At 61.7% G+C, this 40,987-nt stretch carries 34 protein-coding genes and 1 pseudogene; 19 read left to right on the top strand and 16 right to left on the bottom strand.

Annotated features, from left to right (window positions below):
• The first annotated feature begins 87 nt into the window (after positions 1 to 87).
• A complete protein-coding gene (locus tag PQQ51_RS18865; protein WP_408498310.1) occupies positions 88 to 1,104 on the top strand; it encodes a hypothetical protein in 1,017 nt (338 codons plus the stop codon).
• A 215-nt stretch (positions 1,105 to 1,319) separates the two neighbouring features.
• On the opposite strand, the gene PQQ51_RS18860 is transcribed toward PQQ51_RS18865, so the two are convergent.
• Both PQQ51_RS18860 and PQQ51_RS18855 read right to left on the bottom strand, forming a co-directional pair.
• Positions 1,320 to 3,452, bottom strand: a complete 2,133-nt coding sequence (locus tag PQQ51_RS18860) for a phosphocholine-specific phospholipase C (protein ID WP_408498309.1) — start codon at positions 3,450 to 3,452, stop codon at positions 1,320 to 1,322.
• Positions 3,453 to 3,512: 60 nt separating this feature from the next.
• Positions 3,513 to 3,809: a hypothetical protein gene (locus tag PQQ51_RS18855; protein WP_408498308.1), complete on the bottom strand. Its 297-nt coding sequence runs from the start codon at positions 3,807 to 3,809 to the stop codon at positions 3,513 to 3,515.
• A gap of 209 nt (positions 3,810 to 4,018) precedes the next feature.
• Here PQQ51_RS18855 and glgX point away from each other — a divergent pair, with 209 nt between their 5' ends.
• From glgX to PQQ51_RS18805, 10 genes are all read left to right on the top strand, one after another.
• Positions 4,019 to 6,028: a glycogen debranching enzyme GlgX gene (gene glgX, locus PQQ51_RS18850; RefSeq protein WP_408498307.1), complete on the top strand. Its 2,010-nt coding sequence runs from the start codon at positions 4,019 to 4,021 to the stop codon at positions 6,026 to 6,028.
• 51 nt (positions 6,029 to 6,079) lie between these two features.
• The gene (locus tag PQQ51_RS18845; protein WP_408498306.1) at positions 6,080 to 8,875 is read left to right on the top strand and encodes an MGH1-like glycoside hydrolase domain-containing protein; all 2,796 of its coding nucleotides are present in this window, start codon (positions 6,080 to 6,082) and stop codon (positions 8,873 to 8,875) included.
• A 160-nt stretch (positions 8,876 to 9,035) separates the two neighbouring features.
• Positions 9,036 to 10,643, top strand: coding sequence for a glucose-6-phosphate dehydrogenase (gene zwf / locus PQQ51_RS18840; RefSeq protein ID WP_408498305.1), 1,608 nt, complete (start codon positions 9,036 to 9,038; stop codon positions 10,641 to 10,643).
• Between the two features lie 35 nt (positions 10,644 to 10,678).
• Positions 10,679 to 11,497 (top strand): ROK family protein, encoded by an 819-nt coding sequence (locus PQQ51_RS18835; RefSeq protein WP_408498304.1) that lies wholly within the window; start codon positions 10,679 to 10,681, stop codon positions 11,495 to 11,497.
• A 32-nt stretch (positions 11,498 to 11,529) separates the two neighbouring features.
• Positions 11,530 to 12,102 (top strand): YbhB/YbcL family Raf kinase inhibitor-like protein, encoded by a 573-nt coding sequence (locus PQQ51_RS18830; RefSeq protein ID WP_408498303.1) that lies wholly within the window; start codon positions 11,530 to 11,532, stop codon positions 12,100 to 12,102.
• Between the two features lie 463 nt (positions 12,103 to 12,565).
• Positions 12,566 to 14,746: a TonB-dependent receptor gene (locus tag PQQ51_RS18825; protein ID WP_408498302.1), complete on the top strand. Its 2,181-nt coding sequence runs from the start codon at positions 12,566 to 12,568 to the stop codon at positions 14,744 to 14,746.
• A 93-nt stretch (positions 14,747 to 14,839) separates the two neighbouring features.
• Entirely contained in the window at positions 14,840 to 15,523 is a 684-nt protein-coding gene (locus PQQ51_RS18820) for a Fe2+-dependent dioxygenase (RefSeq protein WP_408498301.1), read from the top strand.
• Positions 15,520 to 16,242 carry a PepSY-associated TM helix domain-containing protein gene (locus PQQ51_RS18815; RefSeq protein WP_408498300.1) on the top strand — a complete coding sequence of 241 codons (723 nt, stop codon included), beginning with the start codon at positions 15,520 to 15,522 and terminating at the stop codon, positions 16,240 to 16,242. The genes PQQ51_RS18820 and PQQ51_RS18815 overlap by 4 nt, the downstream gene beginning before the upstream one ends.
• A 351-nt stretch (positions 16,243 to 16,593) precedes the next feature.
• The gene (locus PQQ51_RS18810) at positions 16,594 to 21,525 is read left to right on the top strand and encodes a response regulator (RefSeq protein ID WP_408498299.1); all 4,932 of its coding nucleotides are present in this window, start codon (positions 16,594 to 16,596) and stop codon (positions 21,523 to 21,525) included.
• Positions 21,526 to 21,695: 170 nt separating this feature from the next.
• On the top strand, positions 21,696 to 22,007 hold the full coding sequence (locus PQQ51_RS18805; RefSeq protein ID WP_408498298.1) for a high-potential iron-sulfur protein: 312 nt from the start codon (positions 21,696 to 21,698) through the stop codon (positions 22,005 to 22,007).
• A gap of 23 nt (positions 22,008 to 22,030) precedes the next feature.
• Here the strand turns inward: PQQ51_RS18805 and PQQ51_RS18800 are convergent, their stop codons facing one another.
• The gene (locus PQQ51_RS18800; protein ID WP_408498297.1) at positions 22,031 to 22,381 is read right to left on the bottom strand and encodes a DOPA 4,5-dioxygenase family protein; all 351 of its coding nucleotides are present in this window, start codon (positions 22,379 to 22,381) and stop codon (positions 22,031 to 22,033) included.
• Between the two features lie 674 nt (positions 22,382 to 23,055).
• On the opposite strand from PQQ51_RS18800, the gene PQQ51_RS18795 reads away from it, so the two are divergent.
• Positions 23,056 to 23,328 (top strand): DUF1488 family protein, encoded by a 273-nt coding sequence (locus PQQ51_RS18795; RefSeq protein WP_408498316.1) that lies wholly within the window; start codon positions 23,056 to 23,058, stop codon positions 23,326 to 23,328.
• Positions 23,329 to 23,549: 221 nt separating this feature from the next.
• Here the strand turns inward: PQQ51_RS18795 and PQQ51_RS18790 are convergent, their stop codons facing one another.
• Entirely contained in the window at positions 23,550 to 23,915 is a 366-nt protein-coding gene (locus PQQ51_RS18790) for a hypothetical protein (RefSeq protein WP_408498296.1), read from the bottom strand.
• A 333-nt stretch (positions 23,916 to 24,248) separates the two neighbouring features.
• Here PQQ51_RS18790 and PQQ51_RS18785 point away from each other — a divergent pair, with 333 nt between their 5' ends.
• Positions 24,249 to 24,722 carry a hypothetical protein gene (locus tag PQQ51_RS18785; RefSeq protein ID WP_408498295.1) on the top strand — a complete coding sequence of 158 codons (474 nt, stop codon included), beginning with the start codon at positions 24,249 to 24,251 and terminating at the stop codon, positions 24,720 to 24,722.
• Between the two features lie 103 nt (positions 24,723 to 24,825).
• Here the strand turns inward: PQQ51_RS18785 and PQQ51_RS18780 are convergent, their stop codons facing one another.
• Both PQQ51_RS18780 and PQQ51_RS18775 read right to left on the bottom strand, forming a co-directional pair.
• Complete coding sequence (locus PQQ51_RS18780; RefSeq protein WP_408498294.1) at positions 24,826 to 26,787, bottom strand: hypothetical protein; 1,962 nt, start codon at positions 26,785 to 26,787, stop codon at positions 24,826 to 24,828.
• A gap of 406 nt (positions 26,788 to 27,193) precedes the next feature.
• Positions 27,194 to 27,358 carry a glycine zipper 2TM domain-containing protein gene (locus PQQ51_RS18775; protein ID WP_408498315.1) on the bottom strand — a complete coding sequence of 55 codons (165 nt, stop codon included), beginning with the start codon at positions 27,356 to 27,358 and terminating at the stop codon, positions 27,194 to 27,196.
• 253 nt (positions 27,359 to 27,611) lie between these two features.
• Here PQQ51_RS18775 and PQQ51_RS18770 point away from each other — a divergent pair, with 253 nt between their 5' ends.
• The 4 genes from PQQ51_RS18770 (at position 27,612) to PQQ51_RS18755 (ending at position 30,310) form a co-directional block, all read left to right on the top strand.
• Positions 27,612 to 27,965 (top strand): YciI family protein, encoded by a 354-nt coding sequence (locus tag PQQ51_RS18770; RefSeq protein ID WP_408498292.1) that lies wholly within the window; start codon positions 27,612 to 27,614, stop codon positions 27,963 to 27,965.
• A gap of 162 nt (positions 27,966 to 28,127) precedes the next feature.
• Complete coding sequence (locus tag PQQ51_RS18765; RefSeq protein WP_408498291.1) at positions 28,128 to 28,541, top strand: YciI family protein; 414 nt, start codon at positions 28,128 to 28,130, stop codon at positions 28,539 to 28,541.
• A gap of 82 nt (positions 28,542 to 28,623) precedes the next feature.
• A complete protein-coding gene (locus PQQ51_RS18760) occupies positions 28,624 to 29,031 on the top strand; it encodes a VOC family protein (protein ID WP_408498290.1) in 408 nt (135 codons plus the stop codon).
• A gap of 4 nt (positions 29,032 to 29,035) precedes the next feature.
• Positions 29,036 to 30,310, top strand: a complete 1,275-nt coding sequence (locus tag PQQ51_RS18755) for an RNA polymerase sigma factor (protein ID WP_408498289.1) — start codon at positions 29,036 to 29,038, stop codon at positions 30,308 to 30,310.
• A gap of 17 nt (positions 30,311 to 30,327) precedes the next feature.
• Here PQQ51_RS18755 and PQQ51_RS18750 read toward each other — a convergent pair whose 3' ends face one another.
• The 3 genes from PQQ51_RS18750 to PQQ51_RS18740 form a co-directional block, all read right to left on the bottom strand.
• Complete coding sequence (locus tag PQQ51_RS18750) at positions 30,328 to 31,038, bottom strand: class I SAM-dependent methyltransferase (protein WP_408498288.1); 711 nt, start codon at positions 31,036 to 31,038, stop codon at positions 30,328 to 30,330.
• A 606-nt stretch (positions 31,039 to 31,644) separates the two neighbouring features.
• Positions 31,645 to 32,265 (bottom strand): LysE family translocator, encoded by a 621-nt coding sequence (locus PQQ51_RS18745; RefSeq protein WP_408498287.1) that lies wholly within the window; start codon positions 32,263 to 32,265, stop codon positions 31,645 to 31,647.
• A 61-nt stretch (positions 32,266 to 32,326) separates the two neighbouring features.
• Entirely contained in the window at positions 32,327 to 32,905 is a 579-nt protein-coding gene (locus tag PQQ51_RS18740; RefSeq protein ID WP_408498286.1) for a DUF4337 domain-containing protein, read from the bottom strand.
• A gap of 159 nt (positions 32,906 to 33,064) precedes the next feature.
• Here PQQ51_RS18740 and PQQ51_RS18735 point away from each other — a divergent pair.
• Positions 33,065 to 33,265, top strand: a pseudogene (locus PQQ51_RS18735) (hypothetical protein); the annotation flags it as partial.
• Positions 33,266 to 33,270: 5 nt separating this feature from the next.
• Here the strand turns inward: PQQ51_RS18735 and PQQ51_RS18730 are convergent.
• The 4 genes from PQQ51_RS18730 to PQQ51_RS18715 all read right to left on the bottom strand — a co-directional run bounded on the left by PQQ51_RS18730 (position 33,271) and on the right by PQQ51_RS18715 (position 36,480).
• Entirely contained in the window at positions 33,271 to 33,447 is a 177-nt protein-coding gene (locus PQQ51_RS18730) for a DUF1427 family protein (RefSeq protein ID WP_408498285.1), read from the bottom strand.
• 51 nt (positions 33,448 to 33,498) lie between these two features.
• A complete protein-coding gene (locus tag PQQ51_RS18725) occupies positions 33,499 to 34,467 on the bottom strand; it encodes a quinone oxidoreductase family protein (RefSeq protein WP_408498284.1) in 969 nt (322 codons plus the stop codon).
• 131 nt (positions 34,468 to 34,598) lie between these two features.
• Positions 34,599 to 35,438, bottom strand: coding sequence for an AraC family transcriptional regulator (locus PQQ51_RS18720; protein WP_408498283.1), 840 nt, complete (start codon positions 35,436 to 35,438; stop codon positions 34,599 to 34,601).
• A gap of 97 nt (positions 35,439 to 35,535) precedes the next feature.
• Positions 35,536 to 36,480 (bottom strand): AEC family transporter, encoded by a 945-nt coding sequence (locus PQQ51_RS18715; protein WP_408498282.1) that lies wholly within the window; start codon positions 36,478 to 36,480, stop codon positions 35,536 to 35,538.
• Between the two features lie 124 nt (positions 36,481 to 36,604).
• On the opposite strand from PQQ51_RS18715, the gene PQQ51_RS18710 reads away from it, so the two are divergent.
• Entirely contained in the window at positions 36,605 to 37,471 is an 867-nt protein-coding gene (locus tag PQQ51_RS18710; protein WP_408498281.1) for a LysR family transcriptional regulator, read from the top strand.
• Positions 37,472 to 37,480: 9 nt separating this feature from the next.
• Here the strand turns inward: PQQ51_RS18710 and PQQ51_RS18705 are convergent, their stop codons facing one another.
• The 3 genes from PQQ51_RS18705 to PQQ51_RS18695 are packed head-to-tail and all read right to left on the bottom strand — an operon-like array spanning position 37,481 to position 40,761.
• Entirely contained in the window at positions 37,481 to 38,128 is a 648-nt protein-coding gene (locus tag PQQ51_RS18705) for a VC0807 family protein (RefSeq protein ID WP_408498280.1), read from the bottom strand.
• Positions 38,129 to 38,153: 25 nt separating this feature from the next.
• Positions 38,154 to 38,633, bottom strand: a complete 480-nt coding sequence (locus PQQ51_RS18700) for an ASCH domain-containing protein (RefSeq protein WP_408498279.1) — start codon at positions 38,631 to 38,633, stop codon at positions 38,154 to 38,156.
• Complete coding sequence (locus PQQ51_RS18695) at positions 38,557 to 40,761, bottom strand: GNAT family N-acetyltransferase (protein WP_408498278.1); 2,205 nt, start codon at positions 40,759 to 40,761, stop codon at positions 38,557 to 38,559. Before PQQ51_RS18695 ends, PQQ51_RS18700 begins: the two co-directional genes overlap by 77 nt.
• Positions 40,762 to 40,987 lie beyond the last annotated feature (226 nt).

Raw genomic sequence — 40,987 nt, 5'->3', positions numbered from 1 at the left:
TGTGACGACTCCATTGCGCAGATTGAGCGACGGGCCACTTCGAGCGTGTGTTCAATACGCATTTGAACCGTAAGGCAAGGAGTGGTGATGAGCAACTCTACAAGCGTGGGCAGGTCTTCCAGCCCTGAACCTGTAGCGCTGTCAATAGAGCAAAGAACTGAACCGGATGTTCAAAAAAATCGACCGGCAAGTCAAAGCAAAGAACTGAAGCGAGGGGGACTACTGGCGGAATTGCCCCTGAAGAGGGAAATTTCGCCGCTCGCCTCGGGAACGGCAAGCTTGAAGCGTAGATTGCCTGATGACGTCCTTCGTATTGTTGCATCGCATAGCAGTGCAACCGACGTGAAAAAGCTTGCCCTGCTGGACAGGCAAAGCAACCAGGCCTTGCAGCCTGAAATCGGAAGTCTCCGCCTGACAGCACGCATATCAAATGCGGCATCGCTCAATTTCTCCGACGTCGAGGCCTACCTAAGCGAATGCCTGAGCCTTGGTCCAAAGTTTGCGGCGCCATGTATAAAGACACTTGGAGAAAAGTTAGGCTCCGTTAAAGATACCGACCGTGATGCTGCTTTCGCTGCGTTCGAAGGGGCTATCGGTTCTCTTCAAAAGATGTATCAGGACGAACCTCGAACTGCGCTGACGAGTGCAGCACAAGCAAAGTACAGCATTTCGGTCAACAGTTTCAAGGCAGAACATGCGGTATTGAGAGGTGAAATGACGCCCGACAAGGCGGCAAAAGAATTTTCCATTACGGATCCAAAAGTTCTGAGCCGGTTGGAAAGTCTCGCAACCAATCCTCTCGGTCATTCCGTCGAATTAAGAGAAGAGCAAAGCAGATCGCGAAGCCAGGTCGCCACGACTGTTCAGTTGTTTAAAGCATTGCAGCCCGCGCACGCTGACAGGCTCACGGATGAGGCTGTCGACAGCCTTATTCAAGCCGTAACGAATAAGCGAATCGGGCAGCCGATGGCTGCGGACACACCCGGGGCAGAAAGGGTGCGCTCATTTGAGTCGTTCCTTGATGTTCTGCAGACGTTCAAGAATACTCAGGACGTATCACACCTTCCGGCGTTGAACGCAACGCTACTAGGCTGTTTTCCGTAACATCGCGGTGGGATGTCGTTGATCAGAAGGCAACGGGGGCGCGCAGGAGACTCAACTGCGCGTCGATCGTCGTGCACTTGCCATTACACCGTTCCTACTTCCTTCCAACCAGATACGTCACACCCTTCGGCCCATACTGCAGCGATGCTGCGGGCCTCGATCGCGCGACCCACTGCCGCAGTCACCCAACCGAAGCCCACCACTCCAATCACCCGTTAATTGACCACCAATACCGGCGCGACCGCTGCCGGATCGCTGATACTCGGCCGGCCATTCTCGACGTGCCCAGCCAGACGCCGCGAGAAACTCGGATCATCGTTGCTCGTTACCGTCAGGTCGTACCAATGATGGCTCGAAGCCAGCACCCACGCCTCCTCGATATTCACGCCGGCCGGCACGAACACCGGACGCACCCGCGCGCCATACGCGTTGTCCGTCACCGTCAAGCGCGCGAAGCCGCCGCCCTTGTTGCTGAACTTCACGAACACGTTGCCATTGGCCACGTCGTATTGCACTTTGATCTCGGGCTGCGCGGGCTTCTGGTGACCCTGCGAGGCCACAGCCTGCTGAGTGTTCCCCGCGAACTTGCGCACGAAACCGTTCGGACCAAACACTTCGAACGCGTACACGCCGTTCGTGGTTGTCAGATCGAAGGTCTCGCTGAGCGACTTGCCCGCTTCGACCGTATAACGCCACGGGCCGTCTGTGCGGTTCGTCGAGTACACGTAGAAATGCGCGCCTTGATCGCCAGTGTTGGCGAGTGCGATTTCGAACGTGTTTTTCTTCGCATCGGCATGACCGTTCACGTGCAGCTCATACGGCAATGCGCGCGCGAAACGGATGCCGCTTTCCTGCGGGTCGATCGCGCCGGGCGTCGCCGGGACAGTCGGCTTCGGCTGCGTCGCGCACTGGTTGTCGGCGATGCTCTTGTAGTTGCTCGTATCCGGCAGCGGCGGCACTTTCGAATCCGGCGTGCGGAAGTCGAATGCCGTGGTCAGATCGCCGCACACCGCACGGCGCCATGCAGTGATGTTCGGCTCCTGCACGCCAAAGCGCGTTTCAATGAAGCGGATCACCGACGTGTGATCGAACACCTGCGAGCAGACAAAGCCGCCCTTGGTCCACGGCGACACGATCGTCATCGGCACGCGCGGGCCGAGGCCGTACGGCAGGCCGTCGGCGGTGTAGCTGCCGCCACGCGCGGGATTGACCACGTTGTGGATTTCGCCGTGGGTGCTGACCGTCGACTGGCCTTGTGCGGGTGTCGTTGCCGGTTGCGGCGGCACCATGTGATCGAAGAAGCCGTCGTTCTCGTCGTACATGATGAACAGCACGGTCTTGCTCCACACTTCGGGATTCGACGTCAACGCGTCGAGAATCTGCGACGTGTATTCCGCGCCGTATGCGGGCGTATAGCTCGGGTGCTCGGAGTAAGCAGCCGGCGGACACAGCCACGACACTTGCGGCAACTTGTTCGCGAGCACATCGGCCTTCAGGTCGTCGATCGTGCGCACGGTTTGCGCGCGCTCGTACAGCGGCGAGCCCGGCTGCGCGTTGATGAAGTTCGTGAAGTTCTGCAGGATGTTGGTGCCGTAGTTGCCGTTCAGCGGATCGGAACCGGTCAGGCCTTGCTGATAAATCTGCCACGAAATGCCCGCGGCCTGAAGGCGTTCCGGATACGTGGTCCACGAGAGCAACTGATAGTTCGGCGGACCGTCGCCGTCGACGAAATCGTTGTTGTCGAGCAGCGGGCCGCCGAGCGTGCCGCTCGGATCGACCATACCCGTCATCAGATACGAGCGGTTCGGGTGAGTCGGTCCCGGCAGCGAGCAGAAGTACGCATCGCAGACGGTGAACGCGTCGGCCAGTGCATAGTGGAACGGAATATCGCTACGCAGGTGATAGCCCATCGTCATGTCGGTCTTGTTCGCGGGCCACTGGTCGTAGCGGCCGCCGTCGATTGCGGCGTGGGTCTTGTACCAGGTGTGGTCCAGATCGCCTACGCATTGTGCGCTGGTGGTGGACGTGTCCAGATGGAACGGCAGCACCGGCTTGGTCGGATCTTCCTTCGACGGTTGATACCACACCGGCTTGCCGTTCGGCAGCGGAATCGGGAAGCGGTCGTTGTAGCCACGTACGCCGCGCATATGGCCGAGGTAGTGGTCGAACGAGCGGTTTTCCTGCATGAACACGACGATGTGCTCGACGTCGCGGATCGTGCCGGTGCGTGAAAACGCGGGAACGGCGAGCGCATTGCGGATCGACTCGGGCAGAGCCGTCAACGCGGCGGCAGCGCCGGCGGATGAAGCGACAGTCTGCAGGAAACGGCGACGGCTAGTTGATGTCATCGAATATCACCTTCTGCGGGGGAGGAAGAATAGCGCGCTTCGCGCACCGGTGGAGTCAGGTCAGTTGCTGGCGCTGCCGTTGTCGCCCGGCGCGTAGTGCATGACGGGCGCGATTTGCTGGTTGTCCGCGGCGAGACTCGCTTGCATGTTCTGCGTGATCGCGTCGGATGCGGCGGCCGGGTCGGCAGCGAGCGGCGCGGATGCGTCGAGTGTCGGAGCGGCGGCGGGCGCAACTTCGTTATGGGCCACGCTCGACGACGAAGACGTCGACGCGGAGTCGTCTGCGCCACAGCCGGCCAGCGCTAAAGTTGCGAGTGCAAGTAGCCACGCACGAACGAGTTGAGTGTCTCTTCTCATGGCTGCATCCATTTTTGTGGGGGCGCGTGCAGTCTCTATTTCTTTCGAGAAATAATTGTGAAACGTTTGCGCGAAAAAATCCCCAACGAAATGTCGGTTAATCGAAAGGCGAAAGAAAGCGATAGGCAGGAAAATGGTCACGGTAACGCCACGCGCCTGAAGTCCAGGCACACCGAACTATTTGCTGTTTGCATAACATCGGTAAGTTCATGACACGCATCGACAGACAGAGCGGTAATCTTTTCGACTCCACCCGTTTCGAAGATGAATGGCTCGAAGCGGACGGCTTCGGCGGTTTTGCATCGGGCACGGTTGGTACGCTGCGCACGCGTCGTTATCACGCGCTGTTGCTCAGCGCGACGCGCGCGCCGGGTGGGCGCATGGTGCTCGTCAACGGTGTGGAAGCGTGGCTCGAAGTGAACGGCAAGCGGTATCCGCTGAGCATGCAACGGTATGTGCCGGACGTCGTCTATCCGGATCTGAGTGCGAGTCTGGTCAGCTTCGATAGCGAACCCTGGCCGACATGGCGTGTGCAGATCGAACCGCTTATCGCGGTAGTGAGCGAAGTATTCGTGAGCAAGGGGACGTGTGAGACGGTATTGCGTTGGCGTCTGGAATCGGATCAGGCGAGTGCGGCTAGGCAAGCGTTCACGCTGAAGATCAGGCCGTTGCTGTCCGGCCGCGATTATCACGCGCTGCATCACGAGAATCCCGCGTTCAACTTCAATGCGCAAACGAGCGGCGACGAGTCGTGCGTGAGTTGGCAACCGTATGGCGACGTGCCGGTCATTCACGCCGTGACGAACGGCGCGTACACCCATGCGCCTGACTGGTATCGGAACTTCTGCTACGTGCGCGAGCAGGAACGTGGCCTCGATTTCAGCGAAGATCTCGCTACGCCCGGCGTGTTCAGCTTCGATCTGGGCGCTGCGGAGGCGGTGATGATTCTCAGCGCTAAACCAACCGCTGATGCTTCGTCTGCCACAACACACGCAGCGGACCTCGCCCGCCTCGAACAACAACGTCGCAGCGCGCTCGGCTCACGTCTCCAACGTTCTGCCGATGCCTACGTCGTCGCGCGTAACGTCGGGCGTACGATCCTCGCGGGCTTTCCGTGGTTCACCGATTGGGGCCGCGATACCTTCATCGCAATGCGCGGCTTGCTGATCGCATCGGGTCGACTCGATGACGCCGAAGCGATCCTGCTCGAATGGTCCGGCACGCTGTCCGAAGGCATGCTGCCGAACCGCTTTCCCGACTACGGCGACACGCCGGAATTCAATTCTGTCGACGCCTCGTTGTGGTTCATCGTCGCCGTGCACGATTACCTCGCGACGGGTCACGCAAGCGCCGGGACGCGCACGCGTTTGCAGCAGGCTGTCGAAGCGATTCTCACGGGTTATACGAACGGCACGCGTTTCAACATCAGGATGTCGTCGCAAGACGGTCTGTTGGACGCCGGCACACCCGGCGTCCAACTCACATGGATGGACGCGAAAGTCGGCGACTGGGTCGTCACGCCGCGCATCGGCAAACCGGTCGAAGTTCAGGCGTTGTGGATCAACGCATTGCGCATTGCAGCAACGTGGAGTCCGCAATGGCACGCGGCGGCCGAGCGCGCGTTGCAAGCGTTTCGTCAACGCTTCATCGATCCGGCCACGCAAGCGCTATTCGATAACGTCGACGTGGATTTCGTCGAAGGCTCGATCGACCGTGCCATCCGTCCGAACCAGATTTTCGCGGTGGGCGGTTTGCCGTTTCCGTTGCTCGAAGGCGCAGCGGCGCGCGCGGTGGTCGAGCAGGTCGAAGCGCAGTTGCTCACCCCGCTTGGCTTGCGAACGCTCGCGCCGTCCGATCCGTCTTATCGCGGACGTTACGCAGGCTCTCCGTTGGCGCGCGACGGCGCCTATCATCAAGGCACTGTCTGGCCATGGCTGCTGGGTCCTTTTATCGAAGCCTGGCTGCGGGTTCATAGCGCTGAAGCTGAAGCTGACGCTGACGCACAAACAACCGTCCCCGGCATCCGCACACACATCCAATCCCGCTTCCTCGATCCGCTCTACGCGCATCTGGACCACGCCGGCCTCGACCACCTGTCCGAAATCGCCGACGGCGACGCGCCGCATGCGCCGGCCGGCACGCCGTTTCAGGCGTGGTCGCTTGGTGAATTGCTGCGCGTGGAGCGGCTGCTTGCCGGGTTAGAGCCCACGGCCACCTAAACCGCGCTAGGATGTGAGTCCCGTCGCCAAGCCTGATGCAAGGACGTCGTCATGCCACCGCTGCGCGCTGCCAATCTGCTCGCCACTATCGAAGGTTCCCGCCTGCATTCGGCCGCGTGCCCGCAGTGGCAACGCTGGGGTCCGTATCTCAGCGAGCGTCAATGGGGAACGGTGCGCGAAGACTACAGCCCGGACGGCACCGCCTGGGACTACTTTCCGCACGACCATGCGCGCAGCCGCGCGTACCGTTGGGGCGAAGACGGCATTGCCGGTTTCGGCAACGACACGCTGAGCTGGTGCGTATCGCTCGCACTGTGGAACCGCAAAGATCCGATCCTGAAGGAACGTCTGTTCGGTCTCACCAACTCGCAGGGCAATCATGGCGAGGACGTAAAGGAGCTGTATTTCTACGTCGACGGCACGCCCACGCATTCCTATATGCGGATGCTCTACAAGTATCCGCACGCCGCTTTTCCGTACGACGACCTGGTGAAAGAAAACGCGCGGCGCGGCAGCGATATGCCGGAGTACGAAATTCTCGACACCGGCGTGTTCGACGATTCGCGCTATTTCGACGTGCAGGTCGAATATGCGAAGCATGCGCCCGATGACATCCTGATGCGCGTGACGATCGAGAACCGCGCGGACCAGGCCGCATCGCTCGACGTGCTGCCGCAAATCTGGGCGCGCAATTCATGGTCGTGGAAAGAGAATAAGGACAAGCCTTCGCTCGTCGCCGGCCGCGATCACAACGGCGGCGCGCTGGTGGTCGGTCATCAGCATGGTCAGGAAGCAATTGTCGTGACCGCGTGGTCCCACGACGCGCCGGAAATGAACTGGCTGTTCTGCGAAAACGATACAAACGTGAAGCGCCTGTTCAACACGGACAGCGCGGGTCCGTTCAAGGATGGCTTTAACGATTATCTCGTGCACGGCGACGAAAACGCGATACGCCGTGAGCACGGCACCAAGGCCGCCGCGCATGCGTCGCTCGAACTGGGTCCGCATGGCCGCGCGGTGGTCTATATGCGCTGGCGTCCGCAATCGAGCCCCGACAACACGCTGCTCGACGCCGACGCGGTATTCGCGCAGCGTATCGCCGAGGCCGACGAGTTTTACGGCGCACTGCAGCATGAAATCGCCGACGCCGATGCGCGCCTCGTGCAGCGCCAGGCGCTCGCCGGCATGCTGTGGTCCAAGCAGTACTACCAGTTCGACGTGCAGCGCTGGCTCGAAGGCGATCCGCTGCAACCCAAACCGGCAGAGGCGCGCAAGCATGGCCGCAATGCCGATTGGCGGCATCTGTGCAATGCAGACATCATTTCGATGCCGGACAAGTGGGAGTACCCGTGGTACGCGTCCTGGGATATGGCGTTTCACGCGGCCGCGTTCGCGCTGATCGATCCGGCTTTCGCCAAGCGGCAGTTGCTGCTGCTCGTGAAAGACCGCTATCAGCATCCGAACGGTCAGTTGCCGGCCTATGAATGGGCATTGGGCGACGCTAATCCGCCGGTGCACGCGTGGGCCACATGGCGCGTCTATGAAATCGATCGCGCACTGACCGGCAAGGCAGACCGCGATTTTCTGGAGCTCGTTTTTCACAAGCTGCTGCTGAATTTCTCGTGGTGGGTGAACCGCAAGGATGCGGACGGCCACAACATTTTTCAGGGCGGCTTTCTTGGCCTCGACAACATCGGCATTTTCGATCGCTCGTCGCCGTTGCCCACTGGCGGCCACATCGATCAGGCCGACGGCACTGCATGGATGGCCGCGTACGCGCTCGACCTGATGCGGATCGCGCTCGAACTCGCGTATGCGAACCATGTGTTCGTCGACATCGGCGTGAAATTTTTTGAGCACTTCCTGTATATCGCGGAAGCCGTCAGTTGCGACGACGATTGCGACACCGGCCTATGGGACAGCCAGGATGAATTCTTCTACGACAAGCTGCGCCTGCCGGACGGCAGCAGTGTTCCGATGCGGGTGCGCTCGATCGTCGGTCTGATTCCGCTGTTCGCGGTGCACGTGCTCGAACATCGCCTGCATGGCGGCCTGCCAGGTTTGCGCGAGCGGCTCAGCTGGTTCCTCGAACATCGGCCCGACCTCGCGAAGCTGGTGTCGCGCTGGAATGAGCCCGGCAAGGGCAATGCGCTGTTGCTTTCGCTGTTGCGTGGACATCGGATGAAAGCACTGCTGCGCCGCGCGCTCGACGAAAGCGAGTTTCTCTCCGATCACGGCGTGCGGGCGCTGTCGCGTTTTCATCGCGACCATCCGTTTGTGTTCAATCACAACGGCGACAGCTTCACGGTCAAGTACCTGCCGGCCGAATCCGACTCGCGCGTGTTCGGCGGCAATTCGAACTGGCGCGGCCCGGTGTGGATGCCGGTGAACTATCTGCTGATCGAATCGTTATACGAATTTCATCGCTATTACGGCGACGACTTCCGCGTCGAATATCCAACGGGTTCGGGACAGAAATTTTCGCTCAACGAAATCGCCGACGAACTGGCACGCCGCGCAACCACGCTATTCCTGAAAGACAGGAACGGCGATCGCCCGGTGATGGGCGCTTACCCGCTGTTGCAGGCCGATCCGCGTTCGCGCGATCTCGTGCTGTTTCATGAGTACTTTCATGGCGACAACGGGCGCGGCGTCGGCGCTTCGCATCAAACCGGCTGGAGCGGTCTCGTCGCGTTGCTGTTGCAGCCGCGCGCGATGGCGGCTTCGGGCAATGTGCCGCTGGCCGGCGAACCGGAGCCGGTACCCGCGCCGGTTCCGGCTTCTACGTCGGCGCCGGTGCAACAGCCGGAACCTGCTACCGCGACGGCGGCATCCGTGGCCAAATAGCCGCGGACATGAACAAGACCGCGCGAGGTTACATAAGCCCTACAACTCGCGCGGCAAGCAGGTTTAACAGGTTTAACGCGTGTTTTTGAACTGTGCGGGTTCCAGCGTGGTCTTTCATGTACCGCCACGTCCGTTCCATTGGCTTCCTTAAGCGAATCCCATGTCGACTACTCCGAACACCTCAACTCCTGCCAGCGCCACCCAGCAACCGAGCTGCAAAGTTAGCGCGAGTCCGCAGAGCTCGCCGTCCTCGCCTGCCGGCAAGCGGCCTGCGCCGCCGTGCACGCTGGTGATCTTCGGCGCCGGTGGCGACCTCACCAAACGGCTGCTGATGCCGGCGCTGTACAACCTCGCGGTAGATGGCCTGCTCGACGGCGGGATGAAGATCATCGGCGTCAATCACGGCGAACGCGAGACCAGCCAATGGCGCGACGATCTGCATCAATCGTTGCAACAGTTCGCCGCCGACAAAGCCAGCACCTTCCACGCCGGCAAGCTCGACGACAAAGCGTGGGACTGGGTCGCGCAACGGCTCGAATACATGGCCGGCGAATTCGAAACCGACGACACGTTCGCGCAACTCAAGCAGAAGCTCGACCAGGCGCCGGGCGGCAACGTGATCTTTTATCTCGCGGTGAGTTCGCGCTTCTTCAAACCGATCGTCGAACATCTCGGCAAAGCGGAGCTATTGAAAGAAGGCGAAGGCGACAAAGCCGGGTTCCGCCGTATCGTGATCGAGAAACCGTTCGGCACCGACCTCGCTTCGGCACGCGATCTGAACGAACACATCCTGTCGTACGCGAAAGAGTCGCAGGTGTACCGGATCGATCACTTTCTCGGCAAGGACACCGTGCAGAGCATTCTCGCGGTGCGCTTCGCGAATGCGCTATTCGAGCCGATATGGCGGCGCGAATATATCGACAGCGTGCAGATCACGGCCGCCGAAACGATCGGCGTGGAAGGGCGCGGCAAGTTCTACGAACAGACCGGCGCGTTTCGCGACATGTTGCCGAACCACCTGTTCCAGTTGCTCGGGATGGTGGCGATGGAGCCGCCCAATTCATTCGACGCCGAAGCCGTGCGCGACAAGAAAGCCGAGATCTTCGACGCGATCCAGCCGTTGACCCGCGACGACGTGGTCTTCGGGCAATACGAAAAAGGTCCGGCGGGCGTCGGTTATCGCGAGGAGCCAGACGTCGCGCCGGATAGCACGACCGAAACCTATGCGGCCGCGCGCGTGTTCGTCGAGAACTGGCGTTGGGCCGGCGTGCCGTTCTATCTGCGCACCGGCAAGCGGCTCGCCGCGCGCCGCACCGAGATCGCGGTGCAACTCAAGCCGGTGCCGTTCCGTCTGTTCCGCGATACGCCCGTCGATGCATTGACGCCGAACGTGCTGACCTTGCGCATCGACCCTGCACACGGCACGAGCTTCGACTTCAATGTGAAAACGCCGGGGCCGATCATGCAGGTGGGCGCGGTGCAGTCGTCGTTCGATTACGGCGACTTTTTCGCGGAAAGCGCCAACGTCGGCTACGAAACCTTGCTTTACGACTGCATGCTCGGCGACGAAACCCTGTTCCAGCGCGCCGACAGTATCGAAACGAGCTGGTGCGCCGTGGACGACGTGCTGCATCCGAAAAGCGGCGGCGCGATGCCGGTGCGCGGCTATCCGGCCGGCAGCGAAGGTCCGGCCGAAGCGGACGCGCTGCTCGCGCGCGACGGGCATGCATGGCGTCCGTTGAAACAGGAACCGGCCGGCAAGAAGTGATTTCTTGAAACGCAACACCATGATCGGGGGTTACCGTGGCGACACGTAAGACAGTCAGGAAGAAAGCGGCCCGCAAGACCAGCAGTACCGAGCGGATTCTGGCGATCGACGTCGGTGGGACCGGTCTGAAGGCCGCGATTATCGACGCCGACGGCAATATGAAAACCGAACGCGTGCGCGTGGCCACACCGCATCCGTGTACGCCGGACCAACTGGTGGACGCATTGGCGAAGCTGGTGGAACCGCTCGTCACGCAGGAGCCGCCGACGTTGATCTCGATCGGCTTCCCGGGCGTGGTGCGCAACAACCGCATTCTGACGGCGCCGCATTTCGGCGTGGAAGGCTGGCACGACATTCCGCTCGCCGACTCGCTCGCGCAGCGTCTGGGCGGCCTGCCGGTGCGCATGATCAACGACGCCGAGGTGCAAGGCTTTGCCGCGATCGCAGGTCACGGGCTCGAATTCGTGCTGACGCTCGGCACCGGCGCGGGCACGGCGCTATATCGCGACGGCGAACTGATGCCGCACCTCGAGCTTGCGCATCATCCGGTCAGCAAGAAAGGCGTTGCGTACGACGAATACATCGGCGACGCGGCGCGCGAGAAAGTAGGCAACAAGCGCTGGAATCGCCGGGTCGCGAAGGTGATCGGCATTCTCGATGCGCTGGTGAATTACGACAAGCTGTGGATCGGCGGCGGCAACGCGTCGCGTCTCACGATCGACTTGCCGGCGAACGTTGCGACGGTATCGAACGATGCGGGTATCGAAGGCGGTGCGCGCTTGTGGCATCCGAAGTCGCTACGTGAGACGCGGCAATTGCCGGAAGCGAATCAGCGCACAGGTGTATTCAAGTGAGCGCTCAGTCCATCTTGCCGTCGACCACGACGATGAAACGCAAAACTCATGTCGCCGTGCTGCGATGCATTGCCTCGGCCGGTTTTGCCGCCGCGCTGACGCTTGGCGCAGCGGCTGCCCGCGCGGCGCCGCCGGCCTTCGAGTTGTCGTCGCCGGGTTTGGCGGACGGCGGCACGCTCGATTCGAGCCATGCGGCGAGCGCCAACAATTGCGGCGGCGGAAATGTGTCGCCTGGATTGGAGTGGCGCAACGCGCCGGCCGGCACGAAAAGCTACGCGATTACGATTTTCGATCCCGATGGCGCGAAGGGACTCGGGATCGTGCATTGGATTCTGTACGGGATCGCGCCTTCGATCACGGCGCTGGCCGGCGGCGCTGCGCCGCCGGCGGGAAGTGTGTCCGGCACGAACCGGACCGGCGGGCCTGGTTACTACGGACCGTGTCCGCCGGTCGGCGAGGTGCCGCATCACTATGTCGTGCAGGTCTATGCGCTGGATTTGCCGACCGACGCATTGCCGGCCGGTCTGACGCGCGATGCGTTGCTCGCGGCGCTCAAGGATCACGTGCTGGCGGCGACGAGCACGGTGGTTCGTTACGGGCGGTAAGGTTCGCCTCTTCGCTTCTTCGCGTGCTCGCGAAGAGGCGGAAAAACCGCGTTACCGGAGCGGGTGTTGCAAAAAGGTCAAACGTTCAATATTTCTTCGCAGGCCTACAGCACCCAAACACTCGCAATCAGTTAGCAAATAGAAAGGTTTATCGCGTGAAGAAATACCTTTATTAAAGGATTTAACCTTTCCAGAAGTAATAAAAAATCTCGAATTATCATCTGATTATTACAAATAGACTTCACACGTAAAATTTCGAAACACCTGAATTATTGGGAAACGACCGTCCCGCGATTGATGCGTCTTTATGCGTATGGAATGATAGCGATTCTCATTTAACCAGCCAGCCATCCCGTCGTCTTCGGGTCTCCTCGAAGAGCGGCACAGCCAGCCAAATGCGGTTTTTGCCAACGATTCGCGCCCTTAACGCAAACCGGCACACGCCTATCTGACGGGATTTCCAATGTTCAACCACACGCCGCTCGCGACTGCGTTAGCGCTAGCTTTTGCCGTTCCGTTTGCGACCCCTGTGCTCGCGCAGACCGCGCCGCAGACTGCGACCCAACCTTCAGCGCAAACTACGCCGACCGGCGGTACGACGCTGCCGGCCATCGGCGTCGCGGGACAAGCCGAACAGCAGGATTTCCAGCCGGAGCGCTCGACCGTCGGCGCGAAGACGCCCACCGCGTTGCGCGACATTCCGCAAACCGTCACGGTAATCAATAAGTCGGTGCTCGAATCGCAGGGCGCAACTTCGTTCCAGGACGCGTTGCGCAATGCACCGGGCGTGACGATCGGCGGCGCCGAAGGCGGCCAGATCGGCAACAACATCAACCTGCGCGGCTTCAGCGCGCAGAACGACATCTATCTGGACGGCTTCCGCGATCGCAACCAGTACTATCGCGACACTTTCGACCTCGAAGAACTCGAAGTGCTGTACGGTCCGTCGTCGATGCTGTTCGGCCGCGGTTCGACCGGTGGCGTGATCAACCAGGTCAGCAAGAAAGCGAACCTGAAAGACTCCGCTGAAGTGTCGGGCACGATAGGCACCGACGACCGCTATCGCTCGACTGTCGACGTCAATCACCAGCTTACCGACACCGCGGCGATCCGCCTGAACGCATTCGGTCAGAGCATGGGGTCGTCGCGCGACGAGATGAAGAACAAGGACTACGGTATCGCGCCGGAAGTGCGCTTCGGCATCGGCACGCCGACCGAAATCACGCTGTCCGCGCTGATCCAGCACAACGACGATATGCCCGACTACGGCGTGCAGGCGTTGAACGGCCATCCGTCGCCGGTGCCGAAGAACACCTTCTACGGGTTGACCACCGACCGCACGATTCAGGACGTTCAGACCTTCACCGCGGGGATCAAGCACAAGTTCTCGGACAACCTGATCCTGACGAACCAGACGCAGTTCTCGCACTCGATGACCGACGCGCGCGAAACCGCACCGCAATCGGTATTGACGGGCCCGCTCGCAACGAGCCCGGCGCTGGCGAACGGCAATTTCACGACGCTCTCGCCGTCGCAACTGTTCATCAAGTTGCAAAGCCACGACCGCGTGATCGAGAACCACTCGCTGTACAACGACACGATGCTCGAATACAAATTCGACACCGGCCCGATCAAGCACGACCTGATTGCCGGCGTCGACCTCGGGCACGATAGTTATTCGAATCAGGCGTACACCCGCAACAATTTGCCGATCGTCTCGATGGTGAATCCGGTGTATCTGGCGTCGCCCGCGGGCGTGACGACGACGGTCGGCAACTACGCGGATTCGGGCTCGAACGAGATCGGCGCTTACCTGAACGACACGGTCTCGGTTGGCCGCGACTGGAAGTTCATCGGCGGCTTGCGTTGGGATCGCTTCCAGGCGGAGATTCACAACACAGTGAGCTTGCCCGGCTATGCAGCGCAAACCAACTTCTTCACCAGCGTGCGCGCCGGCGTGATCTATCAGCCGAGCGACTGGCAATCGTATTACGTGTCGTACGGCACGTCGTTCGATCCGTCGCTCGAAGCATTGACGGTGACCAACCTCACGCAGAACCTCACGCCCGAGTCGACCAAATCGTATGAAGTCGGCGCGAAATGGGATCTGCTCGGCGGCGGCCTGTCGGTCACGTCGGCGTTCTTCCGCGAGGAAATGGACAACGCGCGCACCCAGGTTTCGCCGACCGAATACGAACTCGACGGAGACATCCGCGTCGACGGATTCCAGGCGGGTGTGACCGGCCACATTACCGACAAGTGGCAGATTTTCGGCGGCTATACGTACATGGATGCGATCGTGCTGAAGGCGCTCGACGGCACACAAGGTCATGTGCCGGCCAACACGCCGCGCAACACGCTGACGCTCTGGACGACCTACCTGATCACGCCGCACTGGGAGATCGGCGGCGGCCCGACTTACATGTCGCCGCGCTTTGCGTCCAACACGAACTACGTGCAGGTGCCGGGCTACACGCGCTGGGACGCGACCGCCGCGTATCACGCGAAGAAATACGACGTACGCCTGAACCTGCAGAACCTGACCAACAAGATGTACTACGACGCGCTGATCCAGTCGGACGGCGGCCGTTCGGTGCCGGGCATCGGACGTACGTTGCTGGCCACGTTCGACTACCGTTTCTGAAGCGCGTCATACGGATGCGGTAGGCTCGCTGTTCTATACGCTGTTCCAGAACCCAGCGCGCCTGCCGCCTGTCGGCTGCCGAAAGGAAACGCCATGTTGTTGCAAATACCGAACGTGCTCAACGCCGAGCAATTGCGCATTATCCGCAAGCGGCTCGACGAGGCCGGCGACGCCTGGGTCGACGGCCGCGCAACCGCGGGTTATCAAGGCGCACCGGTCAAACGCAACCAGCAGATCGCCGAGCATTCGCCGGTTGCGCGTGAACTCGGCGACGTGATCGTCGCCGCGATCGAACGCAATCCGCTGTTCATCAGCGCGGTGCTGCCGAATCAGGTGTATCCGCCGCTCTTCAACCGCTACGAAGGCGGCATGCAGTTCGGCAGTCATGTCGACGGCGCGGTGCGCGTGCTGCCCAACGGCGTGAAGCTGCGCACGGATGTCTCCGTCACGCTGTTCCTTTCCGAGCCGGACGAATACGACGGCGGCGAACTGGTGATCGAAGACACCTACGGCGTGCAACAGGTGAAGCTGCCGGCGGGCGACATGATCGTTTATCCGGCGACCAGTCTGCATCAGGTCACGCCGGTGACGCGTGGCACGCGCATCGCCAGTTTCTTCTGGGCGCAGAGCCTCGTGCGCAGCGACACACACCGCGCGTTGCTGTTCGACATGGACACCGCGATTCAACGTCTGAACGCCACTCACGCCGACGATGCCGCGCGCCGCAGCCTCGTCGGCTGTTACCACAACTTACTGCGTACCTGGAGCGAAACGTGAGCGTCCCCGAGGCTATCGAAACTCAACCGGCTTCGGCCATCGACTCCGTCTCCCGCGAATCGCGGCGGCTCGGCGGCGACGAAATGAAAGCGCGGCAACAGCGTTCGCGCCGCGCGACCTTCATCAAATGGCTGCGCAAGGTGCACGGCTGGGTCGGCTTGTGGGGCGCGGCGCTGGGTCTGCTGTTCGGCACCACGGGCTTTCTGCTGAATCATCGCGCCGGACCGTTGCGCGTGTCGACCGGCGAGCCGCAGGTATCCGTCATGCAGGTGCCGCTGCCGCAACCGGCGCCTGAAACGCCGCGCGATCTGAGCAAGTGGCTCAGGCACGAACTGAAAGTGGCCGGCATGCCGGGGCGCGTGCAGAAGGAACCGTCGCATCCGGTCGCATGGGGCGATCGCAGCGTGGTGCAGCCGGAGCACTGGCAACTCACTTTCACGTCGCCGAAAGAAAGTACGTCGGCGGAATACTGGGTGGGCAACAGCTACGTGACGGTCAAGCGCAACGAGAACTCGTTTCTCGCGACGCTCACCAATTTGCACAAGGGCAACGGTTTGAGCGTCGGCTGGGTGCTGCTGATCGATACGCTCGCGGGCAGCATCATTTTGCTGTCGCTGACCGGCGTGTTGCTCTGGACCGAGTTGAACAAGCGCAAGACGGTCGGTGCAGTGCTGGTGATCGGTTCGATCGTCGCGGCGGTCTGCATGGGATTGAGCTAACGCTAACCCGCGGCTGCTGTAGCTGGATACCTATAGCTGGAAAGTTCGCCGTGCCGAACTTTCCAGTCGAGGTACGTTTTACCGGTAGCGAGTGAAGACTTTGCAAGACCACGGCGATGCGCTGCCTGCATTGACCGCATGCGAAGCCCGCTCGCACGAAACCCCTTCATCGAGCGGGCCGTTCGCGCCCGTCACGCCTTCCTCCGCTGCGCTCCTCCGTGCGAGAATCGCGCTAGGTCATGTGCGCCTATTTGTGCCTGTTCGCGCCGCCATCGTGCAGCCGGCCGCCAGCCAGGCATTGCGTTTGCAATGCCGCTTCGCACCTGACCCCGTCGCGTCGAGGAGATCGCGTTGAAAAAGCCGGACAGCTCCCTGTCGGACGTCTCTGCCGCCCATTCCGCTTCGCCGTCCTTTCTGGCCGGTGGCGGCGAACTGGGCGAGCTGATCCGCGCCTACGACTGGACCCGCACTGCGCTCGGCGAACCCGAGAGCTGGCCGCAAGGCCTGAAGATCGCGATCCGTATCATGCTCACGTCGCGTCAGCCGATCTGGATCGGTTGGGGCGACGAACTGCTGTATTTCTATAACGATCCTTACAAGTCGATTATCGGCGGCAAGCATCCGGCCATGCTGGGTCAGCCGACGCACGTGGTGTGGCGTGAAATCTGGACCGAAATCGAGCCGTTGCTGAGCACTGCGTTGAACCGCGCCGAAGGCACGTTCGTCGAGCAGAAGCTGCTGATCATGGAGCGCAACGGCTTTCCGGAAGAGACCTATTACACGTTCTCGTACAGCCCGATTCCCGGCGACGACGGCGAACCCGGCGGGATCATTTGCGCCAACAGCGACGACACCTTGCGGGTGGTCGGCGAACGGCAACTCGCGCTGCTGAAAGAACTCGCCGCGGCCAGCCCGAACGGCCGGAACTGGCGCGAAGCGTGCGAACTCAGCATGCGGGCGTTGCAATCGAATCCGCAGGACTTCCCGTTCGCGTTGCTGTACGCCGCCGAGCCCGGCAGCAATACGCTCACGCTGATGGCGTCGAGCGGCATCGAAGCCGGCCATCCAGCGGCGCCGGCCACCATCGCGATCGATAGCAACGACGACGCAGCCGTGTGGCCCGTAACCGATGTATTGAAAAGCCAGCTTCCGCAAACGGTGCAAGACCTGACGCAGCGGTTCGGCAAGGCGCTGCCGGGCGGCCCGTGGCCGGTCGCGCCGGAGCAGGCGGCTATCGTGCCGGTGTCGCCCGGCGGTGATACCGCGCACACGGTGCTGCTGATCGCCGGTCTGAATCCGTACCGTCTGTTCGACGACGCCTATAGCGGTTTTCTGAACCTGGCCGCCGGCCAGATCGGCGCGGCAATCGGCTACGCGCATGCGTATGAAGAAGAGCGACGGCGCGCCGAGGCGCTCGCCGAAATCGACCGTGCGAAAACCACGTTCTTCTCGAACATCAGTCACGAGTTCCGTACGCCGCTCACGCTGATGCTCGGCCCGCTCGAAGAATTGCTCGCGAAGCCGCAACTCGCCGCGAGCGAGCCGGGCGGCGAAACCGGTAGCAACGCCGCCGACGACCGCGCGCTGATCGAAATCACGCATCGAAACGGTTTGCGTCTGCTGAAGCTCGTCAATGCGCTGCTGGACTTTTCGCGCATCGAGGCCGGGCGCATCGAGATCAATACGCAGCCCACCGACGTCGCGAGTTTCACCGCCGAGCTCGCTTCGCTATTCCAGTCCGCGATCGAAACCGCCGGCATGCAACTGGTGGTGGAGGTGCCCACCGTGCCGGTCGTCGTGCAGCTCGACCGCGAGATGTGGGAAAAGGTGATGATGAATCTGCTGTCGAACGCGTACAAGTTCACGTTCTTCGGCACGATCCGCGTTGCAGTGCGCGCACGCGATGATGGCGGCGCCGAAGTCAGCGTGACCGACACCGGCATCGGCATCGCCGAAGAAGAAGTGCCGCGGCTGTTCGAGCGTTTTCATCGCGTGGCGGGTGCGCCGGGCCGTTCGGTCGAAGGCAGTGGGATCGGGCTCGCGATGGTGCAGGAACTGGTGAAGCTGCACGGCGGCACAGTGCAGGTGGAGAGCCAGTTGGGTGAGGGCGCGCGCTTCGGCGTGCGTCTGCCGCGCGGCGCCAGCGTGCCGCATGCCGCCGACGAAGCCGTGCGCGCAGCGATGAGCAAGAACGCGCGCAGCTATGTGGACGCGGCGTTGCGCTGGAGCCCCGAGAACGAAGTGATGACGGCCGCGCCGGTCGCGCCGAAGAACGGCACCGCGTTGCACGATTCCGCGTCGCCCGCCGCGGCGCGCGTGCTGGTGGCGGACGACAACGCCGATCTGCGCGAATACATGCGTCGCATTCTGAGCGCGGCGGGCCACGACGTGCTCGTCGCGACCGATGGCCAGGCTGCGCTGGAAGCCGCCCGCGCCGCGCGACCGGACATCGTCGTATCCGATGTGATGATGCCGCGGCTCGACGGCTTCGGTCTGCTGCGCGAGCTGCGCGCCGATCCCGATCTGTGCGATACGCCGGTGCTGATGCTGTCGGCGCGGGCCGGCGAGGAAGCGCGGGTCGGCGGTATCGAGCAAGGCGCCGACGACTATCTGACCAAGCCGTTCTCCGCGCGCGAACTGCTCGCGCGCGTGGCGGGCAACCTGCAACTCGCGCGGCTGCGCCGCGAGACCGAGATGAAGTTGCGCGAGGAATCGCGCACGCTCGAAATTCTGAACCGCGTCGGCAAGACGGTGGCCGCCGAACTCGATCTGAGCCGCGCGGTGCAGATCGTCACCGATGCCGCGACCGAACTGACCGGCGCCGCGTTCGGCTCGTTTTTCTATAACGTGCTCGACGCCGCGGGCGGCAGCTACATGCTTTACACGCTGTCGGGCGTGCCGAAAGAGGTGTTCGAACAGTTTCCGATGCCGCGCAATACGGACCTGTTCGCGCCCACGTTCAGCGGCGAAGGCATCGTGCGGGTCGACGACATTACGCAAGACCCGCGCTACGGCCGCAATGCGCCGCATCACGGGATGCCCGAAGGTCATCTGAAAGTGCGCAGCTATCTCGCTGCGCCGGTGCAGTCGCGCAATGGGGACGTGGTCGGCGGCCTGTTCTTCGGTCATCCGGAGGCCGGCGTGTTCACCGCGCGCGCCGAACGGATCGTGGCCGGCATTGCCGCGCAGGCGGCGATCGCGATCGACAACGCGCGCCTCTATCAGGCGGCGCAAACCGAAATCGCCGAACGTGCGAAGGCGCAAAACGCGCTGCACGATCTGAACGAAACGCTCGAGCGTCGCGTGATCGAGACGGTGGCCGATCGCGACCGTCTGTGGGAGTTGAGCGAAGACTTGTTGGTGGTCGCCGATGTGGAAGGCCGTTTGCAGCGCGTGAGCCCGTCGTGGAGCACTGCGCTCGGCCATAACGTGCAGTGGCTGATGTCGCGCAGTTACTTCGATCTGGTCCATCCCGACGACGTGGACACGGTGCGCCGTCATCTCGCCGAGTTGCGCCGCACGGGTGTGCCGGTGCGCTATGAGAACCGCTTCAAGCGGATCGACGGCACGTGGCGTTGGGTCGCGTGGACGCTCGCGCTCGATCCCGACACCGCGCGGATTCACGGCGTGGGCCGCGACGTCACCGTCGACAAGGAAACCACCGAGGCGCTGCACCATGCCGAAGAAGCGTTGCGCATGGCGCAGAAGATGGAAGCCATCGGCAAGTTGACGGGCGGCGTCGCGCACGATTTCAACAACCTGCTGCAAGTGATCGGCGGCAATCTGCAACTGCTGGCGAAAGACGTCGCCGGGTCCGAGAAGCCCGAGCAACGTGTGCGCAATGCGCTGGCTGGCGTCGCGCGCGGTGCGAATCTCGCATCGCAATTGCTCGCGTTCGGGCGGCGTCAGCCGCTCGCGCCGAAGGTCGTCAACCTGGGCCGCTTCGTGCGCGGTCTCGACGACATGCTGCGGCGCGCGCTCGGCGACGGCGTCGAAATCGAAACCATCGTGTCGGGCGGTTTGTGGAACTCGCTGGTCGATCCGTTCCAGGTCGAGAACGCGTTGCTCAACCTCGCGATCAATGCGCGCGACGCGATGAGCGGCCACGGCCGGCTCACGATCGAAGCCGGCAATGCCGCGCTCGACGACGCGTACGCGAAGCGCAACGCGGACGTTGTGCCGGGCCAGTACGTGATGCTCGCTGTCACGGATACCGGCACCGGGATGCCGCCGGAAGTGCGCGAGCGCGTGTTCGAGCCGTTCTTCACGACGAAACCCGAAGGCCAGGGCACGGGCCTCGGATTGAGCATGGTGTACGGCTTCGTCAAGCAGTCGGGCGGCCACGTGAAGATCTACAGCGAGGAAGGCCACGGCACGACGATCCGCATCTATCTGCCGCGCGTGCGTCAGGAAGAAGACCTCGAAACGAATGTCGATGCCGGGCCCGCGAAGGGCGGCACGGAAACGATCCTCGTCGTCGAGGACGACGAGGAAGTGCGCGCGACGGTGGTCGAAATGCTGTCCGATCTCGGCTATCGCGTGCTGAAGGCGAAAGATGCACAGAGTGCGCTGGCGATCGTCGAGAGCGGCGTGCCGATCGACATGCTGTTTACCGATGTGGTGATGCCAGGCCCGCTGCGCAGCACCGAACTGGCCCGCAAGGCGCGCGAGCGGTTGCCGGCGATCGCGGTGCTGTTCACGTCGGGCTATACGGATAACGCGATCGTGCATTCCGGACGGCTCGACGAAGGCATCGAACTGCTCAGCAAGCCTTATACGCATGAAGCCTTGGCGCGCAAAGTGCGCTACGTATTGCAAGCCCAGAATCCGCAGGCCGAACAGATCGCGATGCTCGAGCCGCATCAACTGGAAATCGAGCCGCCCGTTTTGCCGGGGAGCGCGGACGCTTTTACGGCGGATGCGGTGCGCTTGCGGATTCTGCTGGTCGAAGACGACGAGATGATTCGTGTCAGTACTGCCGAGTTGCTGCGCACCTTCGACTTCGACATTCTGGAGGCCGAAGGCGAGCATGATGCAAAGCGGATCCTGAGCGAGCATGCGATCGATGTGCTGCTGACCGATGTCGGACTCGCGGGCAAATCGGGCGTTGTTCTGGCGATGGATGTGTGCCGTCAGCGTCCTGAATTGCGCGTGATCTTTCTGACGGGTTACGACCTCGTATTGACGCCGGAGCAGCGGCAGGTGTTGCCGCACGCGATCCTGCTGCGCAAGCCCTACGATTCGCTCGATCTGATCGATGCGTTGAAGACGCCGCTGCGGTAATGCTCGGCGTTGTCATGGCGGCATGCTTGCAAGCGTGCAAGCGTGCAAGCGTGCAAGCGTGCAAGCGTGCAAGCATGCGAGGCTGCCGGCCTGCCAGCGGAAAACCGACCCCTCGCGCTAGAATCCTCGCTCCCATAAGAGGAGCTTCCCCACTTTGCATCGGACTCACCATGAAAACATCGCGTCGACATTTTCTGCAATTGAGCGTGGGCGTAGGCTCTTCGCTCGCGCTTGGCGGTACGGCATTCGCTCAGTCCTCGAACAGACTCAGTGAGACCGATCCAAAGGCGCAGGCGGTTGGCTACAGAGAGGATGCATCGAAAGTCGACAAGGCAAAATTCCCAAGCTACGACGCCACGCAAACCTGCGCGAGTTGTTCGCTGTTTCAGGGCAAGACTACCGACGCGTATGGCGGCTGCACGCTGTTCGGCGAACTGCAGGTTGCCGGGCGCGGCTGGTGCAGCGCGTACTCGAATATCTGATGCGGGGCTCGGCTCGGGCCGATTCAGTTAAACGCGCCGAGCACCAGTTCATACGAACGACCGATCCACACGGCGGCGTCCCGATGGTCACGCAAAGCATCGCCGGTATTCGGATGCAGAAAGATATCGAGCGCGCCGTGATTCAGTGTGAGCCAGCCCACCAGTTCGCCGAATTGTTCCTGCGTGAACGCAAGTTGATACGACCACATCGGATGCGGTCCGACCGGGCGTTCGTGAAAGCGGCCTATCTGCAGCTTGCCGTTCCAGTGCGCTTCGATCTGTTCGCGGAAAGTCCACGCGGCGTCGCGGCTGCTCGAATCGAAATAGACGTGGGCGTGCCAGCTTTCGATGGCGGAGGTGTCGCGAAAGGTCATATCGGGTCCGTTGCGGTTCAGTTTTTATCAGACATTCATTCTGCTTGAGTTTCCTGCGGCGCGCTTTACGCGTGCCTCATGTGAAATTCTGTTTCTTCTTCTCCAACGATTTCGAAGCCGAGCCGCTCGTGTAGTTGCGTTGCCGGATTGCCTTCAGCAGACAGGTTGGTAACGTTTCCGGCGCGCGGACAGCGAGTAGAAATGGACGTGAATTGTCGCGTCGATTGCGCTTTTTTACCACGCGAGGGTGGTTTGACCGTTCTGGTTTGGCGGTCGGCGTGGGTGCCGCTAGTACTCGCGCGTAGTTCATGCCGATTTCGATGCCCACGCTTTGAGGCACGCTGCAGCAGGCGCGGGCTGCGATTGCAGTAGGTCGGTGGTGATGCGCGGTGCGTTTTTATATCGCACGAGCAATAGCCGGTACTGCGTGGCCTGCGCTGATTGGCATGCACCTTGCTCTTGCCTCATCCGCGGATTATTTGCGCGAACGGTTTTTTGACTGGACCGTATGACAGGGAGTTGCCGAAGAAACGGCTCGACTCGCAATAAACGAAGTCGGCATGAAACGCATTTGATCAGTCGAAAGAAGTCACGTGGGCCTGTGGTCTTCAGTTTTCCTGGGTGTCGTTCGTTCAGAAGCGGCGAGCGGCTTAACCAATATTGCGAGGTGGGCTATGGAGATTATCGAGCTTGAACCCAGCGTCTCGGCGGACGGACGCGCGGTGATTTTCCAGCTTTCGACGCGAGGCCGGGACCTCGAGTGCGCGGTTACGCGCGAGGCGCTGGAGCAGCACTTCTGGCTGCAACACGGCGCTGGCGAAGACCGCGTGTTGAAAACTTTCGCGGACGGACGCAAGCGGATCACGGCGGTGGCCGAACGAAAAATGCTCGCGCGGCCCGGCGAAAAAGTGATGCTGACGATCGCCGATTTTGTCGCGCGAGGCTGAAGTTTTCGTGGCGCGGCGCGTGCATCGGGCACATCGGCCGCGCTGCTGAATTGCCGGCATGGAGGCGACAGATTAATCGCGCTTATCTGTCGCCAAATACTTTGTACATCAGACGAATTTACCTCTTCAAGCCGATTCGCCAAACTGGCCTGCCAATTCCCCTCGCTTCGCCCAATTGCATTTCATTGCACTCGAATAAACTTTTTCCATGGCGCGACAAATCACCGAGCACCATCGGCGCGGTCTTCCCCCGCGTTGTTTTGAACCGTACCGTTGATGGCATTTTGCCGCGGCAGTCGAGCGGCAGCGCAGTGAAGCAGTAGGAAGTCGAAACAATGAAATAACGCGCAATCGCAGCAGCAGGCACCAAGCGCGATGCGCGGGAAAACGGCTGGGGATTGTAGTGAGGTGATGTTGAAGGCGAGGGACCGACCTGCAATGCAGTTGATGTTGAAGTCGAGATTGAGTTTTAAGGTAGCAGCAAAGGTAGCAGCAGCAAGAGCAGTGAAGTTGAAGTTGCAACAGCTTTTAATCGCTTTGGTGGGTATAAGTCGGCAAGCATCCACGCGCCTGCATGACTCTTCCATCCTGTCCGACCCTGTTCCCTCGCGGGAACAGGGTTTTTTTTCGTCCCGGCTGCAAATAGCGGACTTGTATGTGATGAATTCGAACCCATATCGCAGCGTTGCATTTCGCCGGCCGCGTCGACGCCAACCTCTGTGCGCCCGCGAGAAAGCGCGAAATCGCGGCACGTGCGAGACTTCAGTTTGTTTAAGTCTGTCTTAATAGTTGCTTGCCATGATGGCTACACAGACTCAGCTTAGGGCCTGTCAAGCCGCCGACATATCGGCGGCAGTGGTCACCGGACGGCATACAGTTCGGTGGCAACGCCGAGAGTTAGCGAAGGAGGTTGAATCGATATGTCCAGTAAATCGCGAGTCCGAAAGCCGGTCCAGCCGGCCATGTCCCCGCTGTTGCGCGCACTGACCTATAGCCGCACCGCACACGAGCCGGTTACCGAGGCGATGCTTCTGCAGTGCTACACCGCGCTCGACGCGTTCCGTCACGGCCACGGCTCGCGGGATCTGCACATGTCGTTGAGCCGGCATTTGCTGGTGTCGCAGGAACTGGCGCTTCTCGGACTCGGCGAGGATCTGCTCGGCGACATCGAGCGCGCGCATGCGGCGATGGTCGAACTCGATACGCGTGAACATCGTGACGGCGGCTGGGCTTTCGAAAGCAGCGAGTACGAACGCCTGTGCACCGCGCTGGCGATTCTGGACGCGCAATTGTCCGTCGCATCGTTGAGCGAAATCGCGAGTGCGGAAGCGAAGATGATCGAAGGACTGATGCGCTCGGCGCGGGTTCAGGCTGTTGCGGAAGCCGTGGCTTAAGATTCTGGCGCGGGTTGTCGGTTCCTTGAGTGCTTTGACGCTTAACCGCGTAGACGAAAACGCCCCTCACGGGGCGTTTTGCATGTTGGGTGCGACCTGAGTTCTAGTCGTTGAACTTCGTAATATCGTAGAGCGCGGTGCCGTTCTGGCTGCCGCTCAATTGCACGAGCCGCGAGCCGCCCGCCGTCAGCGCCGGGAACGGGCAATTCGTGCACGTCGTCACACCTTGCGCGTTCACGCCCGAATGAACCGTCGTTTGATACTGGCCGAACGTCGTGTTATTGGGCGCGCCGACCGAGAAGCCGTCGACTTCGGTCGACGAACCCGATGCCGTACCCGGCACAGCCTGAATCTGCACCGATGTCACCGGAAACGCGAGATTCTGCGAGTTGATGAGACTCGACCACGTCAGGCTCATCGCATATTGTTCTGCGGCCAGCGCGGTGCCCGGCGTCAGGAACTGGGTGGTGGCGGTGTCCATCAGCAGCGTCGGCCACGGCACCGTGCTGCCCGCCGCGGCGCTCAACGGACTGCCCGGATTGATGATCGACGACTGGCCGAGCTGCGCGCCGTTGCTGTCGAAGAACTTCACGGTGTAGGTCGAATAAAGCGGCACGGTGCCCGCGTTGATCGAGGTTGCCGAGTAGTAGCCGGTCGAGGCCGGCGGCGTGAAGCTTGCCGAGCTCAGCGACTGCCACGACCAGCGATACAGCGATGTGTTGCTGTTGGTCGTTGCGGGCGAGACCGGCGGCGCATTCAAAACCCCATCCGAGAGGCCCAGCGAACTGCTGCCGACCGCATTACGCTTCAGCAGCCAGATCGGCGCGGCAAGTCCGGGCCCGGTTACGGAGGCCGAATACACCGTCGGGTTCGACGCGGTCGGAATCGAAATGCCGAGGCCCGACTCGTAGCGGTTGACGTCGTTCGGCCGCGCATCGAGGAACGTGCGGCGCTGGATCTGCGAATTGATCGACACGGCGAATTGCGACTGATTGCCGATCAGGTCCCAGCCGAGCTGCGTGCCGTTCGGCAGCGTTACCGGCGTCGTCAGTTGTTGCGCGATCGTGTAGAGCACGCCGGCCGCTACACCGGGAATCGTAAACGGCAATTGCACGAGGGCTTGCTGCTTGCCGTTGCTCGTGAAGAACGCGAGCGTTTTCGGTGAGCTGAAAATTGCGCTGGCGAAGTTCGCGTCGGTCAAACCGTGGCCCACGGCCAGATCGGTCGAGCCGTTTTCGAGGAAGGCCGGATCGATGACCGGCGAGCAGGCGCTGGTCAGCGTGCCGCTTGCCGCGCAGTTGGTGAGCAGCAACGCGAGCGGCTCCAGGTAGTTCGCCGCCGCGGGCGGCGCGCTCAACGTGACGCCCTGGGCCGTCTTGTTGTTCAGTGCGACGGCAGTCCCCGGCGCGGCATTCGATACCAGCGACAAACCGCCATTCGCCGCCGACACCAGCGCGACCGTGTCGATCACTGCGTCGGCGCCGGTATGGTTCGGCGTGAAGGTCGTGCCGATCGGGTCGAAACCGGACATCGTGATGCCGTTTTGCGCGAGGATGTTCGCGAGCATCGTATCGAGCGTGATCGTGGCGATTTGCACCGACGGCAGCGTGATTTTGGCAAGCGTCGTGGCGGACGCGAGGTCGGTCGGGTTGCCCGACGCAGTCAGCATCGCGGCGATCGCGGTGGTCAGCGTGGTGACATTGACGACAGCCGGCGCGGTGCCGTTCGGCAACCTGGCGAGCACGGAGACGAGCGGGGCGGAAATGCCGTTGGCGTCGGTGGCGGTGATCAGGAACGGCGCGGTCAAGCCCTTCACCGGAATCGAATACGCGCCTTGCGCGTCGGTGGTCGCGGTGGCCTGAGCGCCGGTCGCGTCGATCAACGTGACGCTCGCGCCGACCAGCGCGCTACCGCTCGCCACGGTGCCGCCCACTGCGGTCGCCGTAACTGCCGGTGTGCCTGATGAACCCGCACCCGAGTCGCCGCCACTGCCGCAACCGCCGAGTTGAAAAAAGGTCAAGGCCACAGCGGCCGCAATGCCTGTACGCGCAACTGATCGATGCATGAATTTCCCCGATGCTTTGATTATGTGGTTCATTGTTATGCCGGCAAATAATGCCGGTTAATCCGGCCGCCTTATCGTGTGTTCGTTGTCGAGTTGAAGATGCGTTAAATCCGCCTGCGGTTATTCGCAAGCAGCAGTCGATTCAGCAGGGTTTAACGCGTTGGGAGAATACTTCAAAGCGGCGTTGTTGTGTCGCATTGCGTCATGCGGAGCGCAATGGCTGTGGCGCGTAATTCACGCTTAACGTTTGCGTGACGCGTGAATTTCGCCGGACGAATAATTTTTCGTATCGACGAATCAGGGATTACCCGTTTGAATCGGCAAAAAATATGGCGGGATCCGCGCCGGGGCTCCCGCCATATTGATCGAACGAAGCGTTTTTAGTCTGCCGAATAACGGCTGCGCGTTACTTGCCCAACTCGTGACCGATTACCCCGCCGGCCACTGCGCCGCCAACCGTGCCGAGCGTGCTGTGGTTGGTCGCTTCGTTACCGATGACGCCGCCCGCCGCCGCGCCGCCGACGGTGCAACCCGTCGTCACCGCAAGCAGCGCCAGCGCGATTGCAACGATTGCCAAACCAGATCGATTCCGCATTTTTTTCACCTTGAACGTGTTTCGATATCTGAGGGTTAGCAAGCGACATGCCGCAAAGGTGTTACGAGTGTCCGTAGCCGATAGGCTTGAGCCAGGCGCCGGCGTTGAAACGGGTTTACCGGAGCCGATCGTGCTTGATAGACTGCCTGTCGCAAGCCATCCGCAAGCGCGCTCTCACCTCATACGCCTACCGGCGTTCACGGTTGCGGCATTACTCATCGGAGACGCCATGTCTTACATGCTGCTGATCGTCGAACCCCCGAATCAACGTATCGAACGCGGTGAGGTCAAAGGGCGCGAAGTCTATGACCAGATGGTGAGTTTCGCTAACGGCCTCAAGGAGCGCGGCAAGCTGCTCGCGGTCGAATCGCTTGCCTCCACCGACCAGGCCGTGCGTGTCCAGGTCCGCGACGGTCAGCCCAAGCTGCTCGACGGTCCGTTTGCCGAAGCCAAGGAAATGATCGGCGGCTTCTTCCTGCTGAATTGCGACACGCGGGAAGAGGCGGTGGCAATCGCGCAGGCTTGCCCGGCGGCTTCATGGTGTACCGTCGAAGTCCGCAAACTCGGGCCTTGTTTCGAGTAAGCCATTCGCGCAGCGGCTCGGGTTTTCCCTGGCGGCGGAGAAATCGTGTCGATCCGGATGCGCGTCGCGCGTCGTGTGAGTATGGAGCCAGCCAACGGCGCAAGAGCGCAACGGCGGCGGCGCTCTTCTCTCTAAACATTCACACGACAAGGAGTCAGCGCGATGCGATTCATGATCATAGTCAAGGCGACCGCTGTCAGCGAAGCCGGCGGCTCGCCGGACGAAGCCCTGATGGCGGCAATGGGCACTTATCACGAAGACCTGGCCAAGGCCGGCGTACTGCTCGACGCAACCGGCCTGCAACCGAGCGCGAAGGGCTGGCGCATTCATTACAGCGGCGGCAAACGCACGGTGATCGACGGCCCGTTCGCGGAGACCAAGGAACTGATCGCCGGCTACACGCTGATTCAGGTGCGCTCGCGCGAGGAAGCGATGGAATGGGCGCGGCGCTTTCCCGCGCCGTTCGGCGAGCAGGCCGATGGAGAAATCGAGGTGCGTCAGTTGTACGAACTCGAAGACTTCCCGCCCGGGCCTGAAGTGGATCGCTTTCGCGAACTGAACGCCGGTCGCGGCTGATCAGACGAACGGTGCACGGCTTGCGCGCGAAGCGGGCGCGCTTACGTGCCGTCAACCCGCACGCGAAACAACGGACTCCATCATGCACAAACAGATTTACGTCAATCTCGCCGTCGACGATCTTGAACGCTCGAAAGCCTTTTTCAGTGCGCTCGGTTTCAGCTTCGAGCCGCAATTCACCAACGCGCAGGCCGCGTGTCTGATCCTCGGCGACAACCTCTACGCGATGCTGCTGGTCAAGGAGCTCTTCAAGTCGTTCACGCGCAAGTCGTTGTGCAATCCGCAGGAAAGCACCGAGGCGTTGATCGGTTTGTCGTGCGAGAGTCGCGGCGAGGTGGACGCGCTGGTCGCGAAGGCGATTGCGGCCGGCGGCGGTGCGCCGCGCGCGCCGCAGGACTACGGCTTCATGTACGGACACGGCTTCGAGGATATCGACGGACACATCTGGGAGCTGATCTACATGGACCCCAACGCCGGCGCGGCGGGCTGAGTCCGTGACGACACCGGCCGCCCATCGTGCAATCGAGGCCGTCTGGCGGATCGAATCCGCCAAGGTCATTGCTCACGTCGCGCGGATCGTGCGCGACGTGGGGCTTGCCGAAGAGCTGGCGCAGGACGCGCTGGTCGCGGCGCTCGAACATTGGCCCAGCGGGGGCGTGCCCGACAACCCGGGCGCGTGGCTGATGGCGACCGCGAAGAACCGCGCGCTCGATCGCTTGCGGCAGGAAGCGTTGCATGCTCGCAAGCGTGAAGAGCTGGGTCACGATCTCGATGCGCAGGAGGCTCATCTCGTGCCGGATTTCGTCGATGCCCTCGATGCCGCGCGCGCCGACGATATCGGCGACGACCTGCTGCGGCTGGTGTTCACCGCGTGTCACCCGGTGCTGTCCACGGATGCGCGTGTCGCGCTGACGCTGCGTCTGCTCGGCGGCCTGACCACGGAGGAAATCGCGCGGGCGTTCCTCGTGCCCGAGCCGACCATTGCGCAACGCATCGTGCGGGCCAAACGTACGCTGTCGGCGGCGCGCGTGCCGTTCGAGGTGCCGCAAGCGGATGCGCGCGCGGTGCGGCTTGCTTCGGTGCTGCAAGTGATCTATCTGATTTTCAACGAAGGCTATTCGGCGACGGCCGGCGACGACTGGATGCGGCCCGCGCTATGTGAAGAAGCGCTGCGGCTGGGGCGCGTGCTGGTCGGCCTCGTACCCGATGAAAGCGAGGTGCATGGTCTCGTCGCGTTGATGGAGATTCAGGCGTCGCGCACCCGTGCTCGTACCGACGCGCACGGCAGGCCGGTGTTGCTGCTCGAGCAGGACCGCAGCCGCTGGGACCCGCTGCTGATTCGTCGCGGACTGGCCGCGCTCGCCAGTTCCGATGCACTGGGCGGCGCGAGCGGTCCGTATGCGTTGCAGGCGGCGCTCGCCGCGTGTCATGCGCGCGCCCGCCGCGCCGAGGATACCGATTGGGCGCAGATCGTTGCGCTGTACGACGCGCTGGCGCAGGTGGCGCCGTCGCCGGTGGTCGAGTTGAATCGCGCGGTCGCGGTGGGGATGGCGTTCGGGCCGGCTGCGGGACTGGAGATCGTCGATGCGCTCGCAAGCGACGCCGCGCTCGCGCATTACCACTGGCTGCCGAGCGTGCGCGGCGATCTGCTGGCGAAACTCGGACGCATGGACGAGGCGCGCGCGGAACTCGAGCGTGCCGCGGGCATGACGCGCAATGCGCGTGAGCGCGAGTTGTTGCTGGAGCGCGCGCGAGGTCTCGCGCATTGAGCGGTGCAGGACGTCGATCAGAGGCCGGTGGCGTTGCGCGAGGATGCGACCGCGTTCAGTAGGTAAAACTCGCGCGGTCCAAATTCCTGCGGCGGGTCCAACGGCGGCTCGACATAGCGGGTGATGGTTATCGATTCGAAACCGGCGGCAACGCACGCGTGTTCCAAGGTCGTTGCGTCGTGTACCGTGAATCCGTATTTCTCGAATGGCATCTCGACGGCGGCTTCCGGCGTAATCGCCGCGATCACCAGCGTGCCGCCGGCGCGCAATACGCGATGCATCTCGCGCAGACCTGCGCTCAGGTCGCGCCAGAAATACGTCGAGTTGATGGTGATGGCTTTGTCGAAGGAACCGGATGAGAACGGCGTCGCAAAGACGTCCGCGGTTTCGAGCTCCACCTGAGCGTTGCGTACGGAAGCGTTGTTACGACTGAGTGCCTCGGCGATCATGGTTGGCGAAGCGTCGATACCCGTGTAGTGCAGATCGGCGGCTCGCGCCAGCACCGACGCGATATGCGCTCCATTGCCCAAACCGATCTCGATGATTCGCTCGTGAGCATGCAGATCGAGCAGATCGAACGACGCCCGGATCACCGCCTGATTCGACCGCTCCAACATTTCGCCGACCGCTATGCCGATGGCGCCGGCTGGACAGCCGAGTTGCGGAAGAAGAATCGCCTCGTCGAGGTTCGCAACGAGATCGATTGGCGACACGGATGATTCGTTCAAAGCGGGTCCTCCAGAACGAATTGTGTTACGTGATCAAAGCGAGCGCGCTCCTCGATTTTATGGCATGAAAATCGGATTGCTAATCAATTTAATGGGGGTTTTAATCTTTTCAAATCTTTGAGTACTTCAATCCTCCGGCTAGTGAGTTAACGGAGAATTGACTAATGGAAAATCTTCCGAACGTGGTGCCAGGAATGGTCGTGTAGGAATACACTCGATCCCGCTAGGCAATGGGACGAATGGCGGACAAGATAATCAGGATGGCTACACGAAACGGATCGCGCAGCGTGATTGCCGCTTGCTAAGCGGCTATGGAAAGATGGAGGAGTGAATGAGGCGGGTCGGTCAGATGCTCTTCGTGCTGTGGCTCATCGCTCAATTGGCCGGTTGCGAGCGTGACATACGGTCCGATTGTGGCGTGATGAGAACGCAATCGCCCGATGGTGGCAGCACGGATTCGAAGTCACTGGCTACCAAAGGAACAAACGATAGCCCGAACAGCGTCTCACCCTCGCCGCTCGCCCCCGCCGGGCAAATAACACCTTTAAAGAATATGGCTGGCTATTTTTAATAGGCTTGACCTCATCCGGTTTCGGCGCCCAAGGTCTACCTGATCAACTGCCGCACACCCAGCGCAACGATCAGCCCACCGCATGCGCGATCGATCCACGCTTTGCAACGCCGGTAAGCCGTCGCGATGCGCGAGTGCGACAAGGTCAGCGCAACGAATCCATACCAGCTGCCGGCAACCACGAACACCATCCCGAGCATTGCCGCGAACGTGCCCACGCTCACGTGCGCGGGCGCCGCGGATGAGAACACTGCTGCAAAAAACGCCATCGACTTCGGATTCGCGATATTGGTCGCGAAGCCCTGCGCGAATGCCTGCCGGAAGCCGCCGGTCGGTGCGGTGCGCGCACTTTGCACAGGCTTACTCGCCGATGCATTGAAGATCAGTCGCCCGCCGAACCAGATCAGATAGGCCGCGCCGGCTATTTTCACGGCCAGTGCCAGCCACGGAAACGCAGCGAAGACGATGCCGACGCCGAGAATCGCGCAACTCGCCCAGAACAGGTTGACCAGCACGATGCCGGCCACCATCGCGAGCGCTTCGACGCGCGTCGCCGATGCCGCCTTGTGCGCGACCGCGACGAAGTTCGGTCCGGGAATCACCACGCCGGCCACATACACGGAGAACACTCCGAGAACCGCTGCTCCATCGATCATGCATCATCTCCTGGTTCGCGTGATGCGGCCGCCGCAGCTGCCGCAAACGCGTCATTCATCGTCAAGCCGAGAAAAACGCCAGCGCGCCGCTCACCACACCTGCAGCCGCGACGACGAACGACAGGTTGCGCAGCCATTTCTTGCGCGTAAGCAACGTAATCGCAGAGAGGGCAATTGCGACCTGGATCAGCGTGGTGGCCTGCGCCCAGCGATGATGACCGTGCAGCAGCGTCTCGCTTTTGGCGTCGGCTTCGACGACTTCCTTTTCGATCGCCTCAGCCTTCGCGCGGATCGGTTCCTTCTGCTGCTTGTATTTATCGACGTCCGCGGCGAATTTCGCGTGCGCATCCGCATTGCCGGACGACAACGCCGCGCCGAGTTCGGCGAGATTTTCTTTCTCGCCCTTCGCCTGATAGTAGTTCCATTGATTCGACGCCTCGGTCTTCTTGATCGCGGCTTCGTTCTTGTAATACAGCGCGAGATTTTCGCTATTGCCGCTCTGGTACGCGCACAGCGCGCCGATTGTCGCGAGGATTGCCGTCATCACGGCCATGCGGCTCGCGAACGGATCTTCGTCATGGTGACCGGCGTGTTCGACAGCATGGTCGTGCGGACCATGCACTTCATATTCTTCAGACATCTGATTCTCCGAGGCGAAGCTTTTCTTATGGCGCCTGTGCGATGCGGCGTGGGACGCGCGGGCACGGCGGCCTCAATCTTAGCGTGATGCGCGCGACGATGGAAAAAGGGATGAGTCCACGAAGGTCAATTCGGCGCCCACGCCGTGTTCGACTACGGCGCGCCGGAGTCGTATACGCTCGATACGTTGTTGTTCGAACGGCCGGGCGGCAAGGAAATCCAGTTGGACCTATTCCTCGACTACGCGTCGAATCTGAAGGTAGTCGAATTGCTCGACACGGGGCATTTCGCGTTGGAAACGCACGTGGATGAAATCGCGGCGGCGGACCACGGCAAATTTCGCCGTGAGAGGACGCGCTAGCGCGGTCAGTGAATACCGGCGGCGAGCCACGTCCGCACGAGAGGAATGACGTGCTCGCCGGCGAGCATGCCGAGCAGTCCGACGAGTGCGATCGTGGGCGGCGCCGGCGACTTCACCTGCATGACGCTATAGATCAGTCCGACCACGACGCCGGCCGCGAGCGAGATCAAATACGCTTTCATGTTCGTTGTACCTGGTTGAAAGACGGGCAGCCGTGCCGCCCGCCGTTGCACCTACTGCATCGTGATGACGACCCGGCCGCGTGTGCCGGCCGACACCGCTTCATAAGCTTCGCGCGCGCGGTCCAGCGGGAATGTCTGCGCGATTGCCGGCGCCTGCAGCTTGCCGCTTTCGAAGCCTTCCACCAGCGCGCTCATCAACGGCGCCGATTCGGCGACGCCCAGCTTCGCGCTGTCCGCGCCGAGCAGTTGCGTCTCGTTGTGATAGAAGTCGATCAGGTCGAACTCGACGCGGCGCTTGGCCGTAGCGCTGATTTCCACCACGCGGCCGCGGCGCTTTGCGAGGCTCAGTGCGGTCTCGAATGCGACGCCGCCGACCGCGTCGTACACCACATCCACGCCTGCGCCGCCGGTCAGCGCCTTGACGGCTTGCTTCGCGTTGTCGTCGAAAGGCACGCAGTGGTCGGCGAGACGACCTGCGGGCGTGTCGGCCGACAGTGGATGCCGGTCGAGCGCGATCACCTGCGCGCCGCGCGCTTTGGCGATCTGCACCACCGCACCGCCGACCCCGCCGCCCGCGCCGATCACCGCGATGGTCTCGCCGGCCTGCAACTGCGCGTACTCGACCGTACCGAGCCACGCGACGACGAAGTTCACGCCGATCGCCGCCGCTTGCTCATGGCTGAGCGTGGCCGGCTTGCGCGACAGCCCGGCCAGCGGAATCCGAATGAACTCGGCGTGGGTGCCGTCGCGCGTGAAGCCGATGTCGCCGCCGGTGCCCCACACTTCGGCGCCGAGCCAGTTCTGCGGACCTTCCACGACCACGCCGCTGAAGTCGCGGCCCGGCGTGCGCGGCAGTTCGGTGTGTTCGAAATGACCGGAGACGTTCTTGACGTCGCTCGGATTCACCGAGGCCGCCTTGATCTTGACGACGGCATTGTCCGCGTCGGCTTGCGGCTGCGGCAGATCGAGGTAGTCGAGCACATCGGGGCTGCCGAACGTCTTGAACTGAAGCGCTTTCATCGTGTGTTGCTCCTTTCGGGCTGACGCTGCGTGTCGCAGCAGATGAAGCGTAGTCTAGTTGGCCGGTGTAAAGGCGTCAGGACAAAGACTTTCGAATATCGGACAACGCGTGGGTCGGCGGCGCGACGCGTTCAGTCGGCCGCGGTTGCGGTTCTGGTTGGCGCGGTCGTGCCGCTCGAAGCCGGTTCGGTTGTCAGCGTGCCGCGTGGGTCGAAGCCAGTCGGCGGCGCGCCCAGTTCGCGCCGGAACATGTCGCTGAAGCTGCTCGGCTGAAACCCGAGCGATCGCGCGATGCTGCTCACCGGGCGGCCTTCGGCAAGCCACGACAAAGCGACGGCCAGTTGCACCTGACGCCGCCACTCTGCGAAACCGACGCCGAGTTCGCGTGTGAACAGCCGCGCCAGCGTTCGCACGCTCGCGCCGACCGACGCGGCGTGTTGCTCGAAGCTGATGGCGAGCGACGGGTTGCCGATCACCGCGCGGCACAACGCATCGAGCCGCCGGTCCGATGCATCCGGCAACGCGATGCGCAGCGACGAGCGCGGCGCGTGTCCGAGTTCGAGCATTGCGAGACGGTAGGCGGTTTCCAGATAGGTCTCGTCGCGCGCGTGAGTGTGTTCGTGTTCGGCGATCGACGCGATCAGTTCGCGCAGCAGTCCGTTGATCTCGAACACGTCGCTGCGCCGGCTCAGATGGCCGACATTGCGTTCGTGCAGATAGAGATTGCGCATCTCCACGTCGCTCATCATGTGAATCGAGTGGAGCGTGCCGGCCGGCAGCCAGACCGCGCGCTGCGGCGGCACCACCAGCGCCTCGCGGCCGACTTCGACCCACATCACTCCCGATACCGCGTACAGCACCTGCGCCCACGTGTGCGAATGCGGGTCGATGCGCAGGCCGCGCGGATAGTGACGCGCGAGAGAACGGGCGTCGGCTTCGTCGTCGAGTTGAGGGGGGCGGGCTTCAGGCACGGCGGTTCGGTTCGCGTAGACGTTTCGCGGACCCTGCGGGTCCGTTCGCGAAAGCATAGCGCGACGCGTGGCACGGCGGCTATTCGCGCGAGCCGGTCTACGTCTGGTGCCCGAGCAACAGCAGCAATAGCGACAGCGTGACGATCGAGCCCACGGTGGACAGCAGAATCGTGCGCGACGTGATGTGCGCTTCGCGCCGATAGAACTCGGCCAGCATGAACGGACCGGTGCCGGTGGGAAGTGCCGCCAGCACCACGGCCATTTCGACCAGCGAAGGCGAGAGCCCGAACACGCGAGCCGCGAGCCACCAGGTCAGCGCCGGCTGCACCAGTAGCTTGACGCCGGTCAGCAGCAGCGCGATTCGCGGCGCGCCCGCTTCGGACGGGCGCTTTTCCGCGAGAAAGAGACCGAGGCTCACCAGCGCGCACGGACTCGCGGCACCTCTCAGCAGCTTGAGAAAGGTTTCGGCGCTCGCCGGCAGCGGGACGTGGACGCTCGCGAACAGCACGCCCGCGATCGGCGACACGATCAACGGGTTTCGCGCCAGCGAGCGCAGCACCTTGAGCCCCAGCTTGTGCGGCGTGCGCTCGGTTTGCAGACCGATCTCGATCAGCACGATCGCGAACGCGAACAGCACACATGCGACGAGAATCGTAGCGATGGTGGTCGGCGTGAGGCTCGCCTGACCGAACGCGATCACGCCCAGCGGAAAGCCGATATAGCCGGTGTTCGGATACGACGCGGCAATCGCATCGACGCTGGCGTCGGCGAGATGCCGGCCGTTCAGCAGACGCAGTGCGAGGATCAGCCCGAACACGACGACACAGGCAATCGAAAACGTCGCGACGAAAGCCGGCTGATACAACTGCTGCCAGGTGGCCTTCGCCATGGTGTCGAACAGCAACGCCGGCAACGCCAGCCACACCACGAAGCGATTCAGTTCCGATGCCGAGTTCGGCCCCAGCACGCCGCGCCGTCGACAGGCGAAGCCCGCGAAAATCAATCCGAAAACAGGTAGCAGAATCTCGAGGGTGGCTAACATCGGCGCGAACGGGCAAGGGACAATTGGTGATCCGCCAGCGTAGAGGCTTGCGTTGATACAATCCAATACCGTTTTTTGCGTTCGACAATACTTTTTTTGCATCGTCATCCGGCGTGAGTGCATCGTGATCGATATCAAGCCACTGCGGTACTTCGTGACGCTCGCCGAGAGCCGTCATTTCGGACGGGCGGCGGCGCGCCTGAATCTGTCGCAGCCGCCGTTGAGCCGGCAACTGGCGGCGCTGGAGGCGCAGATCGGCGTGACGCTGATCGAGCGCAGTCCGCGCAGCGTCACGCTGACCGCGGCCGGCGAGCGCTTTTATGCGGACGCGAAAGCGATTCTCGCGTCGGTCGAGCAGGCGGTCAGCAATGCGCAGGCGGCGGCTGCGGGCGACGCCGGCAAGCTCGCCATCGGCTTCACGATGTGCGCGGCGTACAGCGCGGTGCCGGGCTATGCGCGGGTGTTCGGCGCCGCGTATCCCGACGTCGCATTGAATCTGCGCGAGGTCGTGTCGAACGATCTCGCTTCGCAGGTGCTGGCCGGTCACATCGATGCCGCAATCATGTTTCCGGGCGCGCCCGACAAAGGGCTCGCCACGCGGACGATCCTGAGCGAGCCGCTGTGTGTGGCGCTGTCGCGCAGCCATCCGCGGGCGCGGGCGCGGCGGTTGAACATCGCGCAACTGGCGGGCGAACCGTTCGTGCTGGCTTCGGAAGAGGTTGCGCCCACCTTGCGCGCGGCCATCGTCGAACATTGCCGTTCGGGCGGTTTCGAACCGGACATCCGTTTCGAGGTGCAGTTGCAGCAGACGGTGCTGAGTCTCGTCGACGAAGGGGTGGGCGTCGCGCTGGTACCGGCTTCGATGCGCAAGGCGCAACTGGCGGGTGTGGTGTTCAGGCCGTTGGTCGATGCGCCGTTGATCGAGCAGGTGCTGGCGTGGTCGCCGGCCAATCGCAATCCGTGTCTCGCGCGGTTTCTCGAACTGGCGTGATGGTGTGATTTACGAACTTGCCAATGGGTTGTCGGCGGGGTAGCGCAGCGCGTCCTGCCTGATGCGCCGACGGCACCAGAAGGTCCATGCGGTGAGTGCGGCGTAGACGCCGTAACGCAGTATTTCGGAGACGAGCGTCGAGCGCGGGTCGCCCGGCCACTGCCAGACGATTGCGCTGCGCAGGATGTTCTCGCCGGTCATGCCGAGGCCCCATACCAGCGTCATCAAGCGGATGTAGGCGGCGAGAACGGGACGCTCGCGCCAATGCTTTTCGAAGCTCTCGGCGCTGCGGTGATCTTCGCGGGACATCGTCGAGCGGGCCAGGTAAAACACGAGCGGCCGATGGAATGCCAGTGAAACGAGGAACGATGCGCCGATCATGCCTGAGACCATCGGTTCTTCGACTGCGGCCTCCAGTTTGTTGCCGCCTAAGGTCACTGCGGCCAGCGATAGCAGGATGCCAACCAGCACGATCGCGCTGAGCGCGTCGAAGTGACGGTAGCGCAGCAGGTCCCAGGTCATCCACGCGATCAGTGGGAGTGCCGATGCACTCAGCGCGCCGGCGTGGCCCCAGTGCGGAAACGCGAGGCGGTAGGCGAGCCACGGGAGGGCGACGTTGACGAACAGCGCGGTGAAGTAGCGCAGGCGGGGTTTCATCGTGCGCGCCTCGCGATCGTTGCGCCTACGCGCGTTTTCCTTCAATGGCGTGCAGGAGCGGGCTGTCCGGTGCAATGCGGATGAAGAACTGCGGCGGTTGAAAGCCCGCCGACGCTTGTCTCAACTCCATCAGCGAAATCGTGCCGGAGAGTCTCTGCGGCTCGTGCAAGCCCAAGGCAAAGCCTTTCGTTCTGCCGTCGAAGTAGTCGAAAAATTCCTGCCGGGTGATCCCGCATACTTTCGCAAAGCGGCGCCACAGCGTGGTAGGCGCTAGCGAATGGGCGGCGTTGACCTTCGCGCAGCCGATCACGCGGCCCACCGGCAGCTTCACGTAAATCCAGACGACCGTACCTGCTTTCACGTTCATTGGCCGCCGCCTGAGTTCGACGTGCTTTCGACCGGCAAAAATGTTTTCGGCGTGCCGCTCTTCAAGCGAGATGAGTACGTGTTCCGGCTGTTCCATGGGCAAACCCTTCCTCGAGGATTCCTTGAAGCTGTGCGTCATTGATTGCATGCGTGGTAAGCAGGTCTTGCGGACTGCCGCAGTCCAATCGCTGAAGGGTGGCGAGTAGCACCGGACGGTCGAGGCAGATGATGTTGTCGAATACGGTAACGGTTTTCGTTCTGGATCGACCTATTGCTTCGAGTCCCGCGGAGTCAAGAACAGACGGACCGAGGTCCGAATTTTCCATAGCCTCCTGGGATTTTAAATAAGCGTGTTGCACGCGTGCAATCGCGACAATCGCCCCAAGACCTTTATTTTTTGCAGATTCGTAAAACAGGATCAGGTTACCACGCTTGAAGTGCTTGAGCGTTGCGGAGCCGCTCAAATAATGACGTGCTTTGTACAGTCTGGCGCGCGCATGGGGCAGCAGGCTTCGCTGAGGTGAATGGGCCAATAGGTCCTCTGCGAATTCAGCTCGTACGGGGGAAATGACCGCCTTTCTGCCGGGCAGACAAAAAAGCGCGGGCGATAGTAGCGTTTCCAATTTCATCAGCGAGATATGCCCAACATTTCCATCGGGGCGCACGAGACGAATTTGCTGTTCGACATCCCGATAGATCGGCGCTACATCGGGTAGGCGTACGCGGGCTGTCTGGATAAGTTCTCCCTGGAAGTCGACCCAATTCGACGCGGTGATGACACGTCCCACGGCGATCTTGGATAGCAATGTCTGGTCTGCCAGACCGCCAAAGCCCAACGCAGACGCGACTTCACGTATCTGGGCCTGTTGAGGTGGGAATGTGAGCCTGATCTGCGCTGCGCTTCCGACTGTGCCTTGCGCAATGGCCTGTTCGATCACATGCCCGAGTAGAAGGCGAGCGACATGAATCGCACTGGGCTGCGTTTCGTCGACAGCCACGCGTGCATTGAACTCGACACCGTTCATTGCCTTGGGCCATATCAGGTACCCCAACAGCACATTCCCAGACCAAACGCCGAACCGATTGCAGGCGCGTGCATTTGAATCAATCGCCGCCCATGTCGTGACGATATCCGACGATTGAATTCCGAGCCGGGACAAAAGTCGATGCACGTCGGCTTCTTCAGACCTTGCGACGGGCGCTATTGCGAGAGATTCGTCCGCACCTGTCTGAAAGATTTTTTCGCCAGCCTCGCCGACATTAAGATCTTTCCACGCGCCGGGCGAGATCACCTGGATGCCGTATTCGTCGTTGAGTCGTGCAGCGGCTTTCAGTATCGATGTGTCGTTTGTGATAAGGCCGGCTAATCCGTTCTGAATGGCTGTCGCTAAATGCCGCAGGTCGGAGATGTCATTGCTGCTCAATGCGTCGACCCGATATCGCTCCGGAAACACCAACGACGCAAGCACAGGTTTGAGTACATCCCATTCTGCAATGCTCGGAGTAGGAAACGAGGGAAAGATGCGCGCGTATGCCAACATCGGATCTGTCACGCCGACGCTTGCTGTTCGGGCAAGTTCTTCCGTAATCTCTGTGCTCAGAGCCAATCGACACGAACCGGTTCTTTCAATTCTGAATAGATCGAGAACATCCTCGTTTCTGCGCCTGCGTGGCCCAAGATCAAACAGTACGTTCAGATCCAGAAGAAATAGCGGCGTTTCCGATCCGTATGTCGAATTCAAGCCCAATGGGTCGGCGGCACTGAGCCCGCTTGTTGCAAACAACTGCGGCGTATCGAGTTCGTGGATACGGACGATGATTGTCCGCTTTCTGGTGTCGCCGCCTCTCTCTGTACGTTGTACATAGAAGCCGTGGTCTTCCCAGAACCTGTTTGCGTGAGACAGATCTTCCGCCACGCGGGCGTACAACGAAATGAAGGCATGATCGGTTAGATGTTTCTTCAGATGTTGCAAGAGGCGAGCCGCTATGCCGCGTTTTCTGAACGCCGGAGCGACAAAGATCTGACGCACACGCCCCTTCGGATGCCTCGCTTCGAAGAGTATGTGGCCCGCATATGCCATGCCCTGCGCGTGCCGTTCGATGGCCACGAAAAGCTGTTCTTTGCGGGCGAAGTCTTCGTAGACGCCCGACGGGAAGAACCCGAGTGCGTCTTTGTCACTGTCTGCAGCCTCATTAACCGCGCGGACAAATGGCGCTACCTCCAAGTACTTATCTAGAATCTCGATGATATTTTCTTCGACAAACATGGCTGTGCCCGGCCTCCCAGCATTTCGCCGCAAGCAGCCCTTTTCTGTGCAGGATAAATGCATGAGGGAGTTATTGCGGACTCTTTAATTTGAGTCGTTCCTGAAAAGGAGGCACTTCAACCTCCGCCAGAACGAGAAGGAAACATATCATTTATTAGGGTGTCGTACTAAAGGAATAATGCTATTTGAAATTACTTCAACAAATTTTGGCCTTTCGGATAGATCG

Source organism: Paraburkholderia xenovorans, assembly GCF_046030735.1.
In the GTDB taxonomy this organism is placed as follows: Bacteria; Pseudomonadota; Gammaproteobacteria; order Burkholderiales; family Burkholderiaceae; genus Paraburkholderia; species Paraburkholderia xenovorans_A.
Note: the sequence above shows the minus strand (reverse complement) of the source record. Positions and strands in the feature narration are given on the sequence as shown.

Bases quoted from the DNA above. Each gene is read 5' to 3' on its own strand.
- PQQ51_RS18865 (WP_408498310.1), top strand. From the start codon at position 88: ATGAGCAACTCTACAAGCGTGGGCAGGTCTTCCAGCCCTGAACCTGTA.
- PQQ51_RS18860 (WP_408498309.1), bottom strand. From the start codon at position 3,452: ATGACATCAACTAGCCGTCGCCGTTTCCTGCAGACTGTCGCTTCATCC.
- PQQ51_RS18855 (WP_408498308.1), bottom strand. From the start codon at position 3,809: ATGAGAAGAGACACTCAACTCGTTCGTGCGTGGCTACTTGCACTCGCA.
- glgX (WP_408498307.1), top strand. From the start codon at position 4,019: ATGACACGCATCGACAGACAGAGCGGTAATCTTTTCGACTCCACCCGT.
- PQQ51_RS18845 (WP_408498306.1), top strand. From the start codon at position 6,080: ATGCCACCGCTGCGCGCTGCCAATCTGCTCGCCACTATCGAAGGTTCC.
- zwf (WP_408498305.1), top strand. From the start codon at position 9,036: ATGTCGACTACTCCGAACACCTCAACTCCTGCCAGCGCCACCCAGCAA.
- PQQ51_RS18830 (WP_408498303.1), top strand. From the start codon at position 11,530: ATGAAACGCAAAACTCATGTCGCCGTGCTGCGATGCATTGCCTCGGCC.
- PQQ51_RS18825 (WP_408498302.1), top strand. From the start codon at position 12,566: ATGTTCAACCACACGCCGCTCGCGACTGCGTTAGCGCTAGCTTTTGCC.
- PQQ51_RS18820 (WP_408498301.1), top strand. From the start codon at position 14,840: ATGTTGTTGCAAATACCGAACGTGCTCAACGCCGAGCAATTGCGCATT.
- PQQ51_RS18805 (WP_408498298.1), top strand. From the start codon at position 21,696: ATGAAAACATCGCGTCGACATTTTCTGCAATTGAGCGTGGGCGTAGGC.
- PQQ51_RS18800 (WP_408498297.1), bottom strand. From the start codon at position 22,381: ATGACCTTTCGCGACACCTCCGCCATCGAAAGCTGGCACGCCCACGTC.
- PQQ51_RS18795 (WP_408498316.1), top strand. From the start codon at position 23,056: ATGGAGATTATCGAGCTTGAACCCAGCGTCTCGGCGGACGGACGCGCG.
- PQQ51_RS18790 (WP_408498296.1), bottom strand. From the start codon at position 23,915: ATGGAAGAGTCATGCAGGCGCGTGGATGCTTGCCGACTTATACCCACC.
- PQQ51_RS18785 (WP_408498295.1), top strand. From the start codon at position 24,249: ATGTCCAGTAAATCGCGAGTCCGAAAGCCGGTCCAGCCGGCCATGTCC.
- PQQ51_RS18780 (WP_408498294.1), bottom strand. From the start codon at position 26,787: ATGCATCGATCAGTTGCGCGTACAGGCATTGCGGCCGCTGTGGCCTTG.
- PQQ51_RS18770 (WP_408498292.1), top strand. From the start codon at position 27,612: ATGTCTTACATGCTGCTGATCGTCGAACCCCCGAATCAACGTATCGAA.
- PQQ51_RS18765 (WP_408498291.1), top strand. From the start codon at position 28,128: ATGCGATTCATGATCATAGTCAAGGCGACCGCTGTCAGCGAAGCCGGC.
- PQQ51_RS18760 (WP_408498290.1), top strand. From the start codon at position 28,624: ATGCACAAACAGATTTACGTCAATCTCGCCGTCGACGATCTTGAACGC.
- PQQ51_RS18745 (WP_408498287.1), bottom strand. From the start codon at position 32,265: ATGATCGATGGAGCAGCGGTTCTCGGAGTGTTCTCCGTGTATGTGGCC.
- PQQ51_RS18740 (WP_408498286.1), bottom strand. From the start codon at position 32,905: ATGTCTGAAGAATATGAAGTGCATGGTCCGCACGACCATGCTGTCGAA.
- PQQ51_RS18730 (WP_408498285.1), bottom strand. From the start codon at position 33,447: ATGAAAGCGTATTTGATCTCGCTCGCGGCCGGCGTCGTGGTCGGACTG.
- PQQ51_RS18725 (WP_408498284.1), bottom strand. From the start codon at position 34,467: ATGAAAGCGCTTCAGTTCAAGACGTTCGGCAGCCCCGATGTGCTCGAC.
- PQQ51_RS18715 (WP_408498282.1), bottom strand. From the start codon at position 36,480: ATGTTAGCCACCCTCGAGATTCTGCTACCTGTTTTCGGATTGATTTTC.
- PQQ51_RS18705 (WP_408498280.1), bottom strand. From the start codon at position 38,128: ATGAAACCCCGCCTGCGCTACTTCACCGCGCTGTTCGTCAACGTCGCC.
- PQQ51_RS18700 (WP_408498279.1), bottom strand. From the start codon at position 38,633: ATGACGCACAGCTTCAAGGAATCCTCGAGGAAGGGTTTGCCCATGGAA.
- PQQ51_RS18695 (WP_408498278.1), bottom strand. From the start codon at position 40,761: ATGTTTGTCGAAGAAAATATCATCGAGATTCTAGATAAGTACTTGGAG.